The sequence below is a fragment of the Synechococcus sp. BS56D genome (genome assembly GCF_004332405.1).
Classification (GTDB): domain Bacteria; phylum Cyanobacteriota; class Cyanobacteriia; order PCC-6307; family Cyanobiaceae; genus Synechococcus_C.
In genome coordinates, this window is sequence record NZ_PHQU01000002.1 from 223,650 (window position 1) to 278,325 (window position 54,676).

A 54,676-nucleotide genomic window follows, 5' to 3' on the forward strand; every position below is an offset into this window, starting at 1 on the left:
CCTAGCCGGCACGGTTGTGAGCAGAGCCACCCTGCACAACGCCAATCGGCTGGCGGAGCTCGATCTGCATGGCGGCGACACAATCGTGGTGCGCAAGGCGGGGGAAATCATTCCCGAGGTCGTGCGGGTCCTCACAGAACTACGCCCCGCCGGCAGCCAGCCACTCGCCCTGCCCCACAGCTGTCCTGAATGCAGCTCCGAATTGGTGCGGGAAGAAGGCGAAGCGGCCACCCGCTGCGTCAACAGCAGCTGCCCGGCGATCCTGCGCGGGGCGCTACGCCACTGGGTCAGCAAGGGCGCACTGGACGTCGATGGACTGGGCAGCAAGCTGATCGAACAGCTTGTCGACCGGGGCCTGGTGCGCTCCATCGCTGATCTCTACAGGCTCGATGCCGCCCTGCTGGGAAGCCTGGAGCGGATGGGCAGCAAAAGCGCCACGAATCTGCTGACCGCCCTCGAGGCCTCCAAGAACCAACCATGGCATCGACAGCTCTATGGATTGGGAATCCACCATGTAGGCGAGGTGAATGCCAAGGCCCTGGCGGCCAGCTTCACGACTGTGGAGACGCTGGCCCGGGCGGCAGCCGAGCAATCGGACGCGTTGACAGCCGTCCAAGGCATCGGCGGTGAAATCGCCCAGAGCCTGCAGCAGTGGTTCGCCACCAGCGCCAACCAGGAGCTGCTGAACGGCCTGCAGGCCATGGGCTTGAGCCTGGCGGCATCCGAGCAGGAACTGGCCGGAGCCGCCGCCAGGGAGCGCGATGGCCACCTCAACGGTCAGACCTTTGTGCTCACCGGCACTCTTCCCAACCTCAGCCGCTCCCAGGCCCAGGCCTTGATCGAAGCCGCAGGGGGCAAAGTCAGCGGGTCGGTGAGCAAGAAAACCCACTACGTGGTGGCTGGTGAAGAGGCGGGCAGCAAGCTGAGCAAGGCCGAGGCCCTAGGGGTGCCGGTGCTGGATGAGGCAAGCCTGCAGCAGCTGGTGGCAGCCAATGGACCGAGCGATCATTCTTCCTCCAGAGCATCGAAGCAACTGGAATGACACCAACAGCCTTCCGCTGGATCAAAAGCGACTGCGGAAGGGCCAAATATGCCGATCTGGCAGGCCGCCGCGGTGCCATCGCACGACTGAGACTGGGCTGGTTCATCCTTATTGCCGCCCTTCGCGACTGGCGCCTGCCCGATCCTGATCAGACCTCAGGATCCTGATCAAGGCCAGGGCCCTCCTGCAGCGCCCGGCGAGCGGCACGACCCACGAGCCACACCACTGCGATGGTGGCGAGCACACCGATAACCCGTAACCACCAGGCCCCTGGCGAGGCATCGCCGGCCAACACCTCCCCAAAACGGGCGGCATCACCAGCCAAGGCACCAAGGGCACAAAACAGCACCGTGCCGGGAAGAATTCCGATCAAGCCAATGGTGTAATCGCGCAGCGACACCTCACTAAGGCCATAAGCCAAGTTGAGCAGCGAGAAGGGGAAGGCGGGAGAGAGTCGGGTGAGCAGCACCAACTTCAGGCCCTCGCGACTCACAGCACGCTCCACAGCCTGCAGCTTCGGCAAACTCGCCAATCGCTGCTGCGCCCATCCGCGCAGCCAGGTTCGCCCCAGCAGAAACGCCGCTTCAGCGCCAAGGCAGGCGCCCACGAAAACGATCAAGCTTCCCCACCAGGTTCCATACAGAGCTCCCGCGAGCATCGAGGCCCACACCCCCGGGAGCAGCAACGTCACCCAGAGGGCGTAGAGGGGGATGAACAGCAGGGCCCCCAGCGGAGACTGCAGGGCGGGAAGCCAACCCTGCCAATCAAGGAGCACGCCTAGGGCCGCCAGCATCAACCAAGATCCTGCAGGCGACGGCGGGCCAACTCCGCTTGCGCTTCCGCTTCCGCAAGGTTGGCCTTGCATTCCGCCACCACCTCAGGCGGCGCCTTGTCCGCAAAGTTGGGATTGCTGAGGCGGCCAGCCAAGCCTTTGATCTCCTTCTCTGCCTTCGCGATGTCTTTCTCCAGACGCGCCTTGAGCGCCTCGAGGTCGACCAGGCCCTCAATCGGCAACAGCACCTGCAGTTCGCCGCTAACGCCAGCGAGCGCTTTCGCCACCGGTGCTGCTTCAGCCTGCTCAGCGGTCATCACCTCGACGGTCTCCGCGCGCGTGAGTGCACGGATGTCAGCAGTACCCTGCTGCAGCACAGCCGTCAGAGCATCACGACCGGTCACGAAACGCACCGGCACCGTCTGGGATGGCTTCAAGCCGGCCACAGCACGCAGATTGCGCACGACTCGGATGGCCGCGATGAGTTCAGCAAACGACGACTCGAGCTCGTCATCCAAAGCCTTCATATCGACGGCGGGCCAGGATTGCAGGGCCAGGACCGTTGTCTGCGGTTGAGCGGTGACGCTGTGCCAGAGCTCCTCGGTGAGATGGGGCATCAAGGGATGCAGGAACAGATGCATTTGACTGATCACCTTGGCCAGCACCTGCTTGGCGGTTCGCTGATCGGCCAGTGCCTCGGCTGAGGGGTTCTCGCCCGGATTGAGCCGACGCTTGCTCAACTCCAGATACCAGTCGCAAACATCGTTCCAGGCGAATTCATAGAGACCCTTGGCTGCTTCGCCAAGGCCGTAGCTTCCATAGCGCTCGGCAGTTTCCCTGTTCACCCGTGCCAAGCGCGACAGAATCCAACGGTCGGCCAGCTGCAGGGCAGCGGGATCGGGCTCCCCGAGCTCAGCTGGCGTAGCACCACCCAGGTTCATCAGCGCAAATCGCGTGGCGTTCCAAAGCTTGTTGGCGAAGTTGCGCGCTGCCTCCACCGTGGCGGAGGTATCGGATTTGCGGTCGTAATCGAGGCGGATGTCCTGACCAGCACCGGCAACCTCCCGCACCAAAGCGAAGCGCAGGGCATCGGTGCCGTAGCGATCGATCAGCAGCAGCGGATCGATGCCGTTGCCCGCGCTCTTGCTCATCTTACGGTTCTGTTCATCCCGCACCAGGCCGTGGATGTAGACCTCCTTGAAGGGCATCTCACCGGTGAAAGCGCCGGCCATCATCGTCATCCGGGCCACCCAGAAAAAGATGATGTCGAAGCCCGTCACCAGGGTGCTGGTGGGATACCAGCGCTGCAGGTCAGCGCTGCCTGTATCGGGCCAGCCCAGGGTCGAGAAAGGCCAGAGACCGCTGGAGAACCAGGTGTCGAGCACATCTTCGTCCTGCTCGATCTCCGCAGCAGGGCCGTACTCCTCTTTGGCCTTCTCCAGGGCTTCGGCTTCGTTGCGGGCCACCACGTAGGGCGTGGTGTCGGTGTACTTGCCTCCGGTTTCGCTGATCACGAACCAGGCGGGGATGCGATGGCCCCACCACAACTGGCGGCTGATGCACCAGTCGCGGATGTCGGTGAGCCAGTCGCGATAGACCTTCTCCCAACGCTCAGGGATGAAGCGGGGATCCTGCTTCTCGAGAGCTTCGCGGCAGCGGGCCGCCAATGGTTCAGTTTTGACAAACCACTGGGTGGAAAGCAACGGCTCCACCGGCACCTTGCCGCGGTCGGAATAGGGAACGCTGTGGCGGTAGTCCTCCACCTTCACCAACAGCCCTAGCGCGTCAAGCCCTGCCACCACAGCCTTGCGGGCCTCGAAACGATCCAGCCCCTCAAACTGGCCGGCTTCGGCATTCATCGTGCCGTTCTTGCTCATCACGGTGATCTGGGGCAACCCGTGGCGCTGGCCGATCGCGAAATCATTGGGGTCGTGGGCCGGCGTCACCTTCACGCAACCGGTGCCGAAATCCTTCTCCACGTGGTCGTCGGCCACGATCGGAATCTCCCGACCCACAAACGGCAGGGTGAGGGTCTGGCCCACCAGGTGGGCGTAGCGCTCATCGGTGGGGTTCACCGCCACAGCCGTATCACCCAGCATCGTTTCGGGGCGTGTGGTGGCAACCTCCAGGTGTCCCTCACCACTGCTGAGCGGATAGCGGAAATGCCAGAGGTGACCATCGACCTCTTTCATCTCCACCTCCAGGTCACTCACCGCCGAACCGGAGGCGGGGCACCAATTCACCAGATACTCACCGCGATAGATCAACCCCTGCTCATGCAGTCGCACGAAGGCCTCCTTCACGGCCTCACTCAGCCCCTCATCGAGGGTGAAGCGCTGACGCTTCCAATCCACCGAGTACCCCAGCCGCCGCAGCTGCCCAACAATTCGTCCACCGCTCTCGGCCTTCCACTGCCAGGCCCGCTCCAGGAAAGCTTCCCGACCCAGGTCGTGTCGGGTCTTGCCCTCCTCCTTGAGCTGCTTCTCCAGAATCGTTTGCACCGCAATGGAGGCGTGGTCGGTGCCGGGCAAGCAGAGCACGTTTTTGCCCGCCAACCGCTGATACCGCACGATCGTGTCGATCAAGGCCGTGTTGAAGGCGTGGCCCATGTGCAGGCTGCCGGTCACATTCGGCGGTGGAATCACCACCGAGAAGGGCTCGCCCTCGGCGCCAGGATCGGGATGAAACGCCCCCTGCTCCTCCCAAGCCTGCTGCCAGCGCGCTTCGGTGCCCACTGGGTCATAGGTCTTGGCGAGCTCAGACACAGCGAACAGGCAATACAGAGGCGCCATGCTCGCAAAGCACGGAAACCCATCAGAATCACCTCGATCCGGCTTGATTGCGTTGCGCCATCGCCGCTGCCTCACCGTCGCCGCTCTCGGCCTGGCACTGTCGGGCTGCAGCCAGATCAATGCATCCCTACCCGTCAATCTTTATCTGGCAATTGGCGTGCCCGATTCGCGCACGATTACAGAAGAAAGCCATCGCTTTTTTCGTCAACGTGTCGATCTGGTGGTGAAAGAGTTCCAGCGCATTCGCCCCAACATCAACGTGCAACTGGCGGTGTACCCGGAGCACGCGTTGGTGGATCGCATCCAGAAACGCAATAGCGCTGAACTCGGGCCCGACCTGATCCTGTCCGATGCCTATATCAGCCGTGAACTATTCAACAAGGGACTGACTGACCCGATCCCTGATCAAGCGCTGCTGCGTCGCAATATCTTCGCCAACCTGCTGCAACGGGTGGTGGTCAAGAAGAACCAGCTGGCAAGCCAACCCTTTCTGATCTATCTGCAACTGGCCTGCTTCGACCGGCGCCAGATCCCTCAGGCACCCACGAGGATCCGGGAGCTGCTCAGCATCAGCGCCGCGGGGAAAAACATCGGACTGTCCTTGGATTCGGCCCAGCTGTTCTGGACGGCAGGCAGTCTGGGTGCCCTACCTGCGCTGAATCGCGTCAGCAGCGGCCAACCGGTCAAAGCCGAAGATCGCGAAGCCATCACCAACTGGCTGGAGTGGCTGAACCAGGCAGCAATGCAACAGCGGATCAGCTTCTATCCCGATGCCAGTGAACTCACTCAAGATCTGAAGAGCGGTGAGATCAGCTGGATCACCTGCAGCAGTTCCAACATCGAAGATCTACGAAAAACGCTCGGAACAAGGCTTGGAGTGTCTCCCTTGCCAAGCGGCGAAACCCACAGCGCCAGCCCCTTCAACAGGCTGCGGACCTTCAGTCTCGGTAAAAACTCCAGCTCAAGGCAACGGAAGGCCTCCCTTGCCTTCCTCCGCTACCTCGCCCAACCCCAAACCCAACGCGATCTCACCCTTCGCACACTCTCGTTTCTGCCGGTGAACCGCCACGTCAAGGTGCCCGTGGCTAGCTCCGCTGTCCTGAGGGCGATGGTGGCCTCCCGCCGTCAATCCGAGGGCTCAACCACATTTCTCCAGCACTTCGATCTCAGCCAAAACTTGCGAGAGCGCGTGACACTCTTGCTGACCCCCCTGGTGTATGGCGTGGAGTCTGCGGAGCAAGCCAGCGAACAGTTGATTGACCTGCTCAACGAGGCGCGGCAATGAACGAACTCCTGCGCGAAGTGCTCGGTTGGCTCGGCTACCTGGAGCGTCCCGAAGTCTGCCTCCAAATCCTGATCCTGCTGATGATCGCCTTGGGCGTCCACAGCCTCCAGCGCGCAGGTTTCGACCACCGATTTCCCAAGCTGCTCAAACCCCTTGTGGGCCCAGCCTTAGCCGCCCTCGCGACCCTGACTCTCCTCAAGGTCTCTTATCCCCATGGACTGGCCAGCTTCATCACCGCCAGCTGGCTGGGCTGGAGCATGTTGACCCTGCTCGATTGCGGACTCTGCACCTACCTGCCCCGGCAGCGGGTGCATGAACTACTGAGCCGGCTGCTGCGCCCCCTCTACCTGCTCGCTGTCACCCTTCTGCTGATCAATCGGCTCGACAGCGTGCAGGATCTGGCCTTGATCAGCATTGGGCAGTTCTTCGACACCGACTTAACCCTGGGCAAGCTGTTCAGTTCACTGCTGATCAGTTATCTCCTGTTGATCGGCAGCGGACCACCGGCAGCAGTGGTGGCCTGGTTAATCCAATGGCTCATCGGCTGCAGTGATGGCAGCCGCAAGGCCCTTGAACTGATCATCCGCTATGCGGTCGTCGGCATCGGAATCACGGCAGTCGGCTTTCAAATTGGCCTGAACAGCACAGCAATCGTTGCAATTGCCGGCGGCCTGTCCGTAGGCCTGGGCTTTGGCATCAAAGAGGTGTTCTCGAACTTCGTGAGCGGCATTTGGCTGCTGTTTGAAGGATCGGTACGTCCCGGTGAGGTGCTGATGGTGGATGGCGATCCCTGTGAAGTGCGCAAACTTGGCCTGAGGGCCACGCTGCTCTGGCGGGATCGGGACAACGCAGAACTGCTAATCCCCAATCAGATGTTCTTCACCGCTCAGGCAACCACTTACACCGCGAGCGACCGGATGCGCCGCAGCGAGATCCGGATCGGCGCTGCCTATCGCCATGACCCAAGAGTGGTCTTGCGGCTTCTGGAGGAGACGGCAGGCACCGTGCCACGGGTGCTGAAACAGCCGGCCCCTCGCGCCCTGCAGGTGGCCTATGGCGACTCAGCAATTCTTTATTCCTTGCGCTATTGGATTGAAAATCCAATGGACAACATCGGCATCATCAGCGAGGTGAACCAGGCGATCTGGATTGCCTTCGACAGAGAGGGCATCGAAATCCCATTCCCTCAGCAGGTGAATACCATCCTGGAGAACCCGGGAATCAAGGGCGGGCCAGTCGCTCGAGATACCCCGACCTCGCCCCAGCATTGATCCAGCCAGTAGCAATCGTCTTGCTCGCGGTGTGATTCACCCGCCCGCGATGGATGTGAGAAGGACCTGCGGGAAAGATCAGCAACTTGCCGCGCTCGGCAGGTTCGTGGTGCCCCTGCCAGTGGAACTCCGTCCCGGCATCCGTCACCGTGTCGCAGTAAAGAATCCAGGCCAGCACCCGATGGACTGGCTCGGTGGCCTCATCGCTGATCGTCCAGTCGCAGTGCCACTGCTTGAACCCCTCTCCCGGCGCATAGCGCTGAAGATTGAAGATCGGCAAAACGAACAGCTCTTGATCGGGGCAGACCTGCTGGAAGAGGGGTCGCTCCTGCAGGTAGCGCTCCAAGCCAGCGCTGACGCCCCGCAGAATCACCTCAGCAAGAGCAAAAGCCTCGGGGTCACTGCGATCGATGGCCACAAGGCTGATGTCAGTGCTGAGCTTGGCGGGTTCAGAGGGATCGGCTGACCCGAACGCCACTCCGGGCCGATGCAGATCAGTGCGCCGCTCAAAGAACGTCATCACCCCATCAGCCACGGCCTCATAGCCAGGGTTGCTGTAACGCGCGATCAGCTCCATGGAATCGCCACCACCGCATCAAGGGTCTGCCAGCGGGTCTGATCACTCGTCACCCGGCTCTCAAGACCCACCCGCTTCAGAGCCTGCTCGAGTCGATCCGGCGAAAGCACAGCCGGGTCCTGGGGAGCAAGGGAGAGCACTAGCACCTGCTGCTCCGCGGGATCGGCAAGCACCTGCAGCTCCAGATCCGTGAGATCCCTCTCGAAGAACAGACGCCGCAACCGGGAGGTGAGCCGAGACCCGAGGGCCTCGGCGAACTGCTCCAGGGCATCCCTCTCACCGGAGAGACCACAGTTGAGAGCCAACCAAATCAGCAGCTTCGCCCAGCTGTCGACAGTCCAGAGGGGCTGAAAGCTTTCTCGATGCTGGCGGATCAGCTCGGCCAGGGCGAAATCCACCAGGGTGCCCTGCAACTGGGCCGCAGAAGGGAGCAATGGATCGGATCGCTGGCTCATACCTGCCATCCTCTCCTCCGGGGGTCAGACTGGACGTTGAGATGCCCGCCATGGTCATGACCCTGGATCTAAACGATCCCGAACTCGAGTTCTCGGACCTCGTCTACGCCTACCAAAGCTGGGTGATGGCGGTGATCAACGATGAAAAACTGGACAGTGAGGACAAGCTTCTCAGTGACGAGATCACCGAGGATGCCCTCAACGCGATGCGCTTTCTCCCCGGCGAAGTCACCAGCGCGATCGAAACCAGCCTGGCTCGGGTCTACGACGTCGATGCTGATGAGCTAGCGGCTCTGCTCTTCCCAGAAGACTGAGCAGCAGACAATCCAGGCACAGGATGGCCAGCCAGATCACATCGGTGAATGCCCGCCAGCGAAGGCTGCTGGAGGAACTTGAGCGCTGTGGTGACGAGATGAGTGGCCAGCAGCTCCATCGCGCCATCCAGGCCGGAGAGCGGCCCATGGGCCTGGCCACGGTTTACCGCCATCTGCGCCTGCTACAGCAACAGGGGCTGGTGCGCTGCCGGCACCTGCCGACTGGCGAGGCGTTGTATGCCCCCTTAACCAGAGATCGTCACCATCTGACCTGCGTGGACTGCGGCCGCACCAGCGCCCTCAGCCACTGCCCAATCCATGGCCTGACGGTGCCGGCCGAGGAAAGCCAAGGTTTCGAGCTGCTGTTTCACACCCTGGAATTCTTTGGGCTCTGTGCCAGCTGCCGGGAACAACAGAGGCAGCCTTGACGTTTGGAATGGGCGATACCGGGATCGAACCAGTGACAATCTGCTTGTAAGGCAGGTGCTCTACCGCTGAGCTAATCGCCCGTGCTGCTGATTGTGCCTGAAGGCGGCAGGCTTGGTCCAACGCTTCGATGCGACGCGATGGCCTCCGGGCGGGACCACGACCGCGCCACCAGCCTCTGGGCCCTGCCCATGGCCGGCCTGCTCGCCATGCTTCTGGGTGGTTGGGCCGGTGCCCTGGGGGGCCTGGCCTTCCTCATGGGTGGCCTTTGGCTGTCACCGGATCTCGACACCCACTCCCGCGCCCTCAATCGCTGGGGCCCATTACGCTGGATCTGGTGGCCCTACCGGCGTCTGCTCCCCCACCGTTCGCTCTTCTCCCATGGGCCTGTGATCGGCATGGCCCTGCGTCTGGGCTGGCTCCTGATCCTGCTGCTGCTGGTCTGGCAAGCACTGGCCTGGTTGCCACTGCACTGGGTTCCCAACATTCAGGAGGGACTGCCCAGGCTGCTGCAGCAACTGGTGGGACAACCCAACGCTCTTCTGGCCGTGCTGCTGGGCCTTGAGGCCAGTGTGTGGCTACACCTCATCCTCGACGGCGATCCGCTGCCGGCGGAGTGGCGCGCCAGACGACGCCGGTGAGAGGGTGGCGGCAACTCGCTGCCGCCGAGATGGCCGACCCCCAGACCCAGCCGCCGCACCACCCGGATCCAATCCGCCAGCTGGAGGCTGTGGTAGCCAGGCTGCGTGATCCTTCAGGTGGTTGCCCGTGGGATCTCGAGCAGACCCATGCCTCCCTCGTGCCCTATGTGCTGGAAGAAGCCCACGAGGTGGCTGACGCAATCCAACACGGGGATGACCGTCATCTCAAAGAGGAGCTTGGCGATCTGCTGCTTCAGGTGGTGCTGCATGCCCGGATTGCGCAGGAAGAACAGCGTTTCGATCTCAATGCGATCGCCGAAAGCATCAGCGACAAATTGATCCGACGCCATCCCCACGTGTTCGCCGGCGCTGAGGCGGCCGACAGCGCTGCGGTGAAGGCAACCTGGGACGCGATCAAGGCTGCAGAACGGGCCGAGCAAACGGCAGATGGGGCTCCTTCCAGAAGTCCCCTGAGCGACCAGCTGGCTGGCAAGGTGCGGGGCCAGCCGGCAATTGCCGGCGCCATGACCATCTCTAAGAAAGCCGCCAAGGCCGGTTTCGAATGGGATGACCTGGCCGGGGTGTGGGACAAGGTGCATGAGGAGCTCGATGAGCTCAAGGAGGCGGTCGCCTCAGGAGACAGGGCTCATGCCCAGGAGGAACTGGGTGATGTGTTGTTCACCCTTGTGAACGTGGCCCGCTGGTGCGGCATTGATCCGGAGGCCGGCCTAGCGGGAACGAACCGGCGCTTTCTGGACCGCTTCTCCCGGGTGGAAGCCGCCCTGGGCGGAGACCTGCAAGGACGCAGCATCCAGGAACTGGAAAGGCTCTGGCAGCAAGCCAAGGCCCAGATCAGAGCAGAAGCAAACTCTCCAGCCAGCTGAAAGCAGCCCTGAGACGGTGAGCGTCAGCTCATCGTGCCTTCCGTGCTACCCCAGAGTTGACGCTTGGCGGCATCGGCCTGGCGAATGCAGGCCTTCGCCTCCCCGCGCGTCATGCAGACCCGGGCCCGTTCCTCGAGCTGCATCAACTCCACCAACTGGGTTAATGCCCCTCGGCTTTGTGGATGTTTCATGTCGACCTCCACAGTCTTTCCCTTTACTTAACTGCTGCTTAACCTTTGAGTCAACCTGGCTCAGCTTTCTTAATCATCCAGCGATGGCTTGCCCTGACGCTGCCGTTTGAGGGCGCTACGCCGCCCCTTGGCCTCGAGGCGACGCCGCACCGCACCCCGCCCGGGACGGGTGGCACGCCGCTCTGGTGGGGGTGCTTTCAATCCCTCCCTGAGCAGATCCCCCAAGCGCACGAGAGCCAACTGACGGTTCTGCCACTGGGAGCGCTCTTCCGCCACCACCACCCGCAGACAGGTGCCATCAAGTCGAGTGCTCAGACGCTCCTTCAAGCGCGCCCGACGAAACGGACCAAGGGCCGACGACCGCTCCAGATCAAACACCAGCTCCACCCTGGAATCGGTGGTGTTCACCCCCTGACCACCAGGACCAGAGGCACGAGAAAACCGCCACTGAAGCTCAGCGGCGGGGATCACCAGGCGATCGTTGACGATGCAGTTCAAGGGATCAGAACTGAGCTGGACAAAGACGAAAGCATGACAACCCACCACCGGCGGGTGCACTTAATTTAGAGAAGAGCTTGGCGGTGCGTTCAATGGCCTTTCAACTCAAGGAATTTTTTGCGCCCTGGCTCAACAGCACGGCCGAGAAAAGAGCGTTTTTTCTTGCCAAGCCAAGGGAAGCCATGGAGGAACTTGTTGGCGTTCCAAGCGACATCCAGATCACAATCACCCAGAACAATCAGCAGATCTGGTTTCGCGCTTCAATCCCCAAACTGACGAACAACACAGCGGGATCGCTGGGACATATGCGTCAAAATAATCAGCGCATTCTCAAGTGCCCTGTCTTAAAAGTCTCGGGAACTGAATTCATCCAAAATCACGAAAGTATTCTGATGGACTACGGCATTCGCGTGCCAGATGATGTCATCGTTTCAATAGACAACGATGCCCAGGGAATGATTCATTTTGATGTGCGCCTTGACACCCTCTACTCCTAAAGGCCGATCTCTGACCTGACAGGAGACCTCCTGAGGGTTTTAGCTGGATGTGAACCCTGCCACCCCCTGCATGAACCACGATGCTGCGGCATCCACCTCCGGCTGGATCGACGAACCCCATCAGGGGGTGCGTTACGGCCTGGCCGGGCGCGTGATTGCAGAGGAGCAATCCCCGTTCCAACGGGTCACGATCATTGAGAGCGAGCGCTACGGCAAAGGCCTGCTACTCGATGGTTGCTGGATGACAGCCGAACGCCAGGAGCGGCACTACCACGAATCAATCGTGCATCCAGCCCTTTGCAGCGCCGCACAGATTGAGCGAGTGCTGGTGATTGGCGGCGGCGATGGCGGCACCGCCCGCGAGTGCCTGCGCCATGCCGGCGTGCAGCACCTCGACATGGTGGAGATCGATGGGCTGGTGGTGGAGTGGAGCCAGCAGCACCTGCCCTCCATCGGCGGAGGCTGCTGGAGCGATCCCCGCTTCCATCTCACCGTGGGGGATGGCATCGCCTGGGCCGCGAATGCCTCCGACGCCAGCTACGACGTGGTGATCGTTGATGGATCCGATCCCGCTGGCCCAGCCGAAGGATTGTTCAACCGTGCCTTCTTCGAGCAGTGCCGCCGAATCCTGAAACCGGGCGGTGTGTTTGCCACCCAGAGCGAATCACCCGAAGCGTTCCGGCAGGTGCACATCGACACCGTGAAGGTGATCCGCGAGGTGTTCGGCCACGCGGATCCGATGTATGGATGGGTGCCGATGTACCCCAGCGGCTGGTGGAGCTGGACCTTTGCCGCCACCGACAGCCCGCGTTACCGACGGCCCGACCCAGTGCGGGCCGCCGCCGTCGCCGAGGGCTGTGAGATCTGGAGCCCCCGCTGGCAATGCGGTGCCTTTGATGCCGTGCCTGCCTTTGTTCAACGGGAGCTGGCTTGATGGACACGACCACCATCAACACCCAACTGGTCAACACCGATCTGTTTGACACCGACGGAGCCATCTACATGGGCAGCCAGCGGGACCCTGCCGGCTGCCGCGTGGGGCTGTTCGGCGTCCCCTACGACGGCACGACCTCCTTTCGCCCCGGAACCCGATTCGGACCGGGGGCCATCCGGGAGGTAAGCAACGGTCTCGAGACCTATTGCCCCCAGCTGGACCAAGACCTGGAGGACCTGAACTTCGCAGACCTCGGCGCCGTGGATATCCCCTTCGGAGCACCTGAACCCGTGGTAGCCGCGGTGAAACAGGCCACCGAAACCGTGCTGGCCCTTGGCCTCAAGCCACTGATGCTGGGCGGCGAACACTCAATCAGCTCCGGAGCAGTCGCAGCCGTGGCGGCACGACACCCCGACCTGGTACTAGTCCAGCTCGATGCCCACGCCGACTTGCGCCATGAATGGCTTGGAGCCAGCCACAGCCACGCCTGCGCCATGCGCCGCTGCCTGGAGGTGCTGCCCAGCCAACAGCTGCTGCAGATCGCCATTCGCAGCGGCACCCGGGACGAATTTTCAGAACTGCGCAACACAGGCCGTCTGGTGGCGATTGAACGAATGACCGACGCCCTTAAGCCACTGCGGGGCCAACCGATTTATCTCACGGTTGATCTGGATTGGTTTGACCCGGCCGTCATGGCCGGCACCGGCACCCCGGAACCAGGCGGATTCCATTGGGGCGACTTCGCAACCCTCGTGGATGAATTACGCCACCATCAGCTCGTCGCCGCCGATGTGGTGGAACTGGCTCCGCAGTTGGATCCTTCAGGTGTGAGCAGCGTGCTGGCCAGCAAAGTGACCCGCAGCCTCCTGATGCTGCTGCATCAATAGAAATGGCAGGCATCCAGCCGCTGCTCCCGCAGTCGGCTGTGCTGCCGCTCCAGCAGGCTCAGCACCATGGTCGGGTGGCGGTGGACCAGCTCCAAAAAGCTGATGCGAGGAAGACGCACGAAGGACACCGGCGTTAAGGCCCGGGCATCACGGCTGTGATGCAGACGGTTTCCTGCCAGGTCTTCATAGAAGAACACCTCACCGGCGCCGTAACGAAGCCGGCCGGCACCTGGGGCAGACAACTCAACCAGCCCCCGCTCAAGGGCATAGATGGCCTGCACGGGCTCGGAACGTCGGAACAGGATCGCGCCCGTCGGCACCGTGTGCTGATCGGCGTGGGCGTGTTCTGCAATTAACTCCACCGGCGAAGGCAAAGGGCTGGTGGTAATCAAGGCAGAGGGTTCCCCCACGCGTTTCATCAGGCAATGCTCACGGATGAGATCGGAAACAGAAGTTGCTCAAATCACACAATAGAAATTTAAAGCTCAATCTTCAGCTTTTCTTCTTTTTTGGTTCAACCCTCACCCCTTGTCGCCAGGGGCAAGGAGCGTTCATGCAGTTCCAATTGAACGTCCGACCGGACGACTGCTTGCTCCATCGCCACGAGCCGAGGCAACGACGGTGGGCGGGCGGTCCAGTGATGACACCAGGCCACCCGAGCGAGATCCGCATGAACCGGCAGGCGGCGCAGGCGACACCAGCCGCCATCTGCAGCCGCAGAGGCACCTGCAGTGCAGTGAAGACAGGTGTGGCAGCAAACGTCTGCCAAACGCAAAACCCGGAGAGCGCCAAGCGTAAGGACGGTTGAAAAAGCGAACCACCTCCGCAAGCAAATCTGCGGCTTTGCTTCCAATTACGGTGCCGAGGGCGATCACCTTGGCCGAGAATGCGGATCTCGTGCCCTCGGTGAGTAATGGAGCTGAAACGCACCCCCCTGCACGATCTCTGCCAAGAAGCAGGAGGCCGCATGGTGCCTTTCGCCGGCTGGGAGATGGCCGTGCAGTACTCAGGGCTCGTGGCCGAACACACCGCAGTGCGTCAGGCGGTGGGCATGTTCGACATCTCCCACATGGGGGTGCTGCGCTTCAGCGGGCCTAACCCCAAAGACGCCCTTCAGCAGCTGGTGCCCACCGATCTTCACCGCATCGGACCTGGCCAGGCCTCCTACACGGTGCTGCTCAATCACAACGGCGGCATCCTGGACGACCTGATCGTCTACGACCTCGACGACAGCACGGTGCTAGCGGTGATCAACGCCGCCTGTGCCGAAACCGATCGCGCCTGGTTGGAACAGCAACTCAGCAGCAGCTCCATCAGCATCAGCGACGCCAAAGGCGATGGTGTGTTGCTGGCACTTCAGGGCCCAGAGGCCCAGGCCGTTCTGGAAGAACTCAGCAGCACATCGCTGCAGGAATTGCCCCGCTTCGGGCACAGGCTGCTCGCCCTGCCAGGGCTGAATGTGGAGGTCCTAGTGGCGCGCACCGGCTACACAGGCGAAGACGGCTTTGAATTGCTGCTGCCCCGTGACGCGGGCCGGGCACTCTGGAAACACTTACTGAAGCAAGGCGTGACCCCCTGTGGCCTCGGGGCCCGGGACAGCCTTCGCCTTGAGGCCGCGATGCACCTCTACGGCCAAGATATGGATGTCAGCACGACCCCCCTCGAAGCCGGGCTGGGCTGGCTGGTGCACCTGGAGAATCCGGTGGCATTCATCGGCCGGGATGCACTCGAGCGGGAAGTGGCCTCAGGCAGCCAGCGCAGGCTGGTAGGGCTGCGCCTGGAAGGCCGGGCCATTCCCCGCCACGACTACCCGATCTTCAATGGTGACCAAGTGGTGGGCAAGGTGAGCAGCGGCGGCTGGGCTCCCAGCCTCGAGGCGGGCATCGGCCTGGGCTATGTGCCAACGGCCCTCGCAACGGTGGGCACCCCCCTCAGCGTTGAGATCCGCGGCAAACGCCATCCGGCCACCGTGGTGAAGCGCCCCTTCTATCGACGGACCACTTGACGGTGCAGCCTCCTCCCTGTGGGAAACTCGCCACTCACGTCACGCCCCCTGGCCCCATGCGCAGCAACGGATGCGGAGATCTGCGCGAAACACAGGTCGACGAGCAGGTCAAGCTCTGCGGCTGGGTCGACCGACGACGCGATCACGGTGGAGTGATCTTTATCGATCTGCGGGACCGTACTGGCACCGTGCAGATCACCGTGGACCCCGATCTTGGGGCCGAAGCCTTCGCGGTGGCGGAACACCTGCGCAGCGAGACCGTCCTCCAGGTGCAGGGCAAGGTGCGGGCGCGGCCGACTGAATCCCTCAATGAACGTCTGGCCACTGGCGCGGTGGAAGTTCTGGCCAGCACCATCACGGTGCTGAACAACGTCAAGGGCAACCTGCCCTTCCCGGTGTCGATCCACGACGAGGAGAACACGCGCGAGGAGCTCCGCCTGCGCCACCGCTATCTGGATCTGCGCCGCAAGCGCATGAACGACAACCTGCGCCTGCGGGCTCAGACGATCCAGACCGCCCGCCGCTTCCTTGAAGACGAAGGCTTCATCGAGGTGGAAACCCCGGTGCTCACCCGATCCACACCAGAGGGAGCCCGCGACTACATCCTCCCCAGTCGCGTCTGTGGGGGGGAATGGTTCGCGCTGCCCCAGTCACCCCAGCTGTTCAAACAGCTGCTGATGGTGGGTGGCATCGAGAAGTACTACCAGGTGGCCCGCTGCTTCCGGGACGAAGACCTGCGCGCTGATCGCCAGCCGGAATTCACCCAGCTGGACATGGAGATGAGCTTCATGGATCAAGAGGACATCCTCGATCTGAATGAACGGCTGATCAGCACCATCTGGAAAACGGTGAAGGGGATCGAGCTGCCCCGTCCCTTCCCGCGCATGACCTGGCATGACGCCATGGAGCGTTATGGCACCGATCGACCCGACACCCGCTATGGGATGGAGCTCACCAATGTGAGCGACATCGTTCAGGACATGGGCTTCAAGGTGTTCAGCGGTGCGGTGAAGGCCGGTGGCTCCGTGAAATGCATCGCCGTTCCAGGAGGAAACGATGCCGTGTCAAACGTGCGCATCAAGCCAGGTGGGGACGTCTTCAGTGAGGCCCAACAGGCCGGCGCCGGTGGTCTGGCCTTCATCCGAGTGCGCGAGGGCGGCGAGATCGACACGATCGGGGCGATCAAAGACAACCTCAGCGAGGAGCAGAAACAGGAGCTGCTCAGCCGAAGCGGCGCCGAGCCCGGCACCCTGCTGCTGTTCGGTGCCGGCGACACCGCCACGGTGAACAAGGCCCTGGATCGGGTGCGTCAGTACCTGGCGCGCGAACTGGGCCTGGTGAAGCCCGACCGGGACAACGACCAGTGGAATTTCCTCTGGGTGGTGGACTTCCCGATGTTCGAGTTCAACAGCGACGAGAACCGCTACGAAGCGCTTCATCACCCCTTCTGCGCCCCCAACAACAGTGATCTGGGCAGCGATCCAGCGCAATGGGCCCACAACCTGCCCACGGCCCGCGCCCAGGCCTACGACCTGGTGCTCAATGGGCTGGAACTCGGTGGCGGCTCCCTGCGCATCCATGACTCAGCTCTGCAGCGTCAGGTGCTCCAGACCGTTGGTCTGCCCCTGGAGGAGGCGCAGCAGCAGTTCGGCTTCTTGATCGACGCCCTCGACATGGGGGCACCACCCCACGGAGGCCTGGCCTTCGGCGTCGACCGCATGGTGATGCTCCTGGCGGGTGAGGAGTCGATTCGCGACACGATTGCCTTCCCCAAAACCCAGCAGGCCCGCTGTCTGATGACTTCAGCGCCCGCAGGGGTTGCCGACAAGCAACTCGAGGAGCTGCACGTGGCCAGCACCTGGGTGGATCCCGAATAGATTCCGCGCATTCCAAGCACTGCTGACCAACGCGCGGAACCCTGAGGACATTCAGGCGTACGCCTTTGACCACCAGTGAGCGATCGAGCGGGGCCTCCCGGGAGCGCAGGGGCGCAGGCAATGACCTGCTGCGCCTTTACCTGCAGGACATCGGTCGGGTGGATCTGCTCAGCAATGAAGAGGAGGTGCTGCTGGCCCGGCAAGTGCAACGGCGGGAGCAACTGCTGCGGGAGGAACGCGCCCTAGCGGTGAACCACCCGGTGCTGCAGACGCTGTTGGAGCTGGAGGAACTACAGCAACGGGAGGCAAACCATCTCTGCCACTGGCCGACCCGCCAGGAATGGGCGCGAGCGGCGGGGCTAGCCGTCAGCGACCTTCAGGCCACGCTGACCGAGGGATACGGCACCTGGGCAGAGCTGATCCAACTGGAACCCAGGGAACTCAAACGGGAGCTGCGTGATGGTCGCCGAGCCCGCGATCGCATGATCGCCGCCAACCTGCGTTTGGTGGTGACCGTGGCCAAGAAATATCAGCAACGGGGGCTGGAACTGCTGGATCTCGTGCAAGAGGGCACCCTCGGACTCGAACGGGCCGTAGAGAAATTCGACCCCACCCGTGGCTTCCGCTTCAGCACCTACTCCTACTGGTGGATCCGCCAGGGCATCACCCGGGCGATCGCCACCCAGAGCCGCACGATTCGACTGCCGGTTCACATCACCGAAAAGCTGAACAGGATTAAGCGAGTGCAGCAGGAAATCGCAAGTCAGGAGGGGCGACTCGCCTCCCTTTCAGACCTGGCCAAGCGTCTGGGGCTCAGCGAGGAAACGGTGCGCCTGACCTTGATGCGAGTTCCCCGCTCGGTCTCCCTTGAAATGCGCGTGGGCCGCGAACAGGACACCCAGCTCGGCGACCTGCTGGAGGATGGCAAAGCCACTCCCGAACAGGAACTGACCAGGGACGCCCTGCATGACGACCTGGAACACCTGCTGGATGAGCTCACTGACCGGGAGGCGGAAGTGATCCGTCGGCGCTTTGGGCTCGAGGACGACACCCCATGCACCCTGGCGCAGATCGGTGAAGCGATGGCCCTCTCCCGGGAGCGGGTCCGGCAGATCGAAACCCGGGCTTTGCTGAAGCTGCGCCAACCCCAACGACGTTGCAAGGTGCGGGATTACATCCAGGAGTTCGATTCCTGAGCGGACCCTGCTGCCCGCCGCTAAGAGAGCCGCTAAGACAAAGGCAACAGGACCTCACCGTCATGACCGGCACCCCCACGATCGACATCGGCATCCCCGCTGACCAACGCGAACAGATTGCCTCCGGCCTCAGCCGACTGCTAGCCGACACGTATGTGCTCTACGGCAAGACCCACGGCTTCCACTGGAACGTGACCGGCCCGATGTTCAACACGCTCCATCTGATGTTCATGGAGCAGTACACCGAGCTCTGGAATGCCTTGGACGTGATCGCGGAGCGGATCCGCGCCCTTGGGGTTGTGGCACCCCACGGTGGCAGCACCCTGGCCAATCTGGCCTCGATCCAGGAAGCCTCCCAACAACCTGCCGCCCTGGAGATGGTGCGCGAGCTGGTGGCAGGTCATGAAGCGGTGGCCCGCACCGCCCGGAGCGTGTTTCCCCTAGCGGAGGCCGCGAGTGATGAACCAACTGCCGATCTGCTCACCCAACGGCTGCAGATCCACGAGAAGACCGCCTGGATGCTGCGCAGCCTGCTGGAGGGCTGATCACGATTGGCGCGATCACTGGGATCCATTCCCCTTGGGGCGCTCGGTACATTGAAGAGTCGCCTGGGGGGTCATGGCCAAATTCGTCTTCGTCACCGGTGGAGTGGTCTCCAGCATCGGCAAGGGGATCGTGGCCGCCAGCCTCGGTCGGCTGCTCAAATCCCGTGGCTACAACGTTTCGATCCTGAAGCTGGATCCTTATCTCAACGTGGACCCGGGCACGATGAGCCCGTTCCAGCACGGTGAGGTCTTCGTCACGGAAGACGGCGCCGAAACCGACCTCGACCTCGGCCATTACGAACGCTTCACCGACACGGCGATGTCACGCCTGAACAGCGTGACCACTGGCTCGATTTACCAGTCGGTGATCAACAAGGAGCGTCGGGGTGATTACAACGGCGGAACCGTTCAGGTGATTCCCCACATCACCGGCGAGATCCGCGAGCGGATCCATCGCGTGGCCTCCAATAGCGGCGCTGACGTGGTGATCACCGAGATCGGTGGAACCGTCGGTGACATCGAATCCCTGCCATTTCTGGAAGCCATCCGCGAGTTCCGCGGCGATGTAGGTCGCCACGACCTGGCCTACATCCACGTGACCCTGCTGCCTTACATCGGCACCTCAGGTGAACTGAAGACCAAACCCACCCAGCACTCCGTGAAGGAGCTGCGCTCCATCGGCATCCAACCCGATGTTCTGGTGTGCCGCAGTGACCGGGAGATCAGCGATGAACTCAGGCGCAAAATCGGAGGCTTCTGCGGTGTTCCCCAACGGGCGGTGATCCCATCGCTGGATGCTGACAGCATCTATGCCGTGCCCCTGACCCTGGAGGAGCAGGGCCTTTGCCGGGAAGTTCTTGATGTGCTGCAGCTCAATGATCACGAGAGCGACATGGCCGGTTGGGCCCAGCTCGTGCACAAGCTGCGCAATCCAGGGCCCGCCGTAAAGGTGGCCTTGGTGGGCAAATACGTGCAGCTGAACGATGCCTACCTGTCGGTGGTGGAGGCCCTGCGCCACGCCTGCCTGGCCCAGGATGCATCCCTCGATCTGCATTGGGTCTGTGCCGAGGAGATCGAAAATCGCGGAGCCGATGCCCTGCTAGGCGGCATGGATGCGGTGGTGGTACCCGGGGGCTTTGGCAACCGTGGCGTCGACGGGAAGGTGGCAGCGATCCGCTGGGCCCGGGAACAGCGAGTCCCCTTCCTGGGGCTTTGCCTTGGCATGCAGTGCGCCGTGATCGAGTGGGCTCGCAATCAGGCGGGACTCATCGGCGCCACCAGTGCCGAGCTGGAACCGGGTACGACCCATCCCGTGATCCACCTTCTACCCGAGCAGCAGGATGTGGTCGACCTGGGCGGCACCATGCGTCTGGGCGTTTACCCCTGCCGTCTGGCTCCTGGAACGATGGCCGCCAGCCTCTACGGAGCCGAAGTGGTCTACGAGCGTCACCGTCACCGCTACGAGTTCAACAACTCCTATCGGAGCCTCTTCCTGGAGTCGGGATACACGATCAGTGGAACCTCGCCGGATGGACGACTGGTGGAACTCATCGAACTTCCCGGCCACCCCTTCTTCACCGCTTGCCAGTACCATCCTGAGTTCCTGTCCCGACCGGGCCAGCCCCATCCCTTGTTCAGGGGACTGATTGAAGCGGCACAGCAGCGGCTGCCCTCCAGCCCCAGCGAAGCGCTGCGTCAGGCTGAGCAAGTCAGCGCCAACACCAGCCCTTGAGCCAGCAGCTACCGGTGGTGGAAACCTTCCATTCCCTGCAGGGGGAAGGGCTCCATGCCGGCCGCAGTGCTTTTTTCATCCGGCTCGGGGGCTGCACGGTGGGCTGCGCCTGGTGCGACACCAAACACTCCTGGCCTGCCAACTCGCACCCATCGAGGAGCGTGGAGTCCCTCGCCAAGGAAGCAGCCAGTGCGGCCCGTGATGGCGCTGCGTTTGCCGTCATCACCGGAGGAGAACCTCTCCATCACAATCTCGATGCCTTGACGGCAGCCATCCGGAGCGCCTGCACCCTGCCAGTTCACCTGGAAACCAGCGGCGTGGATCCTCTGAGTGGCTCCCCCGACTGGATCACCCTCTCACCCAAGCGTCACCGTCCACCACGACCGGAGCTGCTGAGCCACTGCCATGAACTGAAGGTGATCGTGCACGAACCGGCAGATCTGCTGTTTGCCGAGGTGGTGTCAGCCCAGGCACCCCAGGCCCACTGGCTGCTTCAACCGGGATGGGAGAGCAGCGAAGGCCAGCAGCTAGCCGTGGATCAGGCCCGCAGCAATAGCCGCTGGCGACTCAGCCTCCAGAGCCACAAGTGGCTTGGGGTGCGCTGATTCAAAATCCCGCTCAAAGCTTTACGGCGTCCTGCTGACGGGTTTCCGCTTTCCAAATCCGCCAGCGCAGTTCGGTGCCCTTGGGCAGATCGACCACAATCGGCCAAGAGGCGTTGTAAGGCACGAGAAAAGGCTGTTTGCCGAGGGCGAGGAAAGAACGCCCTGATGTCTGATCCGGCGTGCAGGCCTTGCGGGTGCTCATCACCACCACCGGACCCTTCAGCTCGAAAAGAGCCCTGCCGGATGCCTGGGGCAGGCGACGCAGGCTCAGGCCTGGGCCACTGAGTCGCTTGAGGTTGCAATCCTTTGCCACCTCCTGACCCACGATCAACTGCACACGCCAGTCCAGAGGATTCCTGGATATGAGAGCGTCTGGACTCTTCGGCAGCAGACCAGAGGGCTGAATGACCCAACGCTGCAGCCCCGGCGCCGGTGCGGGATATCCGCTGAGATCCAAACGGGGAATCGCCTGTGCAGCTGGTGCCATGGCTGCCGCTGCAGCAGCCAGCAGGGCCAAACCCTGCAAACCCACACGCTTTGCGCTTGATGCGTGGAAGCAACGCCTGGCCATGACCCTTGCGGCAACAGAATGTCAAGCATGACCGATTCCATCGCGATTGCCCTCCTATCAGGAGGGCTTGATTCCGCCACCGCCGCCGCCCTGGCCATCGAAGCCGGGCAAAGGGTGATCGGCCTCTCCTTCGACTACGGCCAGCGCCATCGCCGTGAACTGGAGGCCGCCAGTCGACTGGCAAGCACCCTGGGGCTCGCGGAACACCACACCATCGCGGTCAATCTCGCCAGCTGGGGGGGGTCATCCCTCACCGATGCGCAACTCACGATTCCCAGTGATGGCGTGCAAGACGGAGTGATCCCCTCCACCTATGTGCCTGGGCGAAACACCGTCTTTATTGCGATCGGCCTCAGCCTGGCGGAGGCACGGGGTGCAGAACGACTGGTGCTGGGGGTCAATGCCGTTGATTACTCCGGTTATCCCGACTGCCGACCCGACTATCTGGCCGCTTTTCAAACCCTGGCCAATCTGAGCAGTCGGGCTGGGCGAGAAGGCCGGGGTCCACGACTCTGGGCACCGCTGGTGGAATGGAGCAAACAGAGGATCGTGGAGGAGGCGCTGAGGTTGGGGGTGCCCATTGAGCAGACCTGGAGCTGCTACAGCGGTGGTGCCGAACCGTGCGGTGTCTGCGACAGCTGCCGCATTCGTGATGAGGCTCTGAGAAGCGCCGGGCGGCCGGATCTCTGCAGCCCTTGCGCTCCAGGCGGCATCCAGCCGTGTTGATTCGTGACGCCTGCCCCTGGCGAGAGCCGTCGTGGATTGCGACGGCCTTAGCGGCTGACCATGGGGAAGACGGCCTGATCTGGCTGGATGGCGATGGCAGCGATCTGGGTCGTTGGGTCACCCTGGCGGTCGATCCAATCGAGCAGGTCTGCTGCAGAGGGCTGCCCAGTGACGCTGATGCAGCAAATCCCTTCAGCGCCCTCCGCAGCCTGGGCCCTGGCCACTGGAGCGGCTGGCTCAGTTATGACGCAGCCGCGTGGCTGGAGTCAGGCAACCCCTGGAAAGCCGACTCGATGGCGAGCCTCTGGATCGCCCGGCATGACCCAGTGCTGCGTTTCGATCTCCAGCGGCAGGAACTCTGGCTGGAAGGCATGGATCCAGCTCGCCATGCGGCAATGCTGCGCTGGCTGAGCAATCTCCCGGATCACCCTGCGACCCCCGAGGCTCCAGCACCACGCCACAGCCCCTGGCACCGTCACACCGACCGGGATGGCTTTGTGGTCGGTGTGGAGCGGATCCGGGAGCTGATCGCCGCCGGGGATCTTTTCCAGGCCAACCTCACCGCCTGCAGCAGCTGCAAGCTGCTCGAGCCCATCAGCAATCTGCAGCTCTACAGGCGCCTACGCCAACGCTGTCCGGCACCGTTCGGCGGACTGATCGTGGCGGCGGGAGAGGCGGCAGGGGAGGCACTGCTTTCCACATCACCGGAGCGGTTCCTCTCGGTGGAGCCCGACGGTCGAGTGGAAACCCGGCCAATCAAAGGCACCCGGCCCCGCGATCCAGATCCGGAGCGGGACGCTGATCTGGCGGCCGAACTGATCTGCAGCGGGAAGGACCGAGCGGAGAACGTAATGATCGTCGACCTCTTGCGCAACGACCTGGGACGGGTCTGCCAAACGGGTTCGGTGCGGGTGCCTCAATTGGTGGGCCTTGAAAGCTACGCACAGGTGCATCACCTCACGTCGGTGATCACCGCTCAACTCCGGGAGGGCGCGACTTGGGTGGAGCTGCTGGAGGCGAGCTGGCCGGGGGGATCAATCAGCGGTGCCCCAAAGCTGCGGGCCTGCCAACGCTTGCAGGAGCTTGAGCCAGTCGGGAGGGGGCCCTACTGCGGCTCCCTGTTGCGCATCGACTGGAACGGCCGTTTCGACAGCAATATCCTCATCCGCACGGTGCTGCGCCAAAACGACCAACTGCGCCTGCATGCAGGCTGCGGGATCGTCACCGACTCGCAACCCGAAGCAGAAGCGGACGAACTGGACTGGAAACTACTGCCACTGCTGGAGGCCCTGGGATGAGCAACCTGTCCGCGCAGAGCTCCAAGCCTGAGTCGATCAGCTGGTGCAACGGCCGTTGGGGTTCTGCAAAGGAGCTGGGGGTACCCCTCAGCGACCGAGGCCTGCTGCTGGCAGACGGTCTGTTTGAGACCGTGCTGGTGCAGGCGGGCAAACCACGGCTGCTGGAGGATCATCTCCAGCGCTGGCAGACGAGTGCGGCGCTGCTGGCCATGGCCCCTCCCCCTGAAGCGGACTGGCTGAAAGGCCTAATCACGGAAGCAATCGACCGCTGCGGTCTAAGCGGGGAAGGGAATGAATGCAGCGGCGCCCTGCGCTTGAACTGGAGCCGAGGCGATGGCGATGGCCGCGGGATCGAGCTTCCAACCGCAGCCACCGATCCAAGCCAGCATCGCTTTTGGTTGACGTTGCAGCATCACACCCCGACCTTCTCCCCGGTCCGTTGCTGGATCAGTCGCCATGAACGCCGCAATGCCACAAGCCAGCTGAGCCGTTGCAAAACCTTCGCCTATGGCCAGGCGATTCAAGCCCGACGAGAAGCACGGACCCACGGCGCCGACGATGCCCTGCTGCTTAGCAGCAAAGGGGATCTTTGCTGCGGCAGTACCGCCAACCTGCTGGTCCTTCGCCAAGGCACCTGGATCACCCCGCCCCTGAGCAGCGGCTGTCTGCCAGGCATCATGCGAGCCCGCGCCCTGACCCAGCCAAACGCCAATGAGGAACAACTCGGCACACAACCGCAACCAGGGGATCAGTGGCTCCTGATCAACAGCCTTGGATGCAGGCCGCTGGCGCAGGTCGACGACCAACCCCTGAACGTCAATGTGGCCAGCGCCCAAGCGCTCTGGAGAAACCTGCTGGACTGAGCCGAGCGAAAAAGAGACGCTGACGTTACCGAATAGTTACTGAATAGTTACTGAATAAACACTGAATCGTGCCATCAATCGATCTGTGGCGGGAGCGCCGTGCTGTGGTGATGCTGCAACAAAGAGGCGCAAGCCGATGGAACTGAAACGCGATCTGGGGATCAGCACCCTCACCCTGGCCGTGGTCACCAGCACGATCGGGTCTGGGTGGTTGTTCGCGCCTTATTTCTCAGCCCGTAGCGCCGGGCCTGCGAGCTTGCTGGCCTGGGTCGTCGGTGGAGCCATGGCCTTCGTGCTGGCCCTGGTGTTCGCCGAGCTGGGAGCACTCATCAACAGCTCGGGCGCCCTTGCCCAGATCCCGCTGCTCAGCCATGGGCGGCTCTCCGGCTTTATCGGCGGCTGGAGCGCCTGGATCTCGTACGTCTCCCTACCCACCATCGAGGTTCTGGCCCTGCTGCAGTACCTGGCCAGCAGCCTGCCCTGGCTCACCCACGACGAGGGTGGCCAGCAACTGCTCACCGGTGCCGGTCAGCTGCTGGCTGTTGCACTGCTGGTGTTCTTTACCTGGATCAATCTCGCCGGAGTCAGCCGACTGGCCCGATGGATCGACAGCCTCACGATCTGGAAACTGATCGTGCCGGTGCTGGTTTCAGTGACCCTGATGCTTCTGGCAGGCCATTGGGGCAACCTCGGCATTCGGGTCCCCATGGGACAGGGTGCCCTTGTGGACGCGATCGGTAGTGGTGGCATCCTGTTCAGCCTGCTGGGATTCCGCACCGCCATGGATCTCGCCGGGGAAGCACGCAGCCCGCAGAGAGACGTGCCCCTGGCGATGGGATTGGGCCTAGGCCTCTGTCTGGGGATTTACTTGATCCTCCAGCTGGCCTTCCTGGTGAGCGTGCCTCCTGCAGACCTCGCCGGAGGCTGGTCGCGCCTCACCCTCAGCGCCCATGGTGGGCCGATGGTGGCCCTTGCCCTTGGCCTCGGCCTGGGCTGGGTGGCCACCCTGCTGCTGATCGACGCTGTGATCTCACCGGGAGCCACGGCCCTCACCTTCGTTGGCGTGTCGGCACGGGTGAGCTGGATGATGGGTGAATGCGGCCTTCTACCGAAAGGGCTCGGACGTCTCAACAACCGTGGCGTTCCCCACTGGGCATTAATCAGCAGCCTCGTGATCGGCTCCGCGCTGCTCTGGATCGGTCCGAGCTGGCAGACGGTGGTGAGTTTCCTCACCTCCACCCTGGTGATCGCCCTGGCGATGGGCCCGGTGAGCTTGCTGAGCCTGCGGCGGCAGCTACCGAATGAACCCCGCCGGTTCCGCATCCCCCAGGCGCGCTTGCTCTGCAGCATCGCCTTCGTAATGGCCACCTGGGCCACCAGCTGGTGCGGCCGTCCAGCCCTGGAGGGAGCCGTGGTGGTGATCCTGATCCCCACACTGATCTATGTCGCCAACCGCTGGCGGCAACGCCAGCCAATCGATGCCCGCGCCGGTCTTTGGTGGATCCTCTATCTGGGTCTGCTGCTGCTGGACATGGAACTGTTCAGCGAGGGACAACCCTTCGCCCTGCCAACCGGCCTCCACCTGCTGCTGCTCACGGTCCTTGCCCTCGTGGTGCTGCCCCTGGCGACCTGCAGCGCCCTGAATGAAGTCTCACCGCACGCGCTCACCGGCCTGGGACAAGACACAGCCGGATCCCAAAAGGCCAGCTAGGTTCCGGACATTCGTCCCATCAGCATGGCTCTCGACCGTCGCAGTTTTCTTCTTGGCACCGGACTCACCGCCCTTGGCCTGGTGGGTTGTGCGAAAAAAGCCACCCCAGAATCATCTGGAGCGACGGGCGGAACCACAACGGCGGCCAGCATCCCCGCGGATGAAAACCCCAGATCCTGCAGGCCTTCTGATTCACTGCAGGCCCTCAAAGACGGCAATGCCCGCTTTGCTGCCGCCTGGGAGAAAAAGGACAGCGCCAACACCCCTCAAGAACGCGCTCAGGTGATGTCCAACCTCTGGCTGGACAATTGTTTCCTTCCCGCCAGTGTGATTAGCGAGGGTCAGGCCCCATGGGCCACCGTCCTCACCTGTGCTGATTCGCGGCTGGCCCCGGAATGGATCTTTGATGCCGCTCCCTCTGATCTGTTTGTGATTCGCAGCGCTGGCAACACCGCGTTCGATGATGCGATCGCTTCCATGGAGTTCGGAGTTCTGGCCCTGAAGACGCCCTTGATCATGGTGATGGGCCATAGCGCCTGCGGCGCTGTAAAGGCTGCGCAAGGCGACGAACTCCCCACTCCGCTGCTGACGGAACTGGTGAAGCCGATTCGAGCGGCCATCCAACCAGGGCAAGATCTGGAAACGGCGACCAAAGCCAATGCCAGTTACGCCGCCAAGCAGCTCACCGCCCGCAGCGAGGTGATCAAAGACGCCGTCGACAACGGCAAATTGCAGATCGTGGTGGGCTACTTCGACATTGGCTCTGGCAAGGTGACGATGGTCTGACGATCACACACTCAAAAAGCGATCCACGACCGCCTGACTGAGTTCGGCGGTCGGACCGCTCGCCACAATTCCCCCCCGCTGCATCGCGTAATAGCGATCGGCTTGCCGGACAAAATGGAGGTGCTGCTCCACCAGCAGCACACCAATGCCGGTCTCGGCAATGATGCGACGAACAGCAGCTTCAATGTCCTGCACGATGTTGGGCTGAATGCCCTCGGTGGGTTCATCGAGGAGCAGCAATTTGGGCTTACCAAGCAGTGCCCGGGCAATGGCGAGCTGCTGCTGCTGGCCACCGCTGAGGTCACCACCCTTGCGAGGCAGAAACTCCCTCAAGATGGGGAAGAGCTCATACACAAACGGATCGATGCGCCGGTGGCGTCCGAGCCCACCTGGGAGCGCTTCCATCCCAAGCATCAGGTTGTCCTCAACGGTTAGCTGGGGAATGATTTCTCGCCCCTGAGGCACATAGCCGACCCCAGCCCTTGCCCTCTGATAAGGAGCCTGACGGTCGAGCCCATCACCGTTGAAGACAATCTCTCCGCGGCGTGGTCGCAACAGACCGATCAACGACTTGAGCAGCGTGGTCTTACCCACACCGTTACGGCCGATCAGACAAACCATCTCACCAGATTTCACGGTGAGGTCCACGTCCCGAAGGATATGGCTCTCGCCGTAATAGGTGTTCAACCCGCGGATTTCCAGAAGTTCCGTCATCCGTTCTGCTCCTCCGTGGTTCCGAGATACACCTCAATCACACGCGGATCAACCTGCACCTGATCCATCGTTCCCTCACAGAGCACATGACCCTGGTGCAGCACCGTCACTGGGCTCTCCAAGCGCCGGATGAACTCCATATCGTGCTCAATCACCAGCACGGTGTGGTCGCCCGCCAACGACTTGAGCAAATCAGCGGTGAGATCCGTCTCCTCATCGGTGAGTCCTGCCACCGGCTCGTCGACCAGGAGAAGGTCAGGATCCTGACCCACCAACATCGCAATCTCCAACCACTGTTTCTGACCATGGGAGAGAGCGCCTGCAAGCCAGTCAGCCCGGTGTTGCAGATTCACGATGCTCATCAGCTGATGCACCTGATCGCGCTGCGTGGAATTCAAACCGCCGAATAACAGTGACCATGGCTGCTTGGGCCGGCTGACCGCCAGCGCCAAGTTCTCCTGGACGCTGAGCTTCTCGAACACCCGCGGACTCTGAAATTTGCGGCCGATGCCGAGTCGAGCGATGCGGTGCTCTTTGGTTCCCACCAGGGAGCGCCCCTTAAACACCACATCCCCTTCGGTGGGAGTGGTCTTGCCGGTGATCACATCCAAAAAGGTGGTCTTGCCAGCCCCATTGGGACCAATCACCGCCCTCAGTTCACCAGGCTGGAGACTGAGATTGAGATCGCGTAGGGCTAAGAAGCCGTCAAAGCTGACTGTGATCTGGCGTAACTCCAAAAGGGGAGCACTCATGGCTTCACCTCCTCCTGACCCTCGATTTCCAGTTGGGGGTAGGTGGCGATTCGACGACCCAAACCCAGGCGGGACAGCAGATTGCGAGGGCCATCCGTACGGAACCAACCGATCACACCTTCCGGCAGTGCCGTGACCACCAAAATGAACAGTCCGCCTTGAATAAACAGCCAGCTCTGAGGCATTGCCTCGCTCACCAGGCTTTTGGCGTACATGATCGAGACGGCGCCGAGAATGGCACCGACCAACGTGCCACGTCCTCCGACGGCGACCCAGATCACCATTTCGATCGAAAAGGGCACCGCCATGTACTGCGGCGAGACGATCCCCGACTGCACAGTGAAGAGGGCACCGCCAATGCCCGCAAGGCCTCCGGCAATCGCAAACACAATCGTCTTGAACAGGGTGGGGTTAAAGCCGGTGAAGCGAAGCCGCGGCTCGTCATCACGGATCGCGATCAACACATCGCCGAAGCGACCACGCACCACCCACCGCACAAACAGCCAGGCCAAGATCACGATCACAGCGGTGATCCAAAAGAACCAACGCTGCATCTCAGGTGAACCAACCATCTGGCCGAACAGCTTGGTCACATCGGTTTTGAGACCGTTGGTGCCGTTGATCAGCTTCTGTTGGCCATTGAAAAAATTGAAAAACACCAGCAAGGCCGCCTGGGTCAGGATCGAGAAGTAGACCCCCTTGATGCGGTTGCGGAACACCATGTTGCCGAGCAGCGCAGCCAGCAATGCCGGCACCAGCCAGATGGCAATCAGCGTGAACAGAGGATTGTGGAAGGGTTCCCAGAAAAAGGGCAGCCGATCCACGCCGTAAAGGCTGAAGAACTCAGGGATGCCGTTGGGATGGCTGGCAGAGCTATTGAGCTGGAGATACATCGCCGCCGCATAGCCACCGAGAGCGAAGAAGATGCCCTGCCCGAGGCTGAGCAATCCGGTAAAGCCCCAGATCAGATCAATGCCGAGGGCCACGATCGCCAGAGAGAGGAACCGACCCAAAAGATTGAGCCGAAACACAGGAAGCACCGCTGGTGCCGCCACGACCGCAGCAACGATCAGCACCCAAAGGAGCACCAGGGGCCAACGGCGCTGTTGAAAGACTTGAATCATGACCTCAGGCCTCCACCATGCGTCCCTTCTGAGGGAAGAGACCCGCTGGACGGAACTGCAGGAACACCACGATCAGAGCGAAGACCATCACCTGAGCCATGCTCGTGGTGGCGAAGAACTTCACCGCTCCCTCCAAGGGGGCGGGCATACCGGGCCAGATCGAAAGCAGCCGCCCGGCACCGATGAGGTCGGTCAGCAAGCCGATGGAGAAGGAGGCGATCACCGTGCCCAGCAAATTGCCAACACCGCCGAGCACCACGACCATGAAGCAGCCCACGATGTAGGACGTCCCCACATTCGGACCGACTGAACCGAGCAACGACACCGCCACACCAGCGACCCCGGCCAAGCCGGAACCAATGCCAAAGGTGAGCACGTCGACGGTGTCGGTGGGGATACCCAGGCAATCACTCATCTCTCGGTTCTGGGTCACAGCACGGATACGCATGCCCCAGACGCTGCGGTTGAGAAACCAGGTCACGCCGACCACGGCCACCACCGTGATCACGATGATCACCAGACGAGGCACGGGGAAGGTCAGATCGGCGAACTCAAGACCACCACGCATCCATTTGGGCGCCGTCACATCCACGTTGCGAGAGGTGGCACGCGCGATCCGGCTGACCTGAGACGCCAATCCATTGGCAAACACCACGCCAACCAGAGCTGCAACACCCCAGCTGGCAGCACGCATCCAACGAGCTCGGGGGCCTTGCAGCAGGAGCCGAGGAAGCAACAGAGGCAATGAAAAACCAAGCACCAGGGCCAGCACCACACCGGCGGCCTGAGCCAGGGGAACGCTGCGCACGAACTGCTGCAGGATCAAGCTGACGCCCCAGGTGGCCAGCAGTGTTTCGAGGGGATTGCCATAGAGGCGGCGAATCACGGTGCGTTCCAAAAGGATGCCCACCACACCACTGGTGATGAAGGCCAGCGGAATCGCCACAAGAACGTAGGTGTCGTAAATGGGTTGAAGCGCGGGCAGCTTGAAGATCAGCTGCACCACATAGGTGGTGTAAGCCCCAAGCATGATCAGCTCGCCGTGGGCGAGGTTGATCACACCCATGAGGCCGAACACAATCGCCAATCCGAGAGCAGCCACCAGCAGCACCGAGCCAATGGCCACCCCGTTGAACAGGCTTTCAAAAAGCAGTTGCACGGAAGTTGATGAAACGAGCGATCAGACAAACCACAGAAAGAGGAGCCCCACATGGGACTCCTCCGGACAGCATTCAGACCAGAGATCAGCCTGAGTCAAGCGATCAGAGCTTGTACTTCTCGCCCTTGCTGGGATCACTCCAATCGCAGGCAAAGCCCTTCGAAGAAGGCTCAAATTGGTTCCAGGTCTGTGGATCGATCGGATTATCAGACTGCTCAACGATCTTGAACTGACCGTCAGCGGTGATCTCACCAATGCGCACAATCTGGGAGATGTGGTGGTTGGGCCGCACCTCAATTGGACCCTGAGGAGCATCAAATTTGATACCAATCAGAGCCTCACGCACCTTGTCGTCATCAAATGTGCCGGCCTTCTCAACGGCCTTCTTCCAGAGATAGACCATGTTGTAAGCCGACTCCTGAGGGTCAGCCACCACGCGGTTGTCACCGTATTTCGCCTTGAAGTCGGCCGCAAATTTCTTCGATGCTGGCGTGTCGATCGACATCATGTAGTTCCAGGCGCCGTAATGGCCTTCGAGGAACTCAGGTCCAATCGTGCTGATCTCTTCTTCAGCGATCGAATAACTCATCACGTAGTAACCATTAGCAGGCGTGATGCCGGCGTCCTGGATCTGCTTGAAGAAGGCAACATTCTGGTCGCCGTTGAGGGTGTTGATGATGACACCACCGTCAGGAAGCGCCTTTTTGATCTTGGCAATAATCGGAGCAACCTCGGTGTTACCCAGAGGCAGATAGTCCTCACCAACAACCTTGCCACCGAGCGACTTCAGCTGCTCCTTGGTAATCGTGTTGGAGGTACGTGGGAAGACGTAGTCCGAACCCACGAGGAAGAAGGGCTTCCCTGCTGCAGGGGAGTCCTTGAACATGAAGTAGGTCGCCGGCTCAGACTGCTGGTTGGGAGTGGCACCGGTATAGAAGATGTTCTTAGAACACTCCTGACCTTCGTATTGAATCGGATAGAAAAGGAAGGCATTCTTCGATTCGTAGACCGGCAACATCGCCTTGCGGCTGGCGGAGGTCCAACCACCGAAGACAACGGGCACCTTGTCTTGATCGATCAGCTTTTTCGACTTCTCAGCGAAGGTGGGCCAATCCGAGGCTCCATCTTCGACGATGTACTCAATCTTGTATCTCTTGCCGTCGACCTCAACACCACCAGCAGCATTGATCTCATCAATGGCCATTTTCTCGGTATCCACGAGGGTGGACTCAGAGATGGCCATGGTGCCGGTCAGGGAGTGAAGGATGCCCACCTTCACCGTGTCGTCGAACTGAACATTGGAGGCCTGATCACCACCGCCACAGGCCGTGACTACCACGCCCAGCGAGGTCGCCGCCAGGCTGATCAGAATGCGTTTTGACAACGGTTGAGACATGGTGTGTTGACAGCGATAACTGTTGCGCTAAGCGCCATTAGACAGTCCCAGCCAGCCGCACTCCTTCCAGTAACACTCACTACCAATCGGACAGAAGAGGCCTGATATCGGAGCAAGCGATCACGAATTTGGTAGTTGTTGCAACACAAACGCCACCACCAAATCCAGCCCCTCACCGCTGTGCAGATTGGTGAAGCACCAGGGGCGATCGCCGCGCATGCGCAGGGTGTCGCGCTCCATCACGGCCAGGTCAGCCCCCACCAGAGGCGCCAAGTCGATCTTGTTGATCACCAGCAAATCCGAACGCGTGATCCCAGGGCCGCCCTTGCGCGGGATCTTGTCGCCTGCGGCCACGTCAATCACATAGATACAGAGATCAACCAGCTCCGGACTGAAGCTGGCCGCCAGATTGTCGCCGCCGCTCTCAACCAACACCAGATCCAGATCTGGGAACTGAGCTTCCAACTCCGCCACCGCTGCCCTGTTGATGGAGCAGTCCTCCCGTATGGCCGTATGCGGACAGCCACCGGTCTCCACACCACGGATCCGTGACGGCTCTAAAGCTCCCGCGCGAGTTAAAAACTGAGCATCTTCCTGGGTGTAGATGTCATTGGTGACCACCGCCAACTGCAGTTGATCCCGCAGTCGCCGGCAAAGCGCCTCGACAAGAGCGGTTTTGCCGGACCCCACCGGCCCAGCCACACCAAGCCGCAACTTGCTCCCCATCAGCTTCGGAATAAACGGGAATACAACTCAGCATGGGACAGCTGCGCCAGCGATGCCCCCACGCCAGCTGACCACAAGGTCCGTGGATCAGCAGCGAGGAGCTCTTGGGCCTCGGCAGCGATCCGCGGCAACAGACGGTGCTGAAGCACCTGAGCCCTGGTCGGGCCCAAAGGCAGCAGGCGCACGGCCGCACTGAGCTGATTGGCGACCCAGCTGTAGAGGTAGCCCTCCACCGTGTCAGCCTCCGACACCCCCAGCGACAGTGCCGCCCAAGCCCATGCCGCCGGCCAGGCCAGGGTGAGTGGCTCTGTCAGTGGATGACCCATGTCGGCCAACAGCTGCAGTAGAGACCCCCCCATCTGACGTTGTTGAGCTCGCACCTCCGCAGCTTCACGGGTGGCCAGCAGCCAACCATCCAGATCCAGCAAACGAAGTCGGGCCGACTGATCAGCGCCGTTCACCCATCGGTCCAGGTCAGCCATCAGGGTGGCGAGGGCGGCAGCCTCCAACCGCAGGGATCCCCGCTCCAACTCGGCGATCAACCACTGCTCGAGACCAGCCTCACTCTTCAGCGCTCCGGCCTGGATCAAGACCTCCAACCCCTCCGAGTAACTGAACGCTCCCACCGGCAAAGCCGGGCTCACCAACTGGAGCAACGCCAGGGAGGTCATGGCGTTTCATGGCTGTGGGCATGGCTGTGGTGATGAGCATGGCTGTGACGATGGGCATGGCTGTGACCACCCCCATAAGCGCCTCCCTCCGGAACAAACGGACGCTCACAGGCACTCACACGCAAGCCACGGCTCCGCAACATCGCCTCCAGCACCGAATCCGCGAGCAACAACAAGTCCCCGTCGTGGAGCTCGAGCGCCACATGGCGGTTACCGAGGTGATAGGCCGCCTGCAGGAGCTCCAAGACTGAATCCGCCTGCACCCGCAGCAACGGTTCCGGCGCCGCAATCACCACCACCTCCCAGCTCCGGGAACGATCCAACAAGCGATCACCGGGCTGAAGGGCACCCTCCCGCGGCAGCTGAAGCAAGAGAGCACGTCCACAGTGGCTTCGGCGGCGACCACGGAGCACCGTGCGTTCTTCGGCCGTGAGCGGCAATTGCAGGCGGCGTTGGGGCGGAAGATCTCCAACGGCCTCACCCACTTGGCGATGCTCCAACACGATCGGTTTGTGATCGCTCGCGTTGTCACTCATCGCGTTGTCGTCCAAGGCTGCTCCGCTTTCACCCTGAGCCTGCCCAGCCGTCGGCCTTGATTTGGTGTTGATTGCTACAGGTCATCGCAGCTCGAGCGCCGAGCGTGGGGGCATGCAACGCCTCGATCCCTGGCATGGCCGCTGCGAGCTGCGGTTTGAACACCGGCAGACCGAGCACGGCGACGCAGGCACAGTTCACCAAGGGGGCTGCAGCGCCCCGTTCAAGCTTCTACGGGCTGAACAAGGCAACAACGGTCGCTGTGAGCTGCCAATCCTGCATACAGCTGGAGGACTGGTGGGTGGCGACCAACTCAGCATTGCCCTGGACCTGAAAACAAACAGCCGCTGCTTGATCACCAGCGTCGCCGCCCAGAAGGTCTACGGGTCCATCGGCCGCAGCCGCCTCTACCCCGAAGGCCAATGGGCCCGTCAACAGGTGCACTGCACACTGGCGAAAAGCAGCGATCTGGAATGGCTACCCCAGGAGCTGGTGCTTTATGCGAATGCCCTCTATGAGCAGCATCTGACGGTGCAACTACCAGCTGACGCCTCCTTTCTCAGTGCAGAAATCGTGCGGCTGGGCCGCACCGCCGCCGGAGAAACCCTCCAGCAGGGTCGCTGGCGCTCAGCCCTGAGCATCTGCCGACGCAGTGATGAACCTCATCAAGCCGATCGCTGGGAAATGGTGGACCGGTTGGACTTGGGGGGCGATGCCCTCAACGACCAGCACGGACTGAACAAACAGCCAGTGTTCGGATCGCTGGTGTGGGCTGCACCGATGCCCTTGAACGGCGATGCTCTGGCGCAACTGCTGGAGCTGGTCCGCAGCGATCGCGAAGGCCTGGAAGGCACGCTGCGCTGCAGCGCCTTGGATCAGGGCCTGGTGGCCCGTTATGCCGGTCCGTCCAGCCGCGATGCCCGCTTCTGGTTCAGCCGCATCTGGGCTCGCACCCGCGCCCTGCGCGCCTTGAGCGCTCCACAGATCCCAAGGGTCTGGCCTTTGCAGGAACAGCCTTTGCCACCGTCATCGTTCATCACGAACACTGCTTGGCCCGCGATAAGGACACACTGAGAACGACCGAGCCAGTCCATGCATCTCAGTCCCCAGGAAAAAGACAAGCTGCTGATCGTCACCGCAGCTTTACTGGCCGAACGGCGACTCCAGCGTGGCCTCAGGCTCAACCACCCCGAAGCGGTGGCTTGGCTGAGTTTCCTTGTGCTGGAGGGTGCCCGCGACGGAAAGAGCGTTGCGGAGCTGATGCAGGAAGGCAACACCTGGTTAAGCCGCGAACAAGTCATGGACGGCATTCCCGAACTGGTTCACGAGGTGCAGATCGAAGCGGTGTTTCCCGATGGCACCAAGCTCGTGACCCTGCACGACCCAATTCGCTGACCCACCACCCTGCATCTCTGCCATGGCCCCGCTGATTCCCGGTGAACTGTTGCCAGAACCCGGCGACATCGAACTCAACGCTGGCCGGCCCGTGACCACCATTCCCGTGGCCAACAGCGGCGACCGGCCCGTGCAGGTGGGTTCCCATTTCCATTTTGCGGAAGCCAACAACGCCCTGCAGTTCGACCGCGATGCCGCCCGGGGTCAGCGGCTCGATATCCCCGCTGGCACAGCCATCCGCTTCGAACCGGGTGACAGCCGAGACGTGCATCTGATCCCCTTTGCTGGTGCCCGACGGGTGATCGGCTTCAACGGCCAAATCAACGGATCCCTCGACGCCTGACCCATGCCCTATCGCATCTCCCGCCAGGCCTACGCCGAGACCTACGGCCCCACCACCGGTGACCGGGTTCGCCTCGCCGACACTGAACTGATTCTTGAGGTTGAAAAGGACTACACCGTTTATGGCGATGAGGTGAAATTCGGCGGCGGCAAGGTGATCCGCGACGGCATGGGCCAGGCCCAGACAACCCGAGCAGGTGGTGCCGTCGACACCGTGATCACCAATGCCCTGATCCTCGATTGGTGGGGGATCGTGAAAGCCGATGTGGGCCTAAAAGACGGCCGCATCGTGGGCATCGGCAAAGCCGGCAATCCCGACACCCAGGCAGGGGTCACGATCGTGGTGGGCCCCGGCACCGAAGCGATCGCCGGCGAAGGTCACATCCTCACGGCCGGTGGCATCGACACCCACATCCATTTCATCTGCCCTCAGCAGATCGAAACGGCCCTGGCCAGCGGCGTCACCACCCTGATGGGCGGTGGCACCGGCCCGGCCACCGGCACCAACGCCACCACCTGCACCCCCGGCGCTTTCCACATCAGCCGCATGCTCCAAGCCGCTGAGGGTCTACCGGTGAACATTGGCTTCTTCGGCAAGGGCAACGCCAGCACGCCCGAAGCGCTTGAAGAACAGGTGCGCGCCGGTGCTTGCGGCCTGAAACTGCATGAAGACTGGGGCACCACACCCGCCAGCATCGACGCCTGCCTGTCGGTAGCCGACCGCATGGATGTGCAGGTGTGCATCCACACCGACACCCTCAACGAAGCAGGCTTCGTGGAAGACACGATCGCCGCCATCAAGGGCCGCACGATCCACACCTTCCACACCGAGGGTGCCGGTGGGGGTCACGCCCCAGACATCATCAAGATCTGCGGAGAAGCCAACGTGCTGCCCAGCAGCACCAACCCCACCCGGCCTTACACCCGCAACACCCTCGAGGAACACCTCGACATGCTGATGGTGTGCCACCACCTCGATCCCAGGATCCCGGAAGACGTGGCCTTTGCCGAATCGCGGATTCGCCGCGAAACGATCGCCGCCGAAGACATCCTTCACGACCTGGGCGCCTTTTCGATCATCGCCAGCGATTCCCAGGCCATGGGCCGTGTGGGCGAAGTGATCACCCGCACCTTCCAGACAGCCCACAAAATGAAGGTGCAACGGGGTGCCCTGCCGGAAGACTCAAGCCGCAACGACAACCACCGGCTGAAGCGCTACATCGCCAAGGTGACGATCAACCCGGCGTTGGCCCACGGCATCAGCACCGAAGTGGGCTCGATTGAAACCGGCAAGCTCGCCGATCTCGTGCTGTGGAAGCCGGGCTTCTTCGGCATTCGGCCCGAACTGGTCCTCAAGGGCGGCTCGATCGTGTGGGCCCAGATGGGAGATGCCAACGCCTCGATTCCCACCCCTGGCCCGGTGCATGGTCGGCCGATGTTCGCTGCGTTCGGCAAAGCCTTGGCGCCCAGTTGTCTCACCTTCGTGAGTAGCGCAGCCATGGACGCCGACATCCAACGTCAGCTGGGACTGGAGCGCACCTGCATGGCCGTCCAAGGCACCCGCAGCGTGGGTAAAAGCGCCCTCAAACTCAACGCCGCCCTGCCGAACATCAGCGTGGATCCACAGACCTACGAAGTGTTCGCCGACGGTGAGCTGCTGACCTGCGAGCCTGCCGAAGTGCTGCCCCTGGCCCAGCGCTACCTGTTGCTCTAGGGCTGGTGGTCTAAGGGAACTGCTTGAGGCCAGGATCAACCTGATTGAGCTGTTCACGACTGAAACGAGGCGTGATCAGCAGGCGCAGGGGATCGCTACCACTAAACACTCCGGATCTGGCCGTCGGTGCTGCCAGCGGCGGCGCGGATGGGGTGTTGCTCAGGTGCTCATCGAAGAAAGCGCGGGCCATCCCCTTCAATTCCTCTCGCGCCAGAGGCTGATCCGGACCGATCACAACAGCGGGCAACGCAGACGTGCCATCAAGGAACGAGAGATGGGTGCCGTTGTGTTGAAGAGCCAACAGGGAACCAGGCTGCTGAATCGACGTGAAGGGGATCAGCTGCTGAGAGACGGGCGGCGCAAAGATATCGCCCGTACCGGAAACAAACAGAATCGGCGCAGCAATCGCCTTCAGCGACGTGGGGCTGAAGATCGGATTGGTCACCGGATTCACCGCCACCGCTGCCTTCACGCGCGGATCTCGAAAACTCTTGCGTTGCACCACCTGGCCGGGGGCGACACATTGCCAGACCACCGCAGGATTAAGCACCACCTTGTCGGGATCGTTCAGCTCATCGCAGCCCTTAAGGAGATAGGGCCAATCGAGCTCAGCACCAGCCAGGGCCGTCACGGTGTAACCGCCGAGCGACTGACCAAGCACGCCCACAGCGGCGGTATTCACCTTGGTTCCCCAACGCTGCTGCATCTGGTCGATCAGGTCACTGACGCTGAGCGGTTGGCCATACCAGGCATTCGCAGGCGGAATCGCACCGGTGCCCTGAATCGCCGCCTTGATCGTGTTGGCGCTGGTGAAAGGGAAATTCAGCGATGCCACGGCATAGCCATGGCTCGCCAGCTGCTGGCCCACATATAAGAGGGCATTCATATCGGTGTTCAGGCCAGGAGCAATCAGCACCAGCCGTGCCGGGCTGGCGCTCGTGGCACTGTTGGGGATGTAGGCGATGGCGCTAATCGTGTCGCCGAAGCGTCCCTGAAATTGAAACGGGGTCTGGGTGAAAGCCACCGCCCCCTTGTCGGCCAACGTCACCAGATCAGGACCCTGGGCCGGTTCCCCCTGAATGGAGGCAATGCGAGGAAACAGCTTGTTCTGAAGGTTGAACTGCTGGGTGAGCGATTGAGCCAGGGAGAGCACCGCACCCACATTCACCGGCAGGGTTCGGGTCGGATAGGCCTGGAGCACATCAATCAGGCGCAGCTCACCAGATTGGGCAGCTCCAAGAATCAAAGCGGAAGACAGAGCCGGCTCGGCGATCTCAGGAGGCTGGGCGAGCACCTTCACCAGTTGCTGCAAAGAGCGTTTGCCAAGTGGAGTGCTGAGGAAATTGGACGCCATCACATCCGTGACGGGCACGCTTTGATTCAGCAGATTGCGCAACGACTGCTGCTGCTGTGGTTTCAGCAGGTTGAAGTAACTCTGTAGATCCGGATTGACGCGACCTGTTTCGGTGAAGGTCACCAGCGATGGCACCGAGACATCGCGGGACAATTCACCGAACTGAAAGCGAACGCGCTCGGCTGCGACTGCTGGCAATCCCAGGGGCACAAGACCAGCCAGCAAGGAAAGCATCGTCAGTCCATAGCGACGCATGAGCAACTCCATTCCGCTGGTGCACCCTCTCCGAATCAGGGCAGATTGACAAGTACAGACGCTCCCCAAATCCAGGATTCCAATTCGGTAACGACCGCCACCCGCGATGGCACCACTGAAGCCTTGGATGGGTCCAGCCATTCCACGGCGCATGTTCACCGATTACAAACCCAGCCGCGGCTACGACGAATATTTCTGCAGCGAGCAAGCGGAACCGCGCACCCCCCTGCTGCCGCTGCTGTCATCCCTCGGGCGCATCGGCCTTGATGAACTGAATCGCTCACACGCCTCCGCCAGTAATCTGCTCCGCCGCCTTGGTGCAACATTTCGCCTGAATGATTCAGGCCAGCTCGGTGGTGAGCGGATCCTTCCCTTTGATCCATTACCTCGCTTGATCAGTCGTTCCGACTGGAACAGCTTGGAACGAGGGCTTTTTCAACGCCTTGAAGCAATTGACTGCTTTCTTGCCGATGTCTATGGAGAGCAGCGGATTCTCAACGACGGTGTGATCCCCCGGGAGGATGTGGAGAGCTCCCAGGGCTGGCGTCCTCAGATGCAAGGCATGACAGTGCCGCTGGGGCGCTGGTGCCACATCTCAGGTCTCGATCTAATCCGGGACGGACGGGGCACTTGGCATGTGCTTGAGGACAATCTGCGTTGTCCATCAGGCGTGGCCTATTTCCTGGAAAACAGGCGGGTCATGAAACGGCTGTTTCCCAGCCTGTTCGAGGGCCGCACGGTGCAGCCCATCGACGACTACCCCTCCCATCTGCTGCGCACGCTGAAGGAACTCGCCCCCTGGACAGACACGCCCCGAGTCGTGCTGCTGACTCCAGGGGTGTTCAACAGCGCCTACTTCGAACACAGCTATCTCGCCCAGCAAATGGGTATTGCCCTGGTGGAGGGACGAGACCTGGTCTGTGAGGACGGTCGGGTCTGGATGCGCAGCACCCGTGGATTGGAGCCCGTGGATGTGATTTACCGACGCATCGATGACGACTTCCTCGACCCTCAGGTGTTCCGCCGCGATTCGATGCTCGGCGTCTCTGGGCTGCTTGAGGTGATGCGTGAGGGGCGGGTGGCCATCGCCAATGCCCCAGGCACCGGAGTCGCTGACGACAAGCTCATCTACGCCTACGTGCCCGAGATGATCCGCTACTACCTGGCAGAGGAGCCGATCATCGCCAATGTGCCGACTTATCTCTGCTCTCGCCCCCAAGATCTCACCTACGTGCTGGAGAACCTGCGGGAGCTGGTGGTGAAGTCCGTGGCCGAAGCCGGTGGCTACGGCATGTTGATTGGCCCCCACGCCAGCCGAGAGGAGATCGAGGCCTTTGCTCTCAAGATCCAGGCCAACCCCCGCAATTACATCGCCCAACCAACCCTCGAACTCTCCACCGTCCCATCCCTGAGCGAAGGAGTGCTCTTCCCCTGTCACGTGGATCTTCGGCCCTACGTGCTGCGCGGACGCAGCAACTGGGTCAGCCCCGGCGGCCTCACCCGGGTGGCACTGAAGCGAGGCTCCCTGGTGGTGAACTCCTCCCAGGGGGGCGGCTGCAAAGACACCTGGGTTGTCTCTGACAGCCAGGTTGTCTCTGACAGCCAGGTTGGTTCCGAACTCACGCCATGTTGAGCCGCGTTGCCGACTCGCTCTATTGGATCAATCGCTACGTGGAGCGTGCCGAGAACATCTCCCGCTTCGTGGAGGTGAGTGAAGCGATGGCGCTCGACTGCCCACCAGGCAGTGCCGAGCCCTGGCTGCCATTGGTGGAGGCCAGTGGAGACCGAGAAGCCTTTGACCAGCACTACCCAGGCCAAAACCCGAAGGAGGTGATCCGTTTCCTTGTCTCTGATCGAGACAACCCCAACAGCATCGTGAGCTGCATCGCCATGGCCCGGGAGAACGCGCGCCAGATCCGCGATGTGATCACCACAGAGATGTGGGAGCAGATCAATGGTCTCTACTGGAGTCTCCAGGATGGTGAGGCGATTTGGCAGGAACCGGAGCAGGAGCAGCTACGCGACATCCGTCGCGGCTGTCAGCTCTTTTACGGGATCACGGATGCCACCCTCAGCCGGGATCTGTCCTGGCTCTTCAGCCAACTCGGTCGCCTGATTGAGCGAGCCGACAAGACGTCCCGCATCCTGGACGTGAAATATTTCCTGCTATTGCCCTCACCGGAAGAGGTGGGGGGCGTACTCGACGAACTGCAATGGATCGCCCTGCTGCGCTCTGCCGGGGCTTATCAGATGTTTCGCCAGAGCATGCAGGAGGCGATCGCCCCCAGCGCCGTGGCCTCATTCCTGCTGCTGGATCCCACCTTCCCCCGCTCCGTGCGCTGCTGCCTCCAGGGCATCAGCGACACCCTGCAACAGATCCAGCGCCAGCCGGTGCCAGGTCCACCCGATGACCTGGAATGCCTGCGTGGCCAACTGCTCGCGCGCTGGAGTTTCGTGCGCATCGATTCCCTCATCCACTCCGGTCTGCATGAGGCGATCGATCACCTCCAGGCGGATCTGAACCGCTTGCATCAGCTGATTCACGAGCGTTACTTCACCCTCAGCGATCTCCGTTCCATCCCTGCCGATCCCGCATGCGCGCTCAGCTGATCCATCGCCTCAACTACCGCTACGCAGCTCCGGTGAGCCTTGGGGAGCACCGTCTCTGCCTGCAACCGAGGGGTCAGGGATTTCAGCGACTGATCAGCCATCAATTGGAGATCAGCCCCGACCCGATGCATCGTCACGAACTGGTGGCCTCCAGCGGCGATGAAATCTGCCGGGTGCGTTTTCTCGGCGCCACCGACCGGCTCAGCTTCATCGCCCGAAGCCTGGTGGAAACCCGCAGTGCACCGCCGCTTGAGAGCTGTTTCAGTGGCATGGAGCCCTCGTTGCCCTATCCGCGCGGCCTGCTGAACAAGGATCTCCAGGGGGCGCTTGAGGGCTGGCTGCCAGATGGACAACACGACCCCTCAGCGGTGGAGCTGGCCCAGGATGCACTGATGGGCAGCAATCAACAGGCCCTGCCCTTTCTGCGCCAACTGGTGGAGATGATTCAAGATCGGGTCAAATACACCCAGCGCCACATTGGTCCGGCCTGGCCCGCCGGCCGCACCCTCCGGGAGCGAGTCGGTTCCTGCCGAGACCTGGCCATGCTGATGATCGAATGCTGCCGCTGTGTGGGTCTGCCAGCTCGCTTCGTGAGCGGTTACCACCTGGTGGATCCAGCCCCGGAGCAGTACGACCTGCATGCCTGGGCGGAGGTGTATTTGCCCGGTGCCGGCTGGCGAGGCTTCGATCCAAGCGGCAGCGGCGCCATCGATGATCGCTACATCGTGCTGGCCAGTTCCTCAAGGCCCGAGCTCACAGCAGCGGTAACCGGCAGTTTCAGTGGGCCGCCGAACACCGCCAGCGACCTGAGCTGGAGTATTGAAGCGGAGATTGATGGCTGTGGCCTGCTGCTCCGAGGGGAACAAGGGCAGGAGACTGACTCCAAGCAAACTCAGGCCGCCTGAACCAGCGGCGCCAAACCATGCAAACGAGGCCGGGGCGCCGCCGTCGATGTCATGGCAAACAGCTTGGGGATTCGACGGCTGTTGTAAACACGGAATTCACGCACGAGTGACGCACCGGTCTCACGCAGGGCCTGGTTGAGCACCACCGAACCCTCAGGATCCGACACGGAGCGATGAAAGGTGCCCTTGGGGATGCGCAGGATGTCACCACCGCTCTCCAAACGCACGATGTGGAAGGGCTCCGTCCAGCTGAGATTCACCAGATAAAAGGTGCGACCACCACTGGCAGCCAACAGGTTGTCTTCCTGATGGGGGTGGAGATAGAACTGCCAGGCTCCGGTCTCAGGATCATTGGGGGGGCTGACTGCGGGACCGCTGTGGATGACCAGATCGCGTGCATTGGAGTCAGCGACGGTGACATCAAAGAAGCGAACCGCCGGCGTGTCGCGAAAGCGTTCGTAGGAGAGCAGTTCGAACACGGGGAGGAGTGGGCCGTAGCGCTGCAGCCTTTGTAAACGGCCGAAGAGCAACCGATGGTGCCAGATGCAACCGATTCCCCAGCCGGGGTTCAACCGCCGAGATAGGCCATGTCGGCGCGCTCCGGATCGGTCTGCACCTGGAGACTGCGCTCTTCGCTGTAGCGATCTATGCGCGCTGACCAGTGATCCCTCAGCGCCACGACCAGCGACTCGGCATCGGGGTGAGGCTCAAGCCAGGGCCGCAGATTGAGCCCGGTCGATGCAAACAGACAAGTGAACAGCTGGCCATCAGCGGTGATCCGGGCCCGATTGCAATCAGAGCAAAACGGCTCGCTCACAGAGGCGATCATCGCCACCACGCCGGCTCCATCTCGGTAACGCCAGCGCCGGGCCGTGCCCCCTGCTGGCCGACCCAGGGGCTCCAGGGGCCAAACCGCTTGCAGTTGGCGGAGCATCTCCGCCGCCGGCATGACCTGATCACCGCTCCAGCCGTTCCGATGCCCCACATCCATGAACTCGATCAGGCGTAGTTCCAGCCCTTGGTCACGTGCGAAGGCAGCCAAGGGCAGCAGCTGATCCTCATTGCGACCCCGTTGGATCACGCTGTTGAGCTTGAGTGCACCCAAACGAGGGTCAAAGCCAACCTCACGGGCCACCACAATCGCCTCCCGCACCGCAGCAAGGGCGCGTGACCCCGCCTCGCCCACCTCCGGCAATCCAGCCATGGCAGCCACCACGCCGGCATCGAGGCCATCGAGGCTGAGGGTGATCCGATCCAGACCAGCGCGCCGAAGACGCTCAGCCCTGGCTTGATCCAGGAGCAAGCCATTGCTGGTGAGAGCCACCTCCTCCAGTTGCGACAGTGGATCGCCTGGCTGTTGTCGCCGCAGGCGAATTGCCTCAAGCAAGGGCTCCAGCTGGTCACTGAGCAAGGGTTCACCACCGGTGAGGCGCAGGGAGCGAACACCAAGGCGACAGCAGGCCTCGATCAGCGCCAGGCGCTGCGACTGACTCAGCAACCCGCTCACCTCCCTGTGGTCGGGCTGGCAATAGGAACAGGCGAGATTGCAACGGGCCGTCAACGACAGACGCAGCACCTGAAGAGGGCGCTGCCTGCGGTCCGTCACCAACTCAGAACTCACCATCAGTCAACGCTGCCAGATCAGCGGGATGGTTGGCATTGAGCAGCTGCTCTGGAGGCAGAAAAAAGGAGCGGTGGGGAATCTGGTCCAACCAATCGTGCCAGCGATGGCAGCCGCGACCTAACTGCCGCTCGAGTGCAGCGTGGGAGCAAGCCATACCGGGATAAATCCCAAGCAGGGGCTGCTGCCGATCGCCGTCATGCGCCACTAAGGCCACGTGCTCCTGTTCCCGCCAGGCGGCCAACAGCGTCTCCAGCGCAGGGGAGGTGAGGTAAGGCAAATCGATCGGCAGCACCAACCAGGCCTCATCGACCCGAGCGGAAAACACGGCAGCAAAAGCCTGCAAAGGTCCGGCAGGAGGCCAAGGCTCAGGCAGCACCAACAAATCCGGAAAACGCGAAGCAAGGTGCTCGCGATGTCGGGGATGACCTGACAGCACTAGCACCTGCAGATCCAGAGCCCTCGCCATGGCGACGGTGTTGTCAATCCAGGTCCCGCCCCTGGGATGGGGCAACAGCGCTTTGTCAGCACCCATGCGACGGCTGGCCCCTCCGGCGAGAACACACGCACGTAGCAGTCGCGGCACAACAGAGGCTCGGATCACCGTCACTTAGCACCGCCGCAGGGGGGCAATTCCGTAACAACAGCGACCAGGGAGATGGCGGGGAGGTGGTGCAATAACAACGCGGTTTGCATTGGCGCCGCAACTGAAATCCTGGGCGCTGCCTTTTCCGAAGCCGGGGTTTGATCCTTCCTCATTCACAACCCCATGCTTGGCGATCTTTGGTCGTTCCAAGGGAGATATCGAACGCTTCATCTCACTTGGTTCGCCTTTTTTCTCACCTTTGTTGTCTGGTTCAACCTGGCGCCCCTGGCCACCACGGTGAAGGCCGATTTCGGACTGAGTGTTCCCCAGATCCGCACCCTGGCGATCTGCAACGTGGCATTGACCGTGCCCGCTCGCATCCTGATCGGGATGCTGCTCGACAAGTTCGGCCCACGCATCACCTACTCCACCTTGCTGGTGTTCGCAGCCATTCCCTGTCTGATGTTCGCTGGAGCACAGGATTTCAACCAACTGGTGGTGGCCCGTCTCCTGCTCTCGATCGTGGGCGCGGGTTTTGTAATCGGGATCCGCATGGTGGCTGAATGGTTCCCACCCAAGGAGATCGGCCTGGCAGAGGGGATCTACGGTGGTTGGGGCAACTTCGGCTCCGCCTTCTCTGCCCTCACCTTGGTGATCGTGGCCGGCTGGCTGTCATTCTCCGGCGGCTTCGAGCTACCGGGCGGCGACATCCTGAACTGGCGCGGTGCCATCGCCCTCACCGGCATCATCTCCGCGGTGTACGGCTTCATTTATTACGCCAACGTCAGTGACACCCCTCCTGGCAAGGCCTATCAGAAGCCGGCCAAGTCTGCGGGCCTTGAGGTCACATCCATGAAGGATTTCTGGGGTCTGCTGGGCATGAACGTGCCCTTCGCGGCCATCCTCTGCGTGCTCTGTTGGCGTCTCCAGAAAGTTGGCTTTCTGAATGCCGGCACCTATCCCCTTGCGTTGGTTGCGGTGCTGATCTGGTTCATCTTCCAGACCTGGGGAATCATCCGCACCAACCGTGAGCTGATCCTTGGAACTAAGACCTACCCCAAAGAGGATCGCTACGAGTTCAAACAGGTGGCCATCCTGGAGCTCACCTACATCGTCAACTTCGGTTCCGAGCTGGCCGTGGTGTCGATGCTCCCCGCCTTCTTCGAGAGCACCTTCGATCTACCCAAGGCCACGGCAGGCATCCTGGCCTCCTGCTACGCCTTCGTGAACTTGATCGCCCGCCCCGGTGGCGGACTGATCTCCGATCGGCTCGGGAGTCGCAAAGGCACGATGGGCTTGCTCACCATCGGCCTGGGCATCGGCTATTTAGTGATGAGCCTGATCAAGCCAGGAACCTTCAGCGGCACTGCCGGCATTGCTATCGCCGTTTTGCTCACCATGGCCTGCTCCTTCTTTGTGCAAGCCGGTGAAGGTGCCACCTTCGCCATGGTGCCCCTGGTGAAGAAGCGGGTCACCGGACAGATCGCTGGCATGGTGGGCGCCTACGGAAACGTCGGGGCCGTGGCCTACCTGACGATCTTCAGCCTCCTGCCCATCTGGATGGGTGGTGATGCGAAGGATCCCTCACCCGAAATCGTGGCGGCCTCCAACAGTGCCTTCTTCCAGGTGCTGGGGATCGCTGGCCTGATCGTTGGCTTCCTCTGCTACTTCTTCCTCAAAGAACCCAAGGGATCCTTTGCTGAAGAGCATGCCGATGAGGCTGCACTGGCCAAGGTCTGATCAAACCGCGCCTCAACAGGCTGCACTCGTGGGGAGCCCAACAGGGCTCCCGCTTTTGTTGGCACATCGATCCCGATCATGTCCCAGCGCTGGTTAACTCAGCGCCAACATCCCTCTCGCCATGGCTGAGCCGACGACAAACCACCACAGCCAGTGTCCCTACTGCGGAGTGGGCTGCGGTCTTGAGCTCCTGCCGCCGGGAGAAGCCGGAAAGGCCGTGAAACGCGATGCTGAAGGCACACCGATGTGGAGCTCCCGCGGTGATCGAGACCATCCCTCCAGCCTCGGGCAGGTTTGCATCAAAGGGGCCACGGTGGGAGAAACCCTGGCCCGAGGTCGACTGAATCAACCTCTCTATCGCGCCAGTCTCGACCAGGATTTTCAGCCGATCGCCTGGGATCAGGCCCTGGATCTGCTTGAAGGTCGAATTCGTAGCACCCTTGCCGGCAAGGGGCCCCAGGCGATCGCCATGTATGGCTCAGGCCAGTTCCACACCGAGGACTACTACCTCGCCCAGAAACTGCTGAAAGGAGCCCTAGGCACCAACAACTTCGATGCCAACTCCCGGCTGTGCATGAGTTCTGCGGTGGCCGGCTACACCCGCAGCCTCGGTTCCGACGGCCCTCCCTGCTGTTACGAGGATCTCGACCAATGCGCGGTCGCCGTCCTGATCGGCACCAACACGGCTGAGTGCCATCCGGTGCTGTTTCAGCGTCTGCTCAAGCGCAAAAAACGAGACCCCAAGGGCCTCACGATCGTGGTGGTCGATCCCCGGGCGACTGATACAAGCAGGATCGCCGATCACCATCTGGCCATTGCCCCCGGCACCGATCTCGCACTGCTGCATGGTCTTGCCCGACTGATCGTTCAGGACAACGGCTTCGACAGTGACTTCATCGATGAGGCCACGGAAGGCTTCGCCGCCTATGCAAAGACCATCAGGACCTGGACTCCAGCCAAGGTGGCCGCACTCTGCGGAATCAGCGAAAAAGAACTGCGACAGGTCGCCAGGCTCTGGAGTCGCAGCCAGGGGGTGCTCAGCCTTTGGTCCATGGGTGTCAACCAACGGCGAGAGGGCACCGCCGTTGTGAGCGGCATCATCAACCTGCATCTGCTGACAGGGCAGATCGGCAAGCCGGGGGCCGGCCCCTTCTCGCTGACTGGCCAACCGAACGCGATGGGGGGGCGAGAGGCCGGCGGCCTGGCCCATCTGCTTCCGGGATATCGCCTGGTGAGCAATCCCGAGCACAGAAGCGAACTCGAGCGGGCCTGGGGTCTTCCGGAGGGCTCGATCCAGCCGACCCCGGGCCTGACCGCCTGGCAGCAGGTGGAGGCGATGGAGCGGGGCGAGCTGGATCTCTGGTGGGTGGCAGCCACCAACCCGTTGGTGAGCATGCCCAACCTGGAGCGGGTGAAGGCGGCCATGACGCGCTGCCCCATGGTGGTGGTGAGTGAGGCCTACGCCGACACAGAGACCTCCCATTACGCCCATTTGCTGCTGCCCGCAGCGCAGTGGAGTGAGAAGGCTGGTGCGATGACCAACTCAGAACGGCGTGTGACCTTCTGCCCCGCCTTCCGGCCCCGGCACGGTACGAGCCGTCCTGACTGGGAGGTGTTTGCTGAGCTGGGACGACGTCTGGGATTCGTCGAGCAATTCAGCTATGTCTCCTCTGCAGAGGTGTATGCGGAATTCACAGCGCTCACCGCAGGCCGGGTCTGCGACATGTCGGGGCTCAGCCATCAACTCCTGGCGCAGCATGGGCCGCAGCAGTGGCCCTTCGAAACCGGACGCGAACCCAGCAACAGCTCCCGGCGGCTCTATAGCGACCATCGCTTCCCCACCAGCAGTGGACGGGCTCGCTTTCACGCCGAAGACCCCCTCGGCCTGGCCGAACCGCCCTGCGAGATGTATCCGCTCGTGCTGTGCGTGGGCCGCTACCTAGGGCAGTGGCACACCATGACGCGCACCGGCAAGGTGGAGCGCTTGCGAGCCATGCATCCAGAACCGCGCCTGGAAATGCATCCGGAAGACGCAGCCCGCTTCTGCATCGAAGCCGATGGCCTGGCGGCCATCAGCTCACGGCGGGGCACCCTCACCGCCCGCGTCACCATCAGTGAGCGCATTCGCAGGGGGTCGGTGTTTCTGCCGATGCACTGGGGATTCAGTCAGGACAATGCCTGTGAAGCCAATGCTCTGATGCACGAGCTGGCCTGCCCAGTCTCCAAACAACCGGAACTGAAGGCAACTGCCGTGGTGGTGGCCCCTGCCGTATCGGTGGTCAAACCGATCGAACAGGACAGCCGGCGCTTGGAAGCACTGCGACGCTGGCTCAGCCCAGCACTTCGCTGAACGCCGCCTCCAGATTGTGATGATCGTGGCCGGGCCGAGCCAGCTTGCAAAGCGCGAAACGCTCCAGTTCGCTCAGCCCAGCCCAACGGTCGAGCGCGAGGGGAATCCTCCTCCGCTGAGCCGCCTCCAACAACAGGTCCGGCAGCTGGTCAGAGCATTGCCAAGGCTCTGCAATGGCGACGGGCAGGTCAGTCACCATGCCTTCGGCCATCGCAGCGGTGCAGAGGCGCAAATGATCCCTCAACAGGTCAAGTGCTTTTGAATCATCAGCCCAGTCCACCAGCTCCTGACGTTGCTGCTGACTGAGGGCAAGCCAATGATTGAGCCTCAGCTTGACGCCACTCAAATCGAGTTTGCGCCGTACACAAAGAGGAATACAGCGCCAGTTGCCGATGAAATCCTGCTCAAAGGCAAAGCAATGACGGGCCTGATCGATCGACCGTTCAGGCATTGGTATCAACAACAACCATGCACTCTTGTTTAGCCGAAAACGGTGTATCTGAAGACCATCCATGCCAGCGGAAGCCAGCAGGCTCTGCGCACGCTGTACAGCCATCATGCGCTTCGCCATTTCTCTCGGCATGCTTTTGGGTGTCTCCCATGGCTGGGTGGTCTCCGAGGGTTACGCCTCCGACTGGCTCACCATCAATCCGGAAAGAACCATGACATTTCCGGGGCTGAATCGGGCATTCGGTAGCGAATCATTCAGTGCTTTTCCATAGTGGGATCTTCATCCCTTGCACTGCCTCCATGGCAACCAGCAACGTTTCGGCAACGAGCACCCGTAGCCCGATCACCATCGCCGCCGGTTTCATCGGTGCCTTCATCGTCGCCTCCCTGGCCGTTCAGATGGTGCGCAGCCAGATCGCGATCCATCCTGTGCACGCCGAGGCATCGAAAGCTGCCACCGTCGAGCCAGTGATTCCCGCCCAAGCCAGTCTCTGGTCGGTGCTCGGCGAGCGCTGATCCACACGAACAGGCCAAGAAGACGCAAAGCCATGGCTGATGGCATCACCCACCTCACCGGCCAAGGAGAGGTGCACATGGTCGATGTGGGCGATCGAGACATCAGCCGAAGGGAGGCTGTTGCAGAAGGTTGCCTGCGCATGAAGACCAGCACCCTGCAGCGGGTCATCCAGGCGGACACTCCCAAGGGTGATCTGCTGGCCGTGGCCAGGATTGCTGCGATTCAAGGGGCGAAACGCACCTCAGAGCTGATTCCCCTCTGCCATCCCCTCCCCCTGAGCGGCATCGAGGTTGCGATCAAACCTGACCAAGAGCTGCCTGGGCTTTTGCTGCAAGTCCACTGCCGAACCACTGGGCAGACCGGTGTGGAGATGGAGGCACTCACCGCTGTCTCCATCGGCCTGGTCACCCTCTACGACATGCTCAAGTCCGTAGACCCCGGCATGACCATCGAAACGATTGGTCTTGTGGAAAAGCATGGCGGACGCCATGGCAGCTGGCACCGACAAGCTGCAGGCCATGACAGCTGAGCCCTTCGGACGCGAAGGGCTGCCGCTGGAGCAGGCGCGCAAGCAGATCCTCGAAGCGTTGCAACCCCTTGGCCGCAACGAAGTGCTGCCCCTCGAGCAGGCCCTTGGCCGCACCACCGCCAGCCCTGTGCAGGCGCTGGCCGCAGTGCCGGGGTTTCGCGCCTCGATCATGGATGGCTATGCGATTGCCGGTGCAGAGCAACCGGAGCCCGGTGCCCGCTGGCATCTGGTGGGGGCTTCAGCAGCCGGTGCGCCCTATGGCGCCAAGCTTGCAGCTGGTGAGGCGGTGCGCATCCTCACCGGCGCTGTGGTGCCCGAAGGGAGTGAGCGGGTTTTGCCGCAGGAGCTGGTGGCCGTCGCCGGCGATCAGCTGGAGCTGGTGAAATCGTGCGGACCCAATCCCTGGATCCGCTCACCGCAGGAGGAGGCTGCCCCGGGCCAGGAGCTGGTGGCGGCGGGGCAACGGCTGGGAGTGGCTGAGCTCGGCCGGCTGGCCAGCTGTGGGGTGCAGGAGCTGGAGCTAACAGGCCGGGCCCGGATTGGTTTGCTGATCAGCGGAGATGAGCTACTGCCGCCCGGGGCTGAGCGCGGGCCGGGCCAGATCTGGGAAAGCAATTCCGCACTGCTGTCCGCTCTGCTCCAGCGCCTTAGCTACCCGGTGACCAAACAGCTGGTGGTGGCTGACGCGCCGGAACCGCTGCGCGAAGCCCTGCAGGAACTGGCAGCGACCTGTGATGTAGTGGTGAGCACCGGTGGCGTGTCTGCCGGAGACAGCGACTGGATCCGCCCGCTGGTGGAGGAGCTGGGGCAGGTGCGCTTCTGGAAGCTGTTTCTCAAGCCAGGCCGGCCATTGGCCTGGGGGCAGGTGGCGGGGGTGCCCTTCTTCGGGCTGCCGGGTAATCCGGTGGCCGCGGCGATCACGGCGCTGCAGTTGCTCTGGCCGGCGCTGCAACGCCTGGAGGGCGCTGAGCAGGAGCTGTTGCCCCGGCTCAAGGTTCGCCTGGAAGCACCCTTGCGCCGTGGTGCCGGCCGGCCGGAGCTGGCGCGGGCGCGGCTGGCAGTGGCGGCCGACGGCGGCCTCTGGGCCCGGGTGGAGGGCTCCCAGGCCTCCTCGCGCATCGGTTCGCTGCAAGGTGCTGATCTGCTGCTGGAGATTCCCGCGGAGCTGGGGAGTCTGGAAGCAGGCACGGAGCTATGGGCACAGCTGCTGCGGTTGCCATTGCTCTGAACTCAGAGTGGCGTGTTGGCACTGAGCCATTCGCTGCTGCCATCAGCACGCCACTCCCGTTTCCAGAAGGGAGCCTCATGCTTGAGCAACTCCAAAAGCTCCTGGCAGCACCGCTGAGCGGGACCGCGGCGGTCAGCGCCGATCGCCACAAGCACAATCGGCTCACCGGGGAGTACACGCCCAATGCGGTGCTGAATCAGGCAGCTGCGTGCGTGATGGCGCGCGCCACAGGCGTGAGCCAGTTGCTCGAGATGACGTTCGCTCATGCCGGAGTAATGGTTCAGCTCCAGAGCCTCCAGCGCACTGCCATCAGCTGCATAAGCGCGCATGCGACCAATGAACAGACCCTCGGCAGCGCTGCTGGCATGACCTTGAGCATGGAGCTGACAATGCCATCGCTCGAGAGAGCTGAATGGCTCAAAAGGTTGATGGAGCAGTTCAATCCTCAGGTGCATCGGTCCCGAATCAGCGATCTGAATCAGTCAAAGAACTTGAATCAGCCCCCAGTGAAAGGTGGCAGAAAGGCCAGCTCATCGCCGGCATGCACCCTTTGCTGAGGGTCCACCAGGTTTTGGTTGATCGCCACTCGGATACTCGAACTCCAGGGACCGAGATTCAGCTGATTCCAAACCTCGAGGGCTGAGACGTTGTCACCTGCCGGCAGCGACAACTCCCGTTCAGACCAACCGGCCCGATCCTGCAGTGCCGCGAAAAGCAGCACCCGCACGTTGTCAGCGCCCCCCCGTTCCGAATCCGCTTTCAACACCTCGCCCACGACTCCAGCTCTGCATGGTTCTAGCGTCAGCACTGGCGAAGCTTCTTTGCTCTGACTCTCTCGATCGCTCTGCTGACGGTTTCCGATCGCCGCAGCCTCGCTGATGATGTCAGCGGCGACTGCCTGCAGCAGCGCCTCCAAGCGGCGGGTCACCACCTGGCAGAGCGCCGCATCTGCCCCGACGATCGCTACAGGATCCGTGCCAGCGTTAGCACCTGGATCGCCGATGAAACCATCCAAGTGGTGATCACCTGCGGCGGCACCGGACTGACGGGGAGGGACGGCACCCCGGAAGCGGTTGAACCCCTACTCGACAAATGCATCGACGGTTTCGGCGAATTGTTCCGGGTGCTGTCGTTTGAAGCAATCGGCACCAGCAGCCTCCAAAGTCGCTGTCTCGCAGGTGTGGCCAATGGAACGATCGTGTTCGTTCTTCCCGGCTCTCTTGATGCGGTGGAAACCGCCTGGGATCGGTTAATCAAGGCTCAACTCGATGCAACGACCAAACCCTGCAATCTCGTGCAGCTGATTCCCCGACTCAGAGAGTCGCCGGATCGCCTTGCAGCCGAGTCGTTCAAAACGGGATCGGCATCGTGACCGCAGCAGGCTGAGGCGCACACGCCTCGATCTGCTCCGCCACCACATCACCCACCACCACGATCGAAGGAGAAGCGAAGGCCTCCTCCTGAGCCCGCTCGGCCACCGTGGCCAGCGTGGCCTTCAGGCAGCGCTGGCCAGACACTGTGCCCTGCTGAATGACAGCCACAGGCGTCTCGGCACTCAAGCCACCCTTCACGAGCTCAGCAGCGATGCGGGGCAGGTTATGGAGGCCCATATAAATGACCAGTCCATCGCTGGCGCTGGCCAGGGCCTGCCAATTGACGCTGGGACGCCGTTTATCAATCTCCTCATGGCCAGTTACAAAGGTCACCGACGACCCCGCCCTGCGATGGGTGACGGGAATGCCGGCATAGGCGGGTGCGGCAATGCCTGCGGTGACACCGGGCACCACCTGCACGGGAACTCCATGACTGGCCAGATGGGCCGCCTCCTCACCACCACGCCCAAACAGAAAAGGGTCACCCCCCTTGAGGCGCACCACACACTGATGCCGCTGAGCCAGCTCCACGAGCACCGCATTGGTGCTGGGCTGAGGCACGGAATGATGCCCCCTGCGTTTGCCGACGAACCGGCGCTCACAGCTCTCAGGCACCAGATCCAGCACCTCCCGCGGCACTAGGGAGTCGTAAACCAGCGCATCACAGCGACTGAGAAGCCGCTGGGCTTTCACCGTGAGCAAGTCAGGGTCTCCCGGACCTGCTCCAACGAGATAAACGGTTCCCACCTTCAAATCTCCAACAGTCGCTTCGGTCACAGTCGCTTCGGTCACGGGAGAGCAGCAAGGAGATCGATCAGACCGGAGCGCACCAAGGGGACCTCCAGCAGAGCCGGCGATCCACCAGCCTGACGCAGGGCCTCCGACATCCGGTTCGGTGCCAGTGCCAGTGGCCGAGGCTGATACCCCGGATGTTCGGTCTCAAAAACCTCCCACTGATCCGCCGGCACCAACGGACAACCCAGTTGAGTTGCCAGAAGGTTCAAGTAGCGATCGGCAGGCCCCGGTCTCACGGGGTGATGGACCACAGCCTGGGATGGCACCACCCCATCATCCGGGGATGTCAGCCAGCGACCCAGCAAGTCTCGCCAGTAGGGCCAGGCGCCTAGAAAAGGCAACAGGGTGATGGACGTCCCTGCTTCGCGCAGCCGTTGGCGGATCTGTGGCAAATCGGAACGCACATGACTGCCGGGCAACAGCAACAGAGGAACAAGCCACTCGTGCTCGGGGTC

61 protein-coding genes and 1 tRNA gene (2 of these 62 only partly in view) are annotated in these 54,676 nt (G+C 62.1%); 36 read left to right on the forward strand and 26 right to left on the reverse strand.

The genetic code is table 11. The features are described 5' to 3' along the window. Both ligA and CWE17_RS12205 read left to right on the forward strand, forming a co-directional pair. Window positions 1–1,042: the end of an NAD-dependent DNA ligase LigA gene (gene ligA / locus CWE17_RS03770; protein ID WP_131455028.1), read on the forward strand. The gene continues 1,085 nt to the left of window position 1, outside the view; 1,042 of the gene's 2,127 nt are visible here — the last part of the coding sequence; its start codon lies off the left edge, out of view; its stop codon occupies window positions 1,040–1,042. Continuing rightward, window positions 1,039–1,209: a hypothetical protein gene (locus CWE17_RS12205; RefSeq protein ID WP_164498738.1), complete on the forward strand. Its 171-nt coding sequence runs from the start codon at window positions 1,039–1,041 to the stop codon at window positions 1,207–1,209. Before ligA ends, CWE17_RS12205 begins: the two co-directional genes overlap by 4 nt. On the opposite strand, the gene CWE17_RS03775 is transcribed toward CWE17_RS12205, so the two are convergent. After that, complete coding sequence (locus tag CWE17_RS03775) at window positions 1,191–1,835, reverse strand: TVP38/TMEM64 family protein (protein WP_131455029.1); 645 nt, start codon at window positions 1,833–1,835, stop codon at window positions 1,191–1,193. The genes CWE17_RS12205 and CWE17_RS03775 overlap by 19 nt on opposite strands. After that, a complete protein-coding gene (locus CWE17_RS03780) occupies window positions 1,835–4,579 on the reverse strand; it encodes a valine--tRNA ligase (protein ID WP_131455220.1) in 2,745 nt (914 codons plus the stop codon). Before CWE17_RS03780 ends, CWE17_RS03775 begins: the two co-directional genes overlap by 1 nt. Window positions 4,580–4,658: 79 nt before the next feature. Here CWE17_RS03780 and CWE17_RS03785 point away from each other — a divergent pair, with 79 nt between their 5' ends. Further along, window positions 4,659–5,891: an ABC transporter substrate-binding protein gene (locus CWE17_RS03785; protein WP_161971411.1), complete on the forward strand. Its 1,233-nt coding sequence runs from the start codon at window positions 4,659–4,661 to the stop codon at window positions 5,889–5,891. Then, entirely contained in the window at window positions 5,888–7,162 is a 1,275-nt protein-coding gene (locus CWE17_RS03790) for a mechanosensitive ion channel family protein (RefSeq protein WP_131455031.1), read from the forward strand. The genes CWE17_RS03785 and CWE17_RS03790 overlap by 4 nt, the downstream gene beginning before the upstream one ends. Here the strand turns inward: CWE17_RS03790 and CWE17_RS03795 are convergent. Both CWE17_RS03795 and CWE17_RS03800 read right to left on the reverse strand, forming a co-directional pair. Next, entirely contained in the window at window positions 7,113–7,739 is a 627-nt protein-coding gene (locus tag CWE17_RS03795) for a 2OG-Fe(II) oxygenase (RefSeq protein ID WP_131455032.1), read from the reverse strand. The two genes, CWE17_RS03790 and CWE17_RS03795, sit on opposite strands and share 50 nt — an antisense overlap. After that, window positions 7,730–8,203, reverse strand: a complete 474-nt coding sequence (locus CWE17_RS03800; RefSeq protein ID WP_370318267.1) for a protein phosphatase — start codon at window positions 8,201–8,203, stop codon at window positions 7,730–7,732. Before CWE17_RS03800 ends, CWE17_RS03795 begins: the two co-directional genes overlap by 10 nt. A 47-nt stretch (window positions 8,204–8,250) precedes the next feature. Here CWE17_RS03800 and CWE17_RS03805 point away from each other — a divergent pair, with 47 nt between their 5' ends. Together CWE17_RS03805 and CWE17_RS03810 are read left to right on the forward strand one after the other, a co-directional pair. Next, on the forward strand, window positions 8,251–8,508 hold the full coding sequence (locus tag CWE17_RS03805) for a hypothetical protein (protein WP_131455034.1): 258 nt from the start codon (window positions 8,251–8,253) through the stop codon (window positions 8,506–8,508). 23 nt (window positions 8,509–8,531) lie between these two features. Continuing rightward, entirely contained in the window at window positions 8,532–8,936 is a 405-nt protein-coding gene (locus tag CWE17_RS03810; protein ID WP_131455035.1) for a transcriptional repressor, read from the forward strand. A 9-nt stretch (window positions 8,937–8,945) separates the two neighbouring features. Here the strand turns inward: CWE17_RS03810 and CWE17_RS03815 are convergent. After that, window positions 8,946–9,017, reverse strand: a tRNA-Val gene (locus CWE17_RS03815). A gap of 57 nt (window positions 9,018–9,074) precedes the next feature. On the opposite strand from CWE17_RS03815, the gene CWE17_RS03820 reads away from it, so the two are divergent. Beyond that, the gene (locus CWE17_RS03820) at window positions 9,075–9,575 is read left to right on the forward strand and encodes a metal-binding protein (protein WP_131455036.1); all 501 of its coding nucleotides are present in this window, start codon (window positions 9,075–9,077) and stop codon (window positions 9,573–9,575) included. A 29-nt stretch (window positions 9,576–9,604) separates the two neighbouring features. Next, window positions 9,605–10,459 (forward strand): nucleoside triphosphate pyrophosphohydrolase, encoded by an 855-nt coding sequence (gene mazG / locus CWE17_RS03825; protein ID WP_131455037.1) that lies wholly within the window; start codon window positions 9,605–9,607, stop codon window positions 10,457–10,459. A gap of 23 nt (window positions 10,460–10,482) precedes the next feature. Here the strand turns inward: mazG and CWE17_RS12210 are convergent, their stop codons facing one another. Together CWE17_RS12210 and arfB are read right to left on the reverse strand one after the other, a co-directional pair. After that, window positions 10,483–10,650, reverse strand: coding sequence for a hypothetical protein (locus CWE17_RS12210; RefSeq protein WP_164498734.1), 168 nt, complete (start codon window positions 10,648–10,650; stop codon window positions 10,483–10,485). Between the two features lie 69 nt (window positions 10,651–10,719). Continuing rightward, window positions 10,720–11,148 (reverse strand): alternative ribosome rescue aminoacyl-tRNA hydrolase ArfB, encoded by a 429-nt coding sequence (gene arfB / locus CWE17_RS03830; protein WP_240789232.1) that lies wholly within the window; start codon window positions 11,146–11,148, stop codon window positions 10,720–10,722. A gap of 92 nt (window positions 11,149–11,240) precedes the next feature. Here arfB and CWE17_RS03835 point away from each other — a divergent pair, with 92 nt between their 5' ends. The 3 genes from CWE17_RS03835 to speB all read left to right on the forward strand — a co-directional run bounded on the left by CWE17_RS03835 (window position 11,241) and on the right by speB (window position 13,466). After that, window positions 11,241–11,645 carry a hypothetical protein gene (locus CWE17_RS03835; RefSeq protein WP_131455222.1) on the forward strand — a complete coding sequence of 135 codons (405 nt, stop codon included), beginning with the start codon at window positions 11,241–11,243 and terminating at the stop codon, window positions 11,643–11,645. Window positions 11,646–11,715: 70 nt separating this feature from the next. Then, complete coding sequence (gene speE / locus CWE17_RS03840; protein ID WP_131455223.1) at window positions 11,716–12,579, forward strand: polyamine aminopropyltransferase; 864 nt, start codon at window positions 11,716–11,718, stop codon at window positions 12,577–12,579. Then, window positions 12,579–13,466: an agmatinase gene (gene speB, locus CWE17_RS03845; protein ID WP_131455038.1), complete on the forward strand. Its 888-nt coding sequence runs from the start codon at window positions 12,579–12,581 to the stop codon at window positions 13,464–13,466. The genes speE and speB overlap by 1 nt, the downstream gene beginning before the upstream one ends. Here speB and CWE17_RS03850 read toward each other — a convergent pair. After that, window positions 13,460–13,885: a Crp/Fnr family transcriptional regulator gene (locus tag CWE17_RS03850; protein ID WP_206338348.1), complete on the reverse strand. Its 426-nt coding sequence runs from the start codon at window positions 13,883–13,885 to the stop codon at window positions 13,460–13,462. The two genes, speB and CWE17_RS03850, sit on opposite strands and share 7 nt — an antisense overlap. A gap of 494 nt (window positions 13,886–14,379) precedes the next feature. On the opposite strand from CWE17_RS03850, the gene gcvT reads away from it, so the two are divergent. From gcvT to CWE17_RS03885, 6 genes are all read left to right on the forward strand, one after another. Continuing rightward, window positions 14,380–15,471: a glycine cleavage system aminomethyltransferase GcvT gene (gene gcvT, locus CWE17_RS03860; protein WP_131455040.1), complete on the forward strand. Its 1,092-nt coding sequence runs from the start codon at window positions 14,380–14,382 to the stop codon at window positions 15,469–15,471. 56 nt (window positions 15,472–15,527) lie between these two features. Further along, window positions 15,528–17,348: an aspartate--tRNA ligase gene (gene aspS, locus CWE17_RS03865; protein ID WP_131455041.1), complete on the forward strand. Its 1,821-nt coding sequence runs from the start codon at window positions 15,528–15,530 to the stop codon at window positions 17,346–17,348. A gap of 65 nt (window positions 17,349–17,413) precedes the next feature. Then, window positions 17,414–18,544 (forward strand): RNA polymerase sigma factor, RpoD/SigA family, encoded by a 1,131-nt coding sequence (locus CWE17_RS03870; RefSeq protein WP_131455042.1) that lies wholly within the window; start codon window positions 17,414–17,416, stop codon window positions 18,542–18,544. 62 nt (window positions 18,545–18,606) lie between these two features. Beyond that, window positions 18,607–19,089: a Dps family protein gene (locus CWE17_RS03875; protein ID WP_131455043.1), complete on the forward strand. Its 483-nt coding sequence runs from the start codon at window positions 18,607–18,609 to the stop codon at window positions 19,087–19,089. Window positions 19,090–19,162: 73 nt separating this feature from the next. Further along, window positions 19,163–20,821, forward strand: coding sequence for a CTP synthase (locus CWE17_RS03880; RefSeq protein ID WP_131455044.1), 1,659 nt, complete (start codon window positions 19,163–19,165; stop codon window positions 20,819–20,821). Further along, window positions 20,818–21,426: a 7-carboxy-7-deazaguanine synthase QueE gene (locus CWE17_RS03885; protein ID WP_131455045.1), complete on the forward strand. Its 609-nt coding sequence runs from the start codon at window positions 20,818–20,820 to the stop codon at window positions 21,424–21,426. The genes CWE17_RS03880 and CWE17_RS03885 overlap by 4 nt, the downstream gene beginning before the upstream one ends. A gap of 13 nt (window positions 21,427–21,439) precedes the next feature. Here CWE17_RS03885 and CWE17_RS03890 read toward each other — a convergent pair whose 3' ends face one another. After that, complete coding sequence (locus CWE17_RS03890; RefSeq protein ID WP_131455046.1) at window positions 21,440–21,997, reverse strand: ecotin family protein; 558 nt, start codon at window positions 21,995–21,997, stop codon at window positions 21,440–21,442. Window positions 21,998–22,024: 27 nt separating this feature from the next. On the opposite strand from CWE17_RS03890, the gene queC reads away from it, so the two are divergent. The 5 genes from queC to CWE17_RS03915 all read left to right on the forward strand — a co-directional run bounded on the left by queC (window position 22,025) and on the right by CWE17_RS03915 (window position 27,381). Further along, window positions 22,025–22,723 carry a 7-cyano-7-deazaguanine synthase QueC gene (gene queC / locus CWE17_RS03895; protein ID WP_131455047.1) on the forward strand — a complete coding sequence of 233 codons (699 nt, stop codon included), beginning with the start codon at window positions 22,025–22,027 and terminating at the stop codon, window positions 22,721–22,723. Next, entirely contained in the window at window positions 22,717–24,021 is a 1,305-nt protein-coding gene (locus CWE17_RS03900) for an anthranilate synthase component I family protein (protein WP_131455048.1), read from the forward strand. The genes queC and CWE17_RS03900 overlap by 7 nt, the downstream gene beginning before the upstream one ends. Then, window positions 24,018–24,884 (forward strand): aminotransferase class IV, encoded by an 867-nt coding sequence (locus CWE17_RS03905; RefSeq protein ID WP_131455049.1) that lies wholly within the window; start codon window positions 24,018–24,020, stop codon window positions 24,882–24,884. Before CWE17_RS03900 ends, CWE17_RS03905 begins: the two co-directional genes overlap by 4 nt. A gap of 136 nt (window positions 24,885–25,020) precedes the next feature. Continuing rightward, complete coding sequence (locus CWE17_RS03910; RefSeq protein ID WP_131455050.1) at window positions 25,021–26,595, forward strand: APC family permease; 1,575 nt, start codon at window positions 25,021–25,023, stop codon at window positions 26,593–26,595. A gap of 24 nt (window positions 26,596–26,619) precedes the next feature. Continuing rightward, window positions 26,620–27,381 (forward strand): carbonic anhydrase, encoded by a 762-nt coding sequence (locus tag CWE17_RS03915; RefSeq protein WP_131455051.1) that lies wholly within the window; start codon window positions 26,620–26,622, stop codon window positions 27,379–27,381. A 3-nt stretch (window positions 27,382–27,384) separates the two neighbouring features. On the opposite strand, the gene urtE is transcribed toward CWE17_RS03915, so the two are convergent. From urtE to ureE, 8 genes are all read right to left on the reverse strand, one after another. Beyond that, a complete protein-coding gene (gene urtE / locus CWE17_RS03920) occupies window positions 27,385–28,095 on the reverse strand; it encodes an urea ABC transporter ATP-binding subunit UrtE (RefSeq protein ID WP_131455052.1) in 711 nt (236 codons plus the stop codon). Next, window positions 28,092–28,847, reverse strand: a complete 756-nt coding sequence (gene urtD, locus CWE17_RS03925) for an urea ABC transporter ATP-binding protein UrtD (protein WP_131455053.1) — start codon at window positions 28,845–28,847, stop codon at window positions 28,092–28,094. The genes urtE and urtD overlap by 4 nt, the downstream gene beginning before the upstream one ends. Continuing rightward, window positions 28,844–29,971 carry an urea ABC transporter permease subunit UrtC gene (gene urtC / locus CWE17_RS03930; RefSeq protein WP_131455054.1) on the reverse strand — a complete coding sequence of 376 codons (1,128 nt, stop codon included), beginning with the start codon at window positions 29,969–29,971 and terminating at the stop codon, window positions 28,844–28,846. The genes urtD and urtC overlap by 4 nt, the downstream gene beginning before the upstream one ends. 4 nt (window positions 29,972–29,975) lie before the next feature. Beyond that, complete coding sequence (locus CWE17_RS03935; protein WP_131455055.1) at window positions 29,976–31,130, reverse strand: branched-chain amino acid ABC transporter permease; 1,155 nt, start codon at window positions 31,128–31,130, stop codon at window positions 29,976–29,978. A gap of 103 nt (window positions 31,131–31,233) precedes the next feature. Then, on the reverse strand, window positions 31,234–32,526 hold the full coding sequence (gene urtA / locus CWE17_RS03940; RefSeq protein WP_131455056.1) for an urea ABC transporter substrate-binding protein: 1,293 nt from the start codon (window positions 32,524–32,526) through the stop codon (window positions 31,234–31,236). Window positions 32,527–32,646: 120 nt separating this feature from the next. After that, on the reverse strand, window positions 32,647–33,252 hold the full coding sequence (ureG, locus tag CWE17_RS03945; protein WP_131455057.1) for an urease accessory protein UreG: 606 nt from the start codon (window positions 33,250–33,252) through the stop codon (window positions 32,647–32,649). Beyond that, complete coding sequence (locus CWE17_RS03950; RefSeq protein WP_131455058.1) at window positions 33,252–33,923, reverse strand: urease accessory protein UreF; 672 nt, start codon at window positions 33,921–33,923, stop codon at window positions 33,252–33,254. The genes ureG and CWE17_RS03950 overlap by 1 nt, the downstream gene beginning before the upstream one ends. Beyond that, window positions 33,920–34,459, reverse strand: a complete 540-nt coding sequence (gene ureE, locus CWE17_RS03955) for an urease accessory protein UreE (RefSeq protein ID WP_131455225.1) — start codon at window positions 34,457–34,459, stop codon at window positions 33,920–33,922. Before ureE ends, CWE17_RS03950 begins: the two co-directional genes overlap by 4 nt. 112 nt (window positions 34,460–34,571) lie before the next feature. Between ureE and CWE17_RS03960 the strand changes: the two genes are divergently transcribed. From CWE17_RS03960 to ureC, 4 genes are read left to right on the forward strand one after another with little or no spacing between them, the layout of a single operon-like run. Continuing rightward, a complete protein-coding gene (locus CWE17_RS03960; protein WP_131455226.1) occupies window positions 34,572–35,531 on the forward strand; it encodes an urease accessory protein UreD in 960 nt (319 codons plus the stop codon). A gap of 18 nt (window positions 35,532–35,549) precedes the next feature. After that, window positions 35,550–35,852 (forward strand): urease subunit gamma, encoded by a 303-nt coding sequence (locus tag CWE17_RS03965; protein ID WP_131455059.1) that lies wholly within the window; start codon window positions 35,550–35,552, stop codon window positions 35,850–35,852. A 22-nt stretch (window positions 35,853–35,874) separates the two neighbouring features. Further along, window positions 35,875–36,195: an urease subunit beta gene (locus tag CWE17_RS03970; protein WP_131455060.1), complete on the forward strand. Its 321-nt coding sequence runs from the start codon at window positions 35,875–35,877 to the stop codon at window positions 36,193–36,195. A 3-nt stretch (window positions 36,196–36,198) separates the two neighbouring features. Beyond that, a complete protein-coding gene (gene ureC / locus CWE17_RS03975; protein ID WP_131455061.1) occupies window positions 36,199–37,908 on the forward strand; it encodes an urease subunit alpha in 1,710 nt (569 codons plus the stop codon). A gap of 10 nt (window positions 37,909–37,918) precedes the next feature. On the opposite strand, the gene CWE17_RS03980 is transcribed toward ureC, so the two are convergent. Further along, window positions 37,919–39,529 carry an alpha/beta hydrolase gene (locus tag CWE17_RS03980; RefSeq protein WP_240789234.1) on the reverse strand — a complete coding sequence of 537 codons (1,611 nt, stop codon included), beginning with the start codon at window positions 39,527–39,529 and terminating at the stop codon, window positions 37,919–37,921. Window positions 39,530–39,668: 139 nt separating this feature from the next. Here CWE17_RS03980 and CWE17_RS03985 point away from each other — a divergent pair, with 139 nt between their 5' ends. The 3 genes from CWE17_RS03985 to CWE17_RS03995 are packed head-to-tail and all read left to right on the forward strand — an operon-like array spanning window position 39,669 to window position 43,032. Next, window positions 39,669–41,150, forward strand: a complete 1,482-nt coding sequence (locus CWE17_RS03985) for a circularly permuted type 2 ATP-grasp protein (protein WP_131455228.1) — start codon at window positions 39,669–39,671, stop codon at window positions 41,148–41,150. Continuing rightward, window positions 41,144–42,127, forward strand: a complete 984-nt coding sequence (locus CWE17_RS03990) for an alpha-E domain-containing protein (protein WP_131455062.1) — start codon at window positions 41,144–41,146, stop codon at window positions 42,125–42,127. Before CWE17_RS03985 ends, CWE17_RS03990 begins: the two co-directional genes overlap by 7 nt. After that, window positions 42,112–43,032 carry a transglutaminase family protein gene (locus tag CWE17_RS03995; protein WP_131455063.1) on the forward strand — a complete coding sequence of 307 codons (921 nt, stop codon included), beginning with the start codon at window positions 42,112–42,114 and terminating at the stop codon, window positions 43,030–43,032. Before CWE17_RS03990 ends, CWE17_RS03995 begins: the two co-directional genes overlap by 16 nt. On the opposite strand, the gene CWE17_RS04000 is transcribed toward CWE17_RS03995, so the two are convergent. The 3 genes from CWE17_RS04000 to CWE17_RS04010 form a co-directional block, all read right to left on the reverse strand. Next, window positions 43,020–43,511, reverse strand: a complete 492-nt coding sequence (locus tag CWE17_RS04000; protein WP_131455229.1) for a redox protein — start codon at window positions 43,509–43,511, stop codon at window positions 43,020–43,022. The two genes, CWE17_RS03995 and CWE17_RS04000, sit on opposite strands and share 13 nt — an antisense overlap. An 89-nt stretch (window positions 43,512–43,600) precedes the next feature. After that, window positions 43,601–44,656 (reverse strand): GTP 3',8-cyclase MoaA, encoded by a 1,056-nt coding sequence (locus CWE17_RS04005; RefSeq protein ID WP_131455064.1) that lies wholly within the window; start codon window positions 44,654–44,656, stop codon window positions 43,601–43,603. Next, the gene (locus tag CWE17_RS04010; protein WP_131455065.1) at window positions 44,643–45,239 is read right to left on the reverse strand and encodes a molybdenum cofactor guanylyltransferase; all 597 of its coding nucleotides are present in this window, start codon (window positions 45,237–45,239) and stop codon (window positions 44,643–44,645) included. The genes CWE17_RS04005 and CWE17_RS04010 overlap by 14 nt, the downstream gene beginning before the upstream one ends. 183 nt (window positions 45,240–45,422) lie before the next feature. On the opposite strand from CWE17_RS04010, the gene CWE17_RS04015 reads away from it, so the two are divergent. Together CWE17_RS04015 and CWE17_RS04020 are read left to right on the forward strand one after the other, a co-directional pair. After that, on the forward strand, window positions 45,423–46,979 hold the full coding sequence (locus CWE17_RS04015; protein WP_131455066.1) for an MFS transporter: 1,557 nt from the start codon (window positions 45,423–45,425) through the stop codon (window positions 46,977–46,979). Between the two features lie 121 nt (window positions 46,980–47,100). Then, window positions 47,101–49,329: a molybdopterin oxidoreductase family protein gene (locus tag CWE17_RS04020; protein WP_131455067.1), complete on the forward strand. Its 2,229-nt coding sequence runs from the start codon at window positions 47,101–47,103 to the stop codon at window positions 49,327–49,329. Here CWE17_RS04020 and CWE17_RS04025 read toward each other — a convergent pair. Next, complete coding sequence (locus tag CWE17_RS04025) at window positions 49,310–49,780, reverse strand: nitrate reductase associated protein (RefSeq protein ID WP_131455068.1); 471 nt, start codon at window positions 49,778–49,780, stop codon at window positions 49,310–49,312. The two genes, CWE17_RS04020 and CWE17_RS04025, sit on opposite strands and share 20 nt — an antisense overlap. 106 nt (window positions 49,781–49,886) lie before the next feature. Between CWE17_RS04025 and CWE17_RS04030 the strand changes: the two genes are divergently transcribed. From CWE17_RS04030 to CWE17_RS04045, 4 genes are read left to right on the forward strand one after another with little or no spacing between them, the layout of a single operon-like run. Beyond that, a complete protein-coding gene (locus CWE17_RS04030; RefSeq protein WP_161971412.1) occupies window positions 49,887–50,051 on the forward strand; it encodes a hypothetical protein in 165 nt (54 codons plus the stop codon). 28 nt (window positions 50,052–50,079) lie between these two features. Beyond that, window positions 50,080–50,295 carry a hypothetical protein gene (locus CWE17_RS04035; protein ID WP_131455070.1) on the forward strand — a complete coding sequence of 72 codons (216 nt, stop codon included), beginning with the start codon at window positions 50,080–50,082 and terminating at the stop codon, window positions 50,293–50,295. A gap of 32 nt (window positions 50,296–50,327) precedes the next feature. After that, on the forward strand, window positions 50,328–50,825 hold the full coding sequence (gene moaC / locus CWE17_RS04040) for a cyclic pyranopterin monophosphate synthase MoaC (protein ID WP_131455071.1): 498 nt from the start codon (window positions 50,328–50,330) through the stop codon (window positions 50,823–50,825). Further along, window positions 50,785–52,053 (forward strand): molybdopterin molybdotransferase MoeA, encoded by a 1,269-nt coding sequence (locus CWE17_RS04045; RefSeq protein WP_240789235.1) that lies wholly within the window; start codon window positions 50,785–50,787, stop codon window positions 52,051–52,053. Before moaC ends, CWE17_RS04045 begins: the two co-directional genes overlap by 41 nt. A 2-nt stretch (window positions 52,054–52,055) precedes the next feature. Here CWE17_RS04045 and CWE17_RS04050 read toward each other — a convergent pair whose 3' ends face one another. After that, on the reverse strand, window positions 52,056–52,508 hold the full coding sequence (locus CWE17_RS04050; protein ID WP_131455072.1) for a molybdenum cofactor biosynthesis protein MoaE: 453 nt from the start codon (window positions 52,506–52,508) through the stop codon (window positions 52,056–52,058). Between the two features lie 41 nt (window positions 52,509–52,549). Next, window positions 52,550–52,984 (reverse strand): MoaD/ThiS family protein, encoded by a 435-nt coding sequence (locus CWE17_RS12480; RefSeq protein WP_330848521.1) that lies wholly within the window; start codon window positions 52,982–52,984, stop codon window positions 52,550–52,552. Here CWE17_RS12480 and moaB point away from each other — a divergent pair. After that, window positions 52,880–53,425 carry a molybdenum cofactor biosynthesis protein B gene (moaB, locus tag CWE17_RS04060; RefSeq protein ID WP_131455073.1) on the forward strand — a complete coding sequence of 182 codons (546 nt, stop codon included), beginning with the start codon at window positions 52,880–52,882 and terminating at the stop codon, window positions 53,423–53,425. The genes CWE17_RS12480 and moaB overlap by 105 nt on opposite strands. Here the strand turns inward: moaB and cobA are convergent. Together cobA and CWE17_RS04070 are read right to left on the reverse strand one after the other, a co-directional pair. Continuing rightward, window positions 53,403–54,218, reverse strand: coding sequence for a uroporphyrinogen-III C-methyltransferase (gene cobA / locus CWE17_RS04065; RefSeq protein ID WP_206338349.1), 816 nt, complete (start codon window positions 54,216–54,218; stop codon window positions 53,403–53,405). The two genes, moaB and cobA, sit on opposite strands and share 23 nt — an antisense overlap. Beyond that, on the reverse strand, window positions 54,215–54,676 hold the 3' portion of the coding sequence (locus CWE17_RS04070) for a CbiX/SirB N-terminal domain-containing protein (protein ID WP_240789236.1). The gene runs 192 nt beyond the window's last position; the window shows 462 of its 654 coding nt (coding positions 193–654); its start codon lies beyond the right edge, outside the window; the stop codon is at window positions 54,215–54,217. Before CWE17_RS04070 ends, cobA begins: the two co-directional genes overlap by 4 nt.

Excerpts from the sequence above, each read along its gene's own strand:
- CWE17_RS12205 (WP_164498738.1), top strand. The coding sequence starts at position 1,039 with ATGACACCAACAGCCTTCCGCTGGATCAAAAGCGACTGCGGAAGGGCC.
- CWE17_RS03775 (WP_131455029.1), bottom strand. The coding sequence starts at position 1,835 with ATGCTGGCGGCCCTAGGCGTGCTCCTTGATTGGCAGGGTTGGCTTCCC.
- CWE17_RS03790 (WP_131455031.1), top strand. The coding sequence starts at position 5,888 with ATGAACGAACTCCTGCGCGAAGTGCTCGGTTGGCTCGGCTACCTGGAG.
- CWE17_RS03795 (WP_131455032.1), bottom strand. The coding sequence starts at position 7,739 with ATGGAGCTGATCGCGCGTTACAGCAACCCTGGCTATGAGGCCGTGGCT.
- CWE17_RS03800 (WP_370318267.1), bottom strand. The coding sequence starts at position 8,203 with ATGGCAGGTATGAGCCAGCGATCCGATCCATTGCTCCCTTCTGCGGCC.
- CWE17_RS03805 (WP_131455034.1), top strand. The coding sequence starts at position 8,251 with ATGACCCTGGATCTAAACGATCCCGAACTCGAGTTCTCGGACCTCGTC.
- CWE17_RS03810 (WP_131455035.1), top strand. The coding sequence starts at position 8,532 with ATGGCCAGCCAGATCACATCGGTGAATGCCCGCCAGCGAAGGCTGCTG.
- CWE17_RS03820 (WP_131455036.1), top strand. The coding sequence starts at position 9,075 with ATGGCCTCCGGGCGGGACCACGACCGCGCCACCAGCCTCTGGGCCCTG.
- mazG (WP_131455037.1), top strand. The coding sequence starts at position 9,605 with ATGGCCGACCCCCAGACCCAGCCGCCGCACCACCCGGATCCAATCCGC.
- CWE17_RS12210 (WP_164498734.1), bottom strand. The coding sequence starts at position 10,650 with ATGAAACATCCACAAAGCCGAGGGGCATTAACCCAGTTGGTGGAGTTG.
- CWE17_RS03835 (WP_131455222.1), top strand. The coding sequence starts at position 11,241 with ATGGCCTTTCAACTCAAGGAATTTTTTGCGCCCTGGCTCAACAGCACG.
- speE (WP_131455223.1), top strand. The coding sequence starts at position 11,716 with ATGAACCACGATGCTGCGGCATCCACCTCCGGCTGGATCGACGAACCC.
- speB (WP_131455038.1), top strand. The coding sequence starts at position 12,579 with ATGGACACGACCACCATCAACACCCAACTGGTCAACACCGATCTGTTT.
- CWE17_RS03850 (WP_206338348.1), bottom strand. The coding sequence starts at position 13,885 with ATGAAACGCGTGGGGGAACCCTCTGCCTTGATTACCACCAGCCCTTTG.
- gcvT (WP_131455040.1), top strand. The coding sequence starts at position 14,380 with ATGGAGCTGAAACGCACCCCCCTGCACGATCTCTGCCAAGAAGCAGGA.
- aspS (WP_131455041.1), top strand. The coding sequence starts at position 15,528 with ATGCGCAGCAACGGATGCGGAGATCTGCGCGAAACACAGGTCGACGAG.
- CWE17_RS03875 (WP_131455043.1), top strand. The coding sequence starts at position 18,607 with ATGACCGGCACCCCCACGATCGACATCGGCATCCCCGCTGACCAACGC.
- CWE17_RS03880 (WP_131455044.1), top strand. The coding sequence starts at position 19,163 with ATGGCCAAATTCGTCTTCGTCACCGGTGGAGTGGTCTCCAGCATCGGC.
- CWE17_RS03890 (WP_131455046.1), bottom strand. The coding sequence starts at position 21,997 with ATGGCCAGGCGTTGCTTCCACGCATCAAGCGCAAAGCGTGTGGGTTTG.
- queC (WP_131455047.1), top strand. The coding sequence starts at position 22,025 with ATGACCGATTCCATCGCGATTGCCCTCCTATCAGGAGGGCTTGATTCC.
- CWE17_RS03905 (WP_131455049.1), top strand. The coding sequence starts at position 24,018 with ATGAGCAACCTGTCCGCGCAGAGCTCCAAGCCTGAGTCGATCAGCTGG.
- CWE17_RS03910 (WP_131455050.1), top strand. The coding sequence starts at position 25,021 with ATGGAACTGAAACGCGATCTGGGGATCAGCACCCTCACCCTGGCCGTG.
- CWE17_RS03915 (WP_131455051.1), top strand. The coding sequence starts at position 26,620 with ATGGCTCTCGACCGTCGCAGTTTTCTTCTTGGCACCGGACTCACCGCC.
- urtE (WP_131455052.1), bottom strand. The coding sequence starts at position 28,095 with ATGACGGAACTTCTGGAAATCCGCGGGTTGAACACCTATTACGGCGAG.
- urtD (WP_131455053.1), bottom strand. The coding sequence starts at position 28,847 with ATGAGTGCTCCCCTTTTGGAGTTACGCCAGATCACAGTCAGCTTTGAC.
- urtC (WP_131455054.1), bottom strand. The coding sequence starts at position 29,971 with ATGATTCAAGTCTTTCAACAGCGCCGTTGGCCCCTGGTGCTCCTTTGG.
- urtA (WP_131455056.1), bottom strand. The coding sequence starts at position 32,526 with ATGTCTCAACCGTTGTCAAAACGCATTCTGATCAGCCTGGCGGCGACC.
- ureG (WP_131455057.1), bottom strand. The coding sequence starts at position 33,252 with ATGGGGAGCAAGTTGCGGCTTGGTGTGGCTGGGCCGGTGGGGTCCGGC.
- CWE17_RS03950 (WP_131455058.1), bottom strand. The coding sequence starts at position 33,923 with ATGACCTCCCTGGCGTTGCTCCAGTTGGTGAGCCCGGCTTTGCCGGTG.
- ureE (WP_131455225.1), bottom strand. The coding sequence starts at position 34,459 with ATGAGTGACAACGCGAGCGATCACAAACCGATCGTGTTGGAGCATCGC.
- CWE17_RS03960 (WP_131455226.1), top strand. The coding sequence starts at position 34,572 with ATGCAACGCCTCGATCCCTGGCATGGCCGCTGCGAGCTGCGGTTTGAA.
- CWE17_RS03965 (WP_131455059.1), top strand. The coding sequence starts at position 35,550 with ATGCATCTCAGTCCCCAGGAAAAAGACAAGCTGCTGATCGTCACCGCA.
- CWE17_RS03970 (WP_131455060.1), top strand. The coding sequence starts at position 35,875 with ATGGCCCCGCTGATTCCCGGTGAACTGTTGCCAGAACCCGGCGACATC.
- ureC (WP_131455061.1), top strand. The coding sequence starts at position 36,199 with ATGCCCTATCGCATCTCCCGCCAGGCCTACGCCGAGACCTACGGCCCC.
- CWE17_RS03980 (WP_240789234.1), bottom strand. The coding sequence starts at position 39,529 with ATGGAGTTGCTCATGCGTCGCTATGGACTGACGATGCTTTCCTTGCTG.
- CWE17_RS03985 (WP_131455228.1), top strand. The coding sequence starts at position 39,669 with ATGTTCACCGATTACAAACCCAGCCGCGGCTACGACGAATATTTCTGC.
- CWE17_RS03990 (WP_131455062.1), top strand. The coding sequence starts at position 41,144 with ATGTTGAGCCGCGTTGCCGACTCGCTCTATTGGATCAATCGCTACGTG.
- CWE17_RS03995 (WP_131455063.1), top strand. The coding sequence starts at position 42,112 with ATGCGCGCTCAGCTGATCCATCGCCTCAACTACCGCTACGCAGCTCCG.
- CWE17_RS04005 (WP_131455064.1), bottom strand. The coding sequence starts at position 44,656 with ATGGTGAGTTCTGAGTTGGTGACGGACCGCAGGCAGCGCCCTCTTCAG.
- CWE17_RS04015 (WP_131455066.1), top strand. The coding sequence starts at position 45,423 with ATGCTTGGCGATCTTTGGTCGTTCCAAGGGAGATATCGAACGCTTCAT.
- CWE17_RS04020 (WP_131455067.1), top strand. The coding sequence starts at position 47,101 with ATGGCTGAGCCGACGACAAACCACCACAGCCAGTGTCCCTACTGCGGA.
- CWE17_RS04025 (WP_131455068.1), bottom strand. The coding sequence starts at position 49,780 with ATGCCTGAACGGTCGATCGATCAGGCCCGTCATTGCTTTGCCTTTGAG.
- CWE17_RS04030 (WP_161971412.1), top strand. The coding sequence starts at position 49,887 with ATGCGCTTCGCCATTTCTCTCGGCATGCTTTTGGGTGTCTCCCATGGC.
- CWE17_RS04035 (WP_131455070.1), top strand. The coding sequence starts at position 50,080 with ATGGCAACCAGCAACGTTTCGGCAACGAGCACCCGTAGCCCGATCACC.
- moaC (WP_131455071.1), top strand. The coding sequence starts at position 50,328 with ATGGCTGATGGCATCACCCACCTCACCGGCCAAGGAGAGGTGCACATG.
- CWE17_RS04045 (WP_240789235.1), top strand. The coding sequence starts at position 50,785 with ATGGCAGCTGGCACCGACAAGCTGCAGGCCATGACAGCTGAGCCCTTC.
- CWE17_RS04050 (WP_131455072.1), bottom strand. The coding sequence starts at position 52,508 with ATGCACCTGAGGATTGAACTGCTCCATCAACCTTTTGAGCCATTCAGC.